This is a genomic window from Amycolatopsis panacis, assembly GCF_003600245.1.
Classification (GTDB): domain Bacteria; phylum Actinomycetota; class Actinomycetes; order Mycobacteriales; family Pseudonocardiaceae; genus Amycolatopsis; species Amycolatopsis sulphurea.
Genome location: NZ_QZFV01000063.1, coordinates 57,488 through 104,651, shown reverse-complemented (window position 1 = coordinate 104,651; position 47,164 = coordinate 57,488). Strand labels below are relative to the sequence as shown.

At 68.5% G+C, this 47,164-nt stretch carries 41 protein-coding genes and 3 pseudogenes (1 of these 44 only partly in view); 29 read left to right on the top strand and 15 right to left on the bottom strand.

Features of this window, described 5'->3' with window-relative positions:
• Window positions 1-168: 168 nt before the first annotated feature.
• Window positions 169-1,530 carry a DNA repair protein RadA gene (radA, locus tag D5S19_RS06500; RefSeq protein ID WP_120022401.1) on the bottom strand — a complete coding sequence of 454 codons (1,362 nt, stop codon included), beginning with the start codon at window positions 1,528-1,530 and terminating at the stop codon, window positions 169-171.
• A gap of 46 nt (window positions 1,531-1,576) precedes the next feature.
• Window positions 1,577-2,188, bottom strand: coding sequence for a copper chaperone PCu(A)C (locus D5S19_RS06495; protein ID WP_120022416.1), 612 nt, complete (start codon window positions 2,186-2,188; stop codon window positions 1,577-1,579).
• A gap of 284 nt (window positions 2,189-2,472) precedes the next feature.
• Here D5S19_RS06495 and D5S19_RS06490 point away from each other — a divergent pair, with 284 nt between their 5' ends.
• The 12 genes from D5S19_RS06490 to D5S19_RS31605 all read left to right on the top strand — a co-directional run bounded on the left by D5S19_RS06490 (window position 2,473) and on the right by D5S19_RS31605 (window position 14,876).
• Entirely contained in the window at window positions 2,473-2,964 is a 492-nt protein-coding gene (locus D5S19_RS06490; RefSeq protein ID WP_009084200.1) for a CarD family transcriptional regulator, read from the top strand.
• A 114-nt stretch (window positions 2,965-3,078) separates the two neighbouring features.
• Window positions 3,079-3,738 (top strand): IspD/TarI family cytidylyltransferase, encoded by a 660-nt coding sequence (locus D5S19_RS06485; RefSeq protein ID WP_325050227.1) that lies wholly within the window; start codon window positions 3,079-3,081, stop codon window positions 3,736-3,738.
• Between the two features lie 5 nt (window positions 3,739-3,743).
• Window positions 3,744-4,238, top strand: a complete 495-nt coding sequence (gene ispF, locus D5S19_RS06480; RefSeq protein ID WP_120022414.1) for a 2-C-methyl-D-erythritol 2,4-cyclodiphosphate synthase — start codon at window positions 3,744-3,746, stop codon at window positions 4,236-4,238.
• Between the two features lie 147 nt (window positions 4,239-4,385).
• Window positions 4,386-6,383, top strand: a complete 1,998-nt coding sequence (locus D5S19_RS06475; RefSeq protein WP_120022400.1) for a hypothetical protein — start codon at window positions 4,386-4,388, stop codon at window positions 6,381-6,383.
• Window positions 6,380-7,861: an ABC transporter substrate-binding protein gene (locus tag D5S19_RS06470; protein ID WP_120022399.1), complete on the top strand. Its 1,482-nt coding sequence runs from the start codon at window positions 6,380-6,382 to the stop codon at window positions 7,859-7,861. The genes D5S19_RS06475 and D5S19_RS06470 overlap by 4 nt, the downstream gene beginning before the upstream one ends.
• A gap of 27 nt (window positions 7,862-7,888) precedes the next feature.
• Window positions 7,889-8,284 (top strand): PPOX class F420-dependent oxidoreductase, encoded by a 396-nt coding sequence (locus D5S19_RS06465; RefSeq protein WP_120022398.1) that lies wholly within the window; start codon window positions 7,889-7,891, stop codon window positions 8,282-8,284.
• Between the two features lie 28 nt (window positions 8,285-8,312).
• Window positions 8,313-8,999 carry an HAD family hydrolase gene (locus D5S19_RS06460; RefSeq protein ID WP_120022397.1) on the top strand — a complete coding sequence of 229 codons (687 nt, stop codon included), beginning with the start codon at window positions 8,313-8,315 and terminating at the stop codon, window positions 8,997-8,999.
• A gap of 42 nt (window positions 9,000-9,041) precedes the next feature.
• Window positions 9,042-10,430: a cysteine--tRNA ligase gene (gene cysS, locus D5S19_RS06455; protein WP_120022396.1), complete on the top strand. Its 1,389-nt coding sequence runs from the start codon at window positions 9,042-9,044 to the stop codon at window positions 10,428-10,430.
• A gap of 31 nt (window positions 10,431-10,461) precedes the next feature.
• A complete protein-coding gene (gene rlmB, locus D5S19_RS06450) occupies window positions 10,462-11,418 on the top strand; it encodes a 23S rRNA (guanosine(2251)-2'-O)-methyltransferase RlmB (RefSeq protein WP_098512874.1) in 957 nt (318 codons plus the stop codon).
• Between the two features lie 156 nt (window positions 11,419-11,574).
• Window positions 11,575-13,008, top strand: a complete 1,434-nt coding sequence (locus tag D5S19_RS06445; RefSeq protein WP_120022395.1) for an MBOAT family O-acyltransferase — start codon at window positions 11,575-11,577, stop codon at window positions 13,006-13,008.
• A gap of 175 nt (window positions 13,009-13,183) precedes the next feature.
• Window positions 13,184-14,104 carry a hypothetical protein gene (locus D5S19_RS06440; protein WP_120022394.1) on the top strand — a complete coding sequence of 307 codons (921 nt, stop codon included), beginning with the start codon at window positions 13,184-13,186 and terminating at the stop codon, window positions 14,102-14,104.
• 82 nt (window positions 14,105-14,186) lie between these two features.
• A complete protein-coding gene (locus tag D5S19_RS31605; protein ID WP_147397348.1) occupies window positions 14,187-14,876 on the top strand; it encodes a hypothetical protein in 690 nt (229 codons plus the stop codon).
• 145 nt (window positions 14,877-15,021) lie between these two features.
• On the opposite strand, the gene D5S19_RS06430 is transcribed toward D5S19_RS31605, so the two are convergent.
• The gene (locus D5S19_RS06430; RefSeq protein ID WP_199730377.1) at window positions 15,022-16,440 is read right to left on the bottom strand and encodes a coiled-coil domain-containing protein; all 1,419 of its coding nucleotides are present in this window, start codon (window positions 16,438-16,440) and stop codon (window positions 15,022-15,024) included.
• A 329-nt stretch (window positions 16,441-16,769) separates the two neighbouring features.
• On the opposite strand from D5S19_RS06430, the gene D5S19_RS06425 reads away from it, so the two are divergent.
• Window positions 16,770-17,993 carry a DUF445 domain-containing protein gene (locus D5S19_RS06425; protein WP_120022392.1) on the top strand — a complete coding sequence of 408 codons (1,224 nt, stop codon included), beginning with the start codon at window positions 16,770-16,772 and terminating at the stop codon, window positions 17,991-17,993.
• A 50-nt stretch (window positions 17,994-18,043) separates the two neighbouring features.
• Window positions 18,044-19,363 carry an alginate O-acetyltransferase AlgX-related protein gene (locus D5S19_RS06420; protein ID WP_120022391.1) on the top strand — a complete coding sequence of 440 codons (1,320 nt, stop codon included), beginning with the start codon at window positions 18,044-18,046 and terminating at the stop codon, window positions 19,361-19,363.
• 10 nt (window positions 19,364-19,373) lie between these two features.
• Here D5S19_RS06420 and D5S19_RS06415 read toward each other — a convergent pair whose 3' ends face one another.
• From D5S19_RS06415 to D5S19_RS06405, 3 genes are read right to left on the bottom strand one after another with little or no spacing between them, the layout of a single operon-like run.
• Window positions 19,374-20,264, bottom strand: coding sequence for a metal ABC transporter permease (locus D5S19_RS06415; RefSeq protein ID WP_120022390.1), 891 nt, complete (start codon window positions 20,262-20,264; stop codon window positions 19,374-19,376).
• A gap of 3 nt (window positions 20,265-20,267) precedes the next feature.
• Complete coding sequence (locus D5S19_RS06410) at window positions 20,268-21,104, bottom strand: metal ABC transporter ATP-binding protein (protein ID WP_120022389.1); 837 nt, start codon at window positions 21,102-21,104, stop codon at window positions 20,268-20,270.
• Window positions 21,104-22,009, bottom strand: a complete 906-nt coding sequence (locus tag D5S19_RS06405; protein ID WP_120022388.1) for a metal ABC transporter solute-binding protein, Zn/Mn family — start codon at window positions 22,007-22,009, stop codon at window positions 21,104-21,106. The genes D5S19_RS06410 and D5S19_RS06405 overlap by 1 nt, the downstream gene beginning before the upstream one ends.
• 195 nt (window positions 22,010-22,204) lie before the next feature.
• Here D5S19_RS06405 and D5S19_RS06400 point away from each other — a divergent pair, with 195 nt between their 5' ends.
• The 4 genes from D5S19_RS06400 to D5S19_RS06385 all read left to right on the top strand — a co-directional run bounded on the left by D5S19_RS06400 (window position 22,205) and on the right by D5S19_RS06385 (window position 26,092).
• Window positions 22,205-23,305 carry a LacI family DNA-binding transcriptional regulator gene (locus D5S19_RS06400; RefSeq protein WP_120022413.1) on the top strand — a complete coding sequence of 367 codons (1,101 nt, stop codon included), beginning with the start codon at window positions 22,205-22,207 and terminating at the stop codon, window positions 23,303-23,305.
• A gap of 355 nt (window positions 23,306-23,660) precedes the next feature.
• Window positions 23,661-24,152, top strand: coding sequence for a beta-class carbonic anhydrase (locus D5S19_RS06395; protein ID WP_120022387.1), 492 nt, complete (start codon window positions 23,661-23,663; stop codon window positions 24,150-24,152).
• A gap of 23 nt (window positions 24,153-24,175) precedes the next feature.
• Window positions 24,176-25,051 carry an HhH-GPD family protein gene (locus D5S19_RS06390; RefSeq protein ID WP_120022386.1) on the top strand — a complete coding sequence of 292 codons (876 nt, stop codon included), beginning with the start codon at window positions 24,176-24,178 and terminating at the stop codon, window positions 25,049-25,051.
• Between the two features lie 87 nt (window positions 25,052-25,138).
• Window positions 25,139-26,092 carry a peptidoglycan recognition protein family protein gene (locus D5S19_RS06385; RefSeq protein WP_120022385.1) on the top strand — a complete coding sequence of 318 codons (954 nt, stop codon included), beginning with the start codon at window positions 25,139-25,141 and terminating at the stop codon, window positions 26,090-26,092.
• A gap of 4 nt (window positions 26,093-26,096) precedes the next feature.
• Here D5S19_RS06385 and D5S19_RS06380 read toward each other — a convergent pair whose 3' ends face one another.
• Window positions 26,097-26,849, bottom strand: a complete 753-nt coding sequence (locus D5S19_RS06380; protein ID WP_407641720.1) for an alpha/beta fold hydrolase — start codon at window positions 26,847-26,849, stop codon at window positions 26,097-26,099.
• Between the two features lie 58 nt (window positions 26,850-26,907).
• On the opposite strand from D5S19_RS06380, the gene D5S19_RS06375 reads away from it, so the two are divergent.
• The 3 genes from D5S19_RS06375 to D5S19_RS06365 are packed head-to-tail and all read left to right on the top strand — an operon-like array spanning window position 26,908 to window position 29,558.
• A complete protein-coding gene (locus D5S19_RS06375; protein ID WP_120022384.1) occupies window positions 26,908-28,320 on the top strand; it encodes a M1 family metallopeptidase in 1,413 nt (470 codons plus the stop codon).
• Between the two features lie 31 nt (window positions 28,321-28,351).
• Window positions 28,352-28,660, top strand: coding sequence for an antibiotic biosynthesis monooxygenase family protein (locus tag D5S19_RS06370; RefSeq protein ID WP_120022383.1), 309 nt, complete (start codon window positions 28,352-28,354; stop codon window positions 28,658-28,660).
• A complete protein-coding gene (locus D5S19_RS06365; protein WP_120022382.1) occupies window positions 28,653-29,558 on the top strand; it encodes an SIR2 family NAD-dependent protein deacylase in 906 nt (301 codons plus the stop codon). The genes D5S19_RS06370 and D5S19_RS06365 overlap by 8 nt, the downstream gene beginning before the upstream one ends.
• Before the next feature lie 4 nt (window positions 29,559-29,562).
• Here D5S19_RS06365 and D5S19_RS06360 read toward each other — a convergent pair whose 3' ends face one another.
• Window positions 29,563-30,513 (bottom strand): endonuclease/exonuclease/phosphatase family protein, encoded by a 951-nt coding sequence (locus D5S19_RS06360; protein WP_120022381.1) that lies wholly within the window; start codon window positions 30,511-30,513, stop codon window positions 29,563-29,565.
• 124 nt (window positions 30,514-30,637) lie between these two features.
• Here D5S19_RS06360 and D5S19_RS06355 point away from each other — a divergent pair.
• Window positions 30,638-31,608 (top strand): annotated as a pseudogene (locus D5S19_RS06355) (ATP-binding cassette domain-containing protein).
• Between the two features lie 102 nt (window positions 31,609-31,710).
• Here D5S19_RS06355 and D5S19_RS06350 read toward each other — a convergent pair.
• Window positions 31,711-33,258: pseudogene (locus tag D5S19_RS06350) on the bottom strand (BTAD domain-containing putative transcriptional regulator); the annotation flags it as partial.
• A gap of 142 nt (window positions 33,259-33,400) precedes the next feature.
• Here D5S19_RS06350 and D5S19_RS06345 point away from each other — a divergent pair.
• Both D5S19_RS06345 and pcp read left to right on the top strand, forming a co-directional pair.
• On the top strand, window positions 33,401-34,846 hold the full coding sequence (locus D5S19_RS06345; protein WP_120022380.1) for a M1 family metallopeptidase: 1,446 nt from the start codon (window positions 33,401-33,403) through the stop codon (window positions 34,844-34,846).
• Entirely contained in the window at window positions 34,843-35,451 is a 609-nt protein-coding gene (pcp, locus tag D5S19_RS06340) for a pyroglutamyl-peptidase I (protein ID WP_120022379.1), read from the top strand. Before D5S19_RS06345 ends, pcp begins: the two co-directional genes overlap by 4 nt.
• Window positions 35,452-35,461: 10 nt before the next feature.
• On the opposite strand, the gene D5S19_RS31600 is transcribed toward pcp, so the two are convergent.
• Both D5S19_RS31600 and D5S19_RS06335 read right to left on the bottom strand, forming a co-directional pair.
• On the bottom strand, window positions 35,462-35,848 hold the full coding sequence (locus D5S19_RS31600) for a hypothetical protein (protein WP_147397347.1): 387 nt from the start codon (window positions 35,846-35,848) through the stop codon (window positions 35,462-35,464).
• A 648-nt stretch (window positions 35,849-36,496) separates the two neighbouring features.
• Window positions 36,497-37,603: pseudogene (locus D5S19_RS06335) on the bottom strand (Hsp70 family protein); the annotation flags it as partial.
• Window positions 37,604-37,718: 115 nt separating this feature from the next.
• On the opposite strand from D5S19_RS06335, the gene D5S19_RS06330 reads away from it, so the two are divergent.
• The gene (locus tag D5S19_RS06330) at window positions 37,719-37,979 is read left to right on the top strand and encodes a hypothetical protein (RefSeq protein ID WP_120022378.1); all 261 of its coding nucleotides are present in this window, start codon (window positions 37,719-37,721) and stop codon (window positions 37,977-37,979) included.
• Window positions 37,976-38,524 (top strand): hypothetical protein, encoded by a 549-nt coding sequence (locus tag D5S19_RS06325; RefSeq protein WP_120022377.1) that lies wholly within the window; start codon window positions 37,976-37,978, stop codon window positions 38,522-38,524. Before D5S19_RS06330 ends, D5S19_RS06325 begins: the two co-directional genes overlap by 4 nt.
• On the opposite strand, the gene D5S19_RS06320 is transcribed toward D5S19_RS06325, so the two are convergent.
• Window positions 38,521-39,588: a BUD32 family EKC/KEOPS complex subunit gene (locus D5S19_RS06320; protein WP_120022376.1), complete on the bottom strand. Its 1,068-nt coding sequence runs from the start codon at window positions 39,586-39,588 to the stop codon at window positions 38,521-38,523. The genes D5S19_RS06325 and D5S19_RS06320 overlap by 4 nt on opposite strands.
• Window positions 39,589-40,010: 422 nt before the next feature.
• Entirely contained in the window at window positions 40,011-42,560 is a 2,550-nt protein-coding gene (locus D5S19_RS06315) for an ATP-dependent Clp protease ATP-binding subunit (RefSeq protein ID WP_120022375.1), read from the bottom strand.
• Window positions 42,561-42,929: 369 nt separating this feature from the next.
• Here D5S19_RS06315 and D5S19_RS06310 point away from each other — a divergent pair, with 369 nt between their 5' ends.
• Together D5S19_RS06310 and D5S19_RS06305 are read left to right on the top strand one after the other, a co-directional pair.
• Complete coding sequence (locus D5S19_RS06310; protein WP_233573747.1) at window positions 42,930-43,760, top strand: (2Fe-2S)-binding protein; 831 nt, start codon at window positions 42,930-42,932, stop codon at window positions 43,758-43,760.
• Between the two features lie 205 nt (window positions 43,761-43,965).
• Complete coding sequence (locus D5S19_RS06305) at window positions 43,966-44,379, top strand: helix-turn-helix domain-containing protein (RefSeq protein WP_199730375.1); 414 nt, start codon at window positions 43,966-43,968, stop codon at window positions 44,377-44,379.
• A gap of 207 nt (window positions 44,380-44,586) precedes the next feature.
• Here D5S19_RS06305 and D5S19_RS06300 read toward each other — a convergent pair whose 3' ends face one another.
• Window positions 44,587-44,940: a histone-like nucleoid-structuring protein Lsr2 gene (locus tag D5S19_RS06300; RefSeq protein WP_120022373.1), complete on the bottom strand. Its 354-nt coding sequence runs from the start codon at window positions 44,938-44,940 to the stop codon at window positions 44,587-44,589.
• Between the two features lie 152 nt (window positions 44,941-45,092).
• A complete protein-coding gene (lysS, locus tag D5S19_RS06295) occupies window positions 45,093-46,601 on the bottom strand; it encodes a lysine--tRNA ligase (protein WP_120022372.1) in 1,509 nt (502 codons plus the stop codon).
• 84 nt (window positions 46,602-46,685) lie between these two features.
• On the opposite strand from lysS, the gene D5S19_RS06290 reads away from it, so the two are divergent.
• Window positions 46,686-47,164, top strand: the 5' portion of a protein-coding gene (locus D5S19_RS06290) for a class I SAM-dependent methyltransferase (protein ID WP_199730374.1). It continues 286 nt past the right edge of the window; only the first 479 of its 765 coding nucleotides appear in the window; the start codon lies at window positions 46,686-46,688; its stop codon lies off the right edge, out of view.

Here is a 47,164-nt window from a genome sequence, read left to right as displayed (position 1 = left end):
GAGTCTGTGAAGGGTCCCTTCACAGACCCGAAACCGGTCCGGCGCACGCCACGAGGTGGTCGCACACACCTCCGCATCGCCCACTGCCGGGCCCCCGACCAACTTTGCCGACACCCTGGACGCTGAGGCTGTGAAGGTGGCCTTCACAGCCTTGGACCTGGCGCAGACCTACCTCGCGTGGTTGGCTGCGTTCAGTGCGCTCGCCACATCCGGGACCTCCAGTACCCGGATTCCGTCCGGGATCTTGCCCGAGTCCGGCGGGACCAGTGCGTGCGTGAAGCCGAGCCGGGCGGCCTCGGACAGCCGCCTGCCGACATTCGGAACCCGGCGGATCTCCCCCGCGAGGCCGACCTCACCGACGGCGACCAGCCGCGGCGACAGCGCCACCTCGTGCAGGGACGAGGTGAGAGCGAGGACCAGCGCCAGGTCGATGCCCGGCTCGGTGATCTTCATGCCGCCCACCGTCGCGACGTAGACGTCCTTGTCGCCGACCTTCATCCGGCCGCGCTTCTCCATCACCGCGAGCACCATCGCCACCCGCGCCGAATCGAGGCCGCTCACCGCGCGCCGGGGCTGGGGCATCCCGCTGCTCGACACCAGCGCCTGCACCTCGCCGAGCAACGGGCGTTTGCCCTCCACCGAGACTGTGACCGCGGTGCCGGGCACCGGTTCGGCGGTACGGCTGAGGAACAGCCCGGACGGATCGGGCACCCCGACGATGCCTTCCTCGGTCAGCTCGAAGCAGCCGATCTCGTCCGCCGCGCCGAACCGGTTCTTGATCCCGCGCACCATGCGCAGGGTGGAGTGTTTGTCCCCCTCGAACTGCAGGACCACGTCGACCAGGTGCTCCAGCACGCGCGGACCGGCCACCGACCCGTCCTTGGTGACGTGCCCCACCAGCACGACCGGCAGCCCGCGCTCCTTGGCCAGCGCGACCAGCCCCGCGGTGACCGCGCGGACCTGCGTCACCCCGCCAGGTGAGCCCTCCACCTGCGGCGACGCCATGGTCTGCACCGAATCGACGATCAGCACCCCCGGCTTGACCGCGTCCACGTGCCCGAGGATCGCGGACAGGTCGCTCTCCGCGGCGAGGAACATCTCCCCGTGCACATTGCCGGTGCGCTCGGCCCGCAGCCGGACCTGCCCGGCCGACTCCTCACCGGTGACGTACAGCGACCGCCCGGCGGTGACCGCCCACTGATAGGCCACTTCGAGCAGCAAAGTCGACTTGCCGACCCCGGGTTCCCCGGCGAGCAGCACCACCGCACCCGGTACCAGCCCGCCGCCGAGCACCCGGTCCAGTTCGGCCACGCCGGTGCACTTCGCCCGGGACGTCTCGATGTCGACTTCCGCGATCGGACGGGCGGGCGCACTGGGCGCACCGGCAGCGACCCGGGCGATCGCCGGCTTGGCCGCGCCACGTTCTTCAAGGGTTCCCCACGCCTGGCATTCCGGGCAGCGCCCGACCCACTTCGCCGTCTCGTACCCGCACTCCGCGCACCGGTGAACGGTGCTGGCCTTCTTCACCACCCCGCGAGGCTATCGGCGAGCACCGACAAAACCGCGCAGGCGCGAGTCAGGAACGCACGTGCGCCGGCGCGGCCACCGGCAGGTCGACCACGATCGGGCCGGCATTCTGGAAGGTAAAGGTGACCGGGATGGTCATTCCGGGCCACAGCGGCTGCTTGAGCCCCTGCAGCACCACCTTGGCGATGCCGGGCTTCGCTTCCGCGGCCGGGGACGAAGACGACGGCCGCGCCGGGTTGGACGACGGCGACGACGGAACGGCGGGGCCGGGCGTGTTCTGCTCATTGGTCGACTCCACCGCGTCCGGAGGCCCGATCACCAGCGAGTGCCCGGCGACGATCGCGGTGTCCCCGGTGACGGTCGCGGGCGAGGTGGTGCCCGCCGAGGTCACCGAGACCAGCTTGTCGTCACGCTGCCCCTGGTTGACGACGGTCAGCGTGAGCGGCGCGGCATCGCCTGCCGAGTAGCCGACGCCCGTCGCCTGGTACCGGACCGCGGCATTGCGCAGCACCAGCGTCTGCGCCTGCGCGTACGTGCCGTTGACCGCGGGCTGCTGCGTGTCGGTCTGGGTGATCTGGCCTGCCCCGCAACCGGCGAGCACGAGTGCGGCGCCGAGCGCCGACACGCCTGCGCCGAGCACGCGACGATTCTGCAGCCTCACGTCGGAGTCCTTCCATCTCACGGCACTCGTCCCGACGAAGACTAGCCGGGCGGCTTCCCGCGCGCGGAACCGAGGGGGTGCCCGGCGTCCCGCACACCGGGCGCAACCGTCCACAAAGGATTTGCGGGCGCCGATCACCGCCTCGTACCTCACCTGCATGAGCACGGGGCAAACGCGTTTGTCAAGCCCGACTCAGGCCGCTGACCTGCGGTGACGGCCCCGGCCGCTAGGTGGCCGCCGACGGACCGTGCTAGGATGGACTCAGCGAAAGGGGCAGAGGACACATGGTTTTCAAGGTCGGAGAGACCGTCGTCTACCCGCACCACGGTGCCGCACTCATCGAAGCCATTGAAACCCGGGTGATCAAGGGCGAGGAGAAGAAGTACCTCGTCCTCAAGGTCGCGCAGGGTGATCTCACGGTTCGCGTGCCCGCAGACAACGCCGAGATCGTCGGCGTGCGCGATGTCGTCGGGCAAGAAGGACTGGACAAGGTTTTCGACGTGCTTCGGGCACCGCACACCGAGGAGCCCACGAACTGGTCTCGTCGGTACAAGGCCAACCTGGAGAAACTCGCCTCCGGCGATGTGAACAAGGTGGCCGAAGTGGTGCGCGACCTCTGGCGGCGTGAGAAGGACCGCGGGCTCTCAGCCGGCGAGAAGCGGATGCTGGCGAAAGCGCGGCAGATTCTGGTCAGTGAGCTGGCGCTGGCGGAAGGCACCGACGAGGGCAAGGCGGAGACACTGCTCGACGAAGTTCTGGAAACCGCGACGGTCTGACCCCGGGCTCCACCGGTTCGCGGCGGGTATCCCGTCGGCGGCACGATCCACTGCGGCGTATTCCAGCGTGGTGTATTCCATGGTGGCAACCGGTTCCCCTACGATCGCGACTCGATGAAGAATCCACTGCGTTGCGTCGCGTTCGTGACTGTCGCACACCATCCGGCCGATCCCGAGTTCGCGCTCGCGACGGTACAGGGTGAAGCACTACTCGCGCACACCGTGCGGGAATTACTCGGCACACCCGAGATCGATCTGGTGGCCGTGGTCGTTCCCCCGCGGTGTGCGCAAGCTTTTTCCGCGGTACTACCGCATTCCAGCCGGTGCCGAATGGTCACCGCGATTTCTCTCCGGGACGCATTCGCGGAAATCGCACCGCTGCTTTCCCCGGATTGCGCCATACTGGTGCACGACGCGCTCCGCGCCTTCGCGCCACAGCGGACCTTCCGGCAGGTAGTGGCCGCCCTGCGGGAAGGCGCCGAACTGGTCGTCCCGGTGCTGCCGATGTCCGACACGGTGAAGACCACCGATCCGGACGGTGTCATCACCGCCACCGTCGACCGTACGGGCCTGCGGAGCGCGCAAACGCCGATCGGGTTCTCCCCCACCGCGTTCCGGTCCGCACTGGCCGGCGCGGCGAACCCCGGCGTCGCCGACACGGCGGGCGCGGCCACCGTCCCCGGCGATCCGGACGCGATGCGCGTCGCGAGCGCCTTCGAGCGCACACTGGCCGAGGCTCTGGTGGCCGGCGGCGATCGGGAGGACCCACTGTGAACGACCTGCGCGTAGGCAACGGAGTCGACGTCCACCCGATCGAACCCGGCCGTGAATGCTGGCTCGCCGGGCTGCACTGGCCGGGAGTGGACGGCTGTGCCGGGCATTCCGACGGCGACGTGGCCGCGCACGCGCTGTGCGACGCGCTGCTCTCCGCGGCGGGGCTCGGCGATCTCGGCGCGGTGTTCGGCACCGGAGACCCGCGGATGGACGGCGCGCACGGCACGGACATGCTGGCCGAGGTCCGCGCGTTGCTCGCGGCCGAAGGGTGGCAGGTGGCCAACGCGACCGTGCAGGTCATCGGCAACCGGCCGCGGATCGGGAAGCGCCGTGACGAGGCGCAGCAGGTGCTCGGCGAGGCCGTCGGCGGGCCGGTCAGCGTGGCGGGCACCACCACCGACGGGCTCGGCCTGACCGGCCGCGGCGAGGGTGTCGCGGCCGTGGCGACCGCGTTACTGATTCGCGACGGGCAATTCCGCCATCCGGCGGTTGCCGGCTGACACTCGCCACCCTTTTTTCGGGCACAGGCCAGGAGTTCTTGCAGAATTCCTCGTTTCATTCTGCATTGTGGCGCGCGCTTCTCTATAGTCATTTGGCGAGGTTTCGCGCGGCCGGATTCTGGGGCCGCACTGGGGCGAAGGGGGACGATGCCCACCGATGCGCATCGATTGTCCGGAGTACGGCCGATCACCGGCAGGCTGGCCGAGGAACTGCTGTCCCGTCCAGAGGGACGGAGCAGACCACTGCCGGTGGTCGTGGGGCTCGGCGTGCGCGGGTCGGGAAAGACCGCGCTGCTGGACGAGCTGAGCGAGCGCTGCGCGGATCTGCCGCACGCACTCGTCGATTTCGAACGCCGCGACTGGGAGCACATCCAGCCGCGGGAACTGCTCGGGCATCTCGCCTTCGAGCTCGGCAGGCACTGGCCGCAATTCGGCCGGATCGCCTTTCCCCGGCTCTGGCTGTGCATGCTGGTGCTCGGTTCCCCGGTGGAGGTGAGCGACCGGCGGACCGCGATGCGCAAGCTCAAGGAGCTGATCGCGCAGAACCAGCCGCTGGAACGCAACAAGGAGGCCATCGGGGACGTCGTCGACCTGGTCGGCGGGGTCACCTCGGGCAACCAGCTGCCCGGCTGGAAAGAGGCGACCGACCTGCTGTTGCGCGGGCTGAGCTGGTACGACCGGCGGCGGCTGGTCGGCAAGGTCAAGACGATGCCGACCGGGCCCGGCGATCAGCACGACTTCCTGCTCGGGATCGCCAAGCAGGCCCAGGGCGACGACGAGGACCGGGCCGCGGTCGACGCGATCATCTGTGACGCCTTCCTCGCCGACCTCCGCCGTGCCTACTCCGGGCTTTCCGGCACCCGGCGCACGATGAACTGCCTGATCCTGCTCGACAACGCGCACGCGCCGGGCGGCCGGGCCTTCCTGCGCGCGCTGATCGAGTCCCGCCGGCACTTCCCGGACGAGGCGGACCCGCTCGTGGTGGTCGCCACCAGCCGCACCTGGAATCCGGACTGGAACGAGAGCTGGTCGCTGGCCACCACGCACCACGGCGCCGATCTCGAACACCCGCGCAACCCGGAACACCGGACCGGCGACCTGATCTGGCCGCCGCCGCGGCGGCCCGCCGACGTGGAGGCCGACTGGGCCGCCGAACATCCGGAAAGCCGTTGGCGCCCTTGGTATCTGCTGGAGCTGGGCGCGCTCTCCGGCGCGGCCGTGGTCGACATCGCGGCCGAGCACGACGTGCACCCGACCTCCCGGCTGCCGAAGTTCCTGTCCCGCCTCACCGACGGACATCCCGGCGCAGTGCGGGAGATCCTGCCCGCGATCGCGGACCACTACCAGTCCGGCAGGCCGAACTCGCTGCGGAACACCTTGTACACCAAGGTGTTCGCCCCGGACGGCAGCGAGTCCACTTTGCTCGCCGAGATGTATGAGAACCTGCTGCAGGACTTCTCCACCGCCAGCCGCCAGGAACTGGTCACCGCGAGCGCCGCAGCCGAGGCGGAAATGCTGTTCCACAAGGAAATCCTCGATCTGCGCAATCCGATGGGCGAGGGCCCGCTGTTCAAGCAGCTGGCCGATCAGCTGTGGCTGCGGGTGGATCCGGACGACGACTCGCGGTACCGGCTGCATCCGTGGCTGCGCAGGCTGCTGCTGCGGAAGCTGGCCGCCCGCGCCGAGGACCACCCGCTGAGCTGGGACCGCGTGCACACCCGGTGCCGGGATTTCTACGACCGGACGGACCGGGTGGCCGACGCCCGCTACCACGATCTCGCGCTGGGCAACGTACCCGCGGTGATCACCCATCTCAGCGCGCGGCTCGGCACCCAGCCCGCCGAGTTCGACCTGTCCGCCGCGCAGTCCTGGCTGGACCAGCTGGACACCATCACCGCCGCGCCGAACCGGCTGGTGCAGGACGTGGACCCGTACGCGCAGGTCCAGCAGTACGTCGGCGAATGGCCGGAGGAGCAGGAGACCACGCTGGCCTGGCTGGTCGTTTCGCTGTGGCTCTCCCGCGATCCGCTCGGCGACCCGGGCGGCACGCTGAATTCCACCATCGAAAGCAGTTTCCACCACCTGGCGCAGGGCAGAGGGCGAGGATCGATGCTGTTGCACGAGCGGGCGGAGTACTACCGATGACCAGCGAACGGATCCGGCCGCCACGTCCGTCCTGGATCAAATGGCTGTGGGGCGGTGGCGTGATCGTGCTGCTCGCGGTGGTGCTGGTCGCGGTGTTCGTGGTCGTCCCGGCGATCAGCGACGCCAGCCACTCCTGCGGAGACGGCGTGCGCGAACGTGGCGACAACTCCGAGTGCACTGGAGTCACCGACGGTTCGTACGTGTTCGCCGACGACCTCGCAGACGTGGAGCAGCGCATCCATCAGGAGAACACCACCGTCACCGGGTCCGGCAAGCCGTACGTGAACATCGCGGTGCTCCTGCCGATGACGCTGGTCGAGCCGGACCAGGTGTCCCGCGAGTGGGTCCGGCATCAGCTCGAAGGCGCCTACCTCGCGCAACATCGGGCGAACACCACGGAGTCCTGGGGCGCCAAGGATCCGCAGATCCGGTTGCTGCTGGCCAATCCCGGCAGCCAGCTCAAGCAGTGGGAACCGGTGGTGGACGACCTGATCGGCCGGAGCGGGCCGGATCAGGTGATCGCGGTGACCGGGATCGGGCTGAGCCTGAGCACCTCCCAGCAGGCGGTACAGCGGCTCTCCGATCATCAGATCCCGGTGGTCGCCTCCCATCTGGCGGCCGAGGAGTTCTCCCGGATCCCCGGGTTCATGCGGGTGTCGCCGACCAGCTCCACCTACGGCACCGCGCTGGCCGCGTTCGTGAAGCCGGCCGCGCGCACCGCCACCCTGGTCCAGGACCAGAACCCCCGCGACCTGTACCCGAAGACGCTGGCCGGCGCGTTCACCGCGAAATTCGTGGACGGCACGCACCGGCTCGCCGGGCGGACGGAGTACTTCGACTCCAACCAGACCGGGGTGGAGAACACCTTCCTGCAGATGATGCCGAACATCTGCAGCGACCATCCGGACGTGCTCTACTTCGCCGGCCGCGAGCAGAACCTCACCTCGTTCATCGCCCAGCTGGCCCAGCGGCGCTGTCTCGACCAGCACCTGACCGTGCTCACCGGCGATCTGGCACAGACCGGTCCGCCCGGTCCGGACATGCGCCGTGGCCTGGAGGCGAACGTGACCGTGCTGGGGCCGGGCCTCGCGCACCCGCAAGCCTGGACCAGCCACCCGGAGCTGTTCAACAAGCCGTCGGTGGCCAGTTTCCGGGAGCCGCACTGCACGGACTGCTTCGAAGTGCTCTTCCCGCAGGAGCGGCTGGACGACGGCACCGCGATCCTCGCGCACGACGCGGTGGTGACCGTGGTCTGGGCGATCCGGGGCCTGCCGCAGATCAGCACCGGCACCGCGGTCACCTCGCAGGACGTCCTGCAGGCGAAGAACCGGCTGCACGACCAGCTCGCGGTACCCGGGGCGAGCGGGGCGATCTCGTTCGACGAGCAGGGCAATCCGGTGAACAAGGTGATCCCGATCCTGCGGGTGCGGGTCAACGCGACCCCGGAGTTCGCCGCGCTGTCGGACCCCTCCTCCTGACCCGGCGATCCGGCTAACCTCGGTGCCATGGCACTGATCTTCAACGACGCGACCAAGTCCCTGCTCGACGGCACCAACTTCCCGGTACTGGCCACCACCAACAAGGACGGCTCTCCGCAGACCAGCGTGGTGTGGGCCAGACGCGACGGGGACGCGGTCCTGTTCTCCACCACCAGGGGGCGCCTGAAGGAGCGCAACATCGCCCGTGACCCGCGGGTCTCGATCTCCGTGTTCGACTCCGCGGACCCGTACCAGTACGTGGAGATCCGCGGCCGCGCGGAGGTCACCGAGGCAGGCGGCCGCGAGCTGATCGACGAGCTGTCGCGCAAGTACCGGGGCAAGGACTTCGTGACCGAGGCGCCCGAGGTGGTCCGCGTGGTGGTGCGGGTGGTCCCGGAGAAGATCACCGGATACGCCTCCTGACGGGCGCCTTCCTGGTTAGGGTTGGGGCGTGGCCATCAACGCGGTGTTGTTCGACTTTTCCGGCACGCTCTTCCGTCTCGAGCAGGACGCCTCCTGGCTCGCCGACGTGCGTGGCGCCGATGGTGCGGTGCTCGATCTCGAGGCGCAGACCGAGCTGATGCGCCGGATGACCGCGCCGGTGGGCCAGGTGGTCGAGCTGGACGAGGAGCACCAGTACGCCTGGCACCACCGTGACCGCGACCCCGACCTGCACCGGAAGGTGTACCTGGAGGTGCTGCGCCGCTCCGGCGTGCCGCAGCGTAGTCAGGCCGAGGCGCTCTACCATCGGCTGATCACGCCGGGTGAGTGGACGCCCTACCCGGACACCGAGGCGGCGCTCAAGGCAGTGGCCGGCAGCGGGCGCAAGGTCGGCGTGCTGAGCAACATCGCGTTCGACATCCGGCCCGCGTTCACCCAGCGCGGGTGGGACGCGTACGTGTCCGATTTCACCCTGTCCTTCGAGGTCGGCGCGGTGAAACCGGAGCCGGAGATCTTCCGGGCCGCGGTCGAACGGCTCGGCGTCGCCGCCGCGGAGACACTGATGGTCGGCGACAGCGAGGAGGCCGACGGCGGCGCCCGCGCGCTCGGCTGCGAGTTCGCGCTCGTCGACCCGTGGCCCACCTCGGAGCGGCCGGACGCGCTGCTGGCAGCCTTACGGGCACACGGTCTGCTCTGACGTCCTGCGACGTCGCCCACACCGACCCCGTACTCTTTGTATGTGGCTCTGCACCTCTATGACACCGCGGCCCGTGCTCAGCGGGAGTTTTCTCCTGCCCACAGTGGAACGGCGTCCATCTACGTGTGTGGTGCCACGGTGCAAGGCGTCCCCCACATAGGGCACGTACGCGGCATGCTGAACTACGACGTGCTGCGCCGCTGGCTGCTCCACAGTGGACTGGACGTACTGCTGGTCCGCAACGTCACCGACATCGACGACAAGATCCTCGCCAAGGCCGCCGACGCGGGCCGTCCGTGGTGGGAGTGGGGTGCCACGCACGAGCGGGCGTTCGAGCAGGCGTACGCGGGCCTCGGCTGCCTGCCGCCGTCGGTAACCCCGCGTGCGACCGGGCACATGACCCAGATGGTTCAGCTGATGCAGCGGCTGATCGACAGCGGGCATGCCTACGCCGCAGACGGCGACGTCTACTTCTCCGTGAAGTCCTTCCCCGCGTACGGGCAGCTGTCCGGCCAGCAGCTCGACGAGGTGCAGCAGGGCGAGACGCCGACCCGGGGCAAGCGCGACTCGCGCGACTTCACGCTGTGGAAGAGCGCGAAGCCGGGCGAGCCGTCGTGGCCGACGCCGTGGGGTGACGGCAGGCCGGGCTGGCACCTGGAATGCTCGGCGATGGCGACGACCTATCTCGGCGCCGAGTTCGACATCCACGGCGGCGGCGTCGACCTGGTGTTCCCCCACCACGAGAACGAGCGCGCGCAGTCCAACGCGGCCGGCGACGGCTTCGCGCGGTACTGGCTGCACAACGCGTGGGTGACGATGTCCGGCGAGAAGATGTCGAAGTCGCTGGGCAACACCGTGTCGATTCCGGCGATGCTGGAGCGCTACCGGGCGCCGGAGCTGCGCTACTACCTTGTTCAGCCGCACTACCGGTCCACCGTCGAGTACTCCGACGGCGCGGTGGCCGAAGCGGCACAGGGTTACCGGCGGATCGAGGCGTTCCTGCGGCGCGCGGCCGCCGGGAGCGAGGTGCCGCTCGGCGCGGTGCCCTCGGAGTTCGCCGCCGCACTGGACGATGACCTGGCCACGCCCGCCGCGTTCGCCGTGGTGCACAACACCGTGCGAGACGGTAACGCCGCCTTCGACGGTGGCGACACCACGAAGGCGCTGGAGCTGGCGGGTGCGGTGCGCGGGATGACCGGCGTGCTCGGTCTCGACCCGCTGTCGGCCCGCTGGGCCGAGGGCGGCGGTTCCGACGCCCCGGTCCGCACCGCGCTGGGCCGGCTGGTGGAAGGCCTGCTGGCCGAGCGCCAGGAAGCCCGCGCGGCGAAGGACTTCGCCCGCGCGGACGCCGCCCGCGACCGCCTCACCGATGCGGGCGTCGCGGTCGAAGACACCCCGAACGGTCCGCAGTGGACGGTCAGGAACTCCTGACCTCCTTGCGGTGGCAGAGGATTGAGGACTGATGGCAGGCAACTCACAGCGCCGGGGTGCCGTTCGCAAGAGCGGCACGAAGAAGGGCGCCGTCGTCGGTTCCGGCGGGCAGCGGCGCAAGGCGCTCGAGGGCAAGGGCCCGACGCCGAAGGCCGAGGACCGGCCCGGCCACAAGGCCCACCGGGCGGCGAACGCGGCGCGGACGCGGGATCAGGCCCGGCAGAAGAAGGCCGACCGGCCGGAGCTGATCGCCGGCCGTAACCCGGTGGTCGAAGCGCTGCGTGCGGACGTGCCGGGTACCGCGCTGTACGTCGCGCTGAACATCGACATCGACGACCGCGTGAACGAGGCCGTGCGGCTCGCCGGGGACAAGGGCATCTCGATCCTGGAGATCCCCCGCGAAGAGCTGGACCGCAAGACGAACCGGGCCATGCACCAGGGCCTCGGCCTGCAGGTACCACCGTTCGAGTACGCGCATCCGGACGATCTGATGGAGACCGCGCGGGACTCCGGGAACACGCCGCTGTTCGTCGCCTTGGACGGGGTGACCGACCCGCGCAACCTGGGCGCGGTGATCCGCTCCGCCGCCGCCTTCGGCGCGCAGGGCGTGCTGCTGCCCGAACGCCGCAGCGCGGGGATGACCGCGGTGGCGTGGCGGACCAGCGCCGGTACCGCGGCGAAGCTGCCCATCGCGGTCGCGACGAACCTCACGCGCCAGCTGCGTGCGTGGGCGTCGGAGGGCTTGATGATCGTCGGCCTCGACGCAGACGGCACGGTGGACATCGACGGCCTCGATCTGGCTTCGGAGCCGCTGGTGATCGTGCTGGGCTCGGAGGGCCGCGGGCTGTCCCGGCTGGTCCGCGAGACCTGCGACGCGACCGTTTCGATCCCGATGGCCGCCGGTGTGGAGTCGCTGAACGCCTCCGTCGCCGCCGGCGTGCTGCTCGCCGAAGTGGCCCGCCGTCGTCGCGCGGCTGGGCGGGTTTGATCCTGCGCTGCTCGGTCCGGACGGGCCGAGCAGCGATGCGGTCTCGGCGGGGCCTGGTCACCCTCAGTGATTCGGAGTGTGATCCTTCGGGCATCGCCCCGCCGTGGCATCGACTCGGGCTAAGGTCTCCTCCGGAACCGAGGGGGTCCGTCACCGATGTCGTTCGTTTCGCCGCTGTTCCTGTGGTACTTCCTGCCCGCGGTACTGGTCGCGGTGCTGGTCTGCCCGCGCAGCTGGCGCAACGGCATCGTCGCGGTGGCGAGCCTGCTGTTCTACACGATCGGCGCCGGGCCGTACCTGTTCCTGCTGCTGCTCTGCATGACGGTGAACTTCTTCGCCGGGCCCGCGCTCGAACCCAGTCCGTGGGATCTGCGTGGCACCCGCCGCAAGCGGATCCTGATCGGCGTCATCACCCTCGACGTGCTGGTGCTCGTGATCTGGAAGTACGCCGGCTTCGCCACCCAGCAGATCGCGGCCGTCGCGCACTGGTTCGGCGGCGATGTCGGCGTGGCGAACATCGTGGTGCCGATCGGGATCTCGTTCTACACCTTCCACCACATTTCCTACGTAGTGGACATCTACCGCGGCGAACGGCGGGCGCTGCGCAACCCCGTGTCGTTCGCCGCCTACATCGCGATGTTCCCGCAGCTGGTGGCCGGCCCGATCGTGCGCTACCGGGAGATCGCCGACCAGCTGCCCCAGCACCGTTCCCACCGGCTCGACGACATCGCCGCCGGTTTCCCGCGATTCGCACTGGGACTGTGCAAGAAGGCGATCGTCGCCGACTCGCTCAGCCCGATGGTCGAGGCCTGCTTCGCCACCCCGTCCAGCCAGATGACGTTCGCGACCGCCTGGCTCGGCGCGATCGGGTACACCCTGCAGCTGTTCTTCGACTTCTCCGGCTACTCCGACATGGCGATCGGCCTAGGCCGCATGCTCGGCTTCCGGCTCCCGGAAAACTTCGCCCGCCCGTACTCGTCGGTGACCATCACCGAGTTCTGGCGCCGCTGGCACATGTCCCTGTCCCGCTGGTTCCGCGACTACGTCTACATCCCACTGGGCGGAAACCGCGCCGGCGCCGGCAAAACCTACCGAAACCTGTGCATCGTCTTCGTCCTGACCGGCTTCTGGCACGGCGCACAATGGACATTCCTGATCTGGGGCTGCTACCACGGCGCCCTCCTGGTACTCGAACGCCGCTTCAACGCCGGCGGCCCCCCAGCGAACCCGGCAGCCCGTATGGCCCGCCGCGCGGTCACCCTGATCCTCGTGGTGATCGGCTGGGTCTTCTTCCGCGCCACCGACCTGGGCCACGCTTTGGCCATGATCGGCCACATGCTGATCCCGGACTTCAACGGCCTCGGCGACGTCGTGGACAGTGCCCTGACGAACCAGCGCCTGGTCATCCTGCTCGCCGCACTCGCCGTGTTCGCCCTCCCCGCCAACCCGGTGACCGGCCCACTCCTCGAATCCTCCCGCAGCCGCGCGGCGACCGCGCTGCGCATCGGGGTGATGACGGCCGGGCTGGTCTATGCGGGGATTCTGGTGGCCACGGGGACGTTCAGCCCGTTCCTTTACTACCAGTTCTGAGTACATGCATATCGCGGATCGGCCCCCACCGCGACGTTCGCCAGCGCGGCCATGATCTCATAGAGTCCAGTTCGGCAGGCAGCCGACAACACGGAATCGCTGACGCGGCAACGCTTCGCCAGCAGGACGGTATTTGTCGAGTGGTGAGGATCTCTACTCCTGTGCGGTGTCGCGCATGACCGATGAGTATCAGGTTGTCGACGTGTCCAAGTGGCCGGTCGCGTCCATTGAACCTCGCGGTGACGAGCCGAAAACCTGGCTGGAGGAACCGGATTCACATCAGGAACCCCGCCGTTGGCTGTTCAAGCCCATCACCAGGCACGAGTGGGGCGATCAGGGCGAAGACTGGTCCGAGAAGATCTCCGCCGAAGTCGGGCGCCTCCTCGCCGTGCCCTGCGCTCGCGTCGAACTCGCCATGCACAAAGGCGAACGCGGCTTGATCTCCCTGGACCTTGCGCCAAGGCCGCTGCAGCTGTTCGCCGGAATGCTCCTTATGCCGGGCGTTGTACCGGGCTACCAAGTCGGAGCCGCCCGCGTTGACGGACGTCCCGGGCACAGCCTCTCGAACATTCGCCTGGCCCTCGCGGGATGCGCACCTCCGCCCGCGTCAGCCCTTCCTCCGACGTTCCACGCTTTCGACGTGTTCGTCGGATATCTGTTACTGGACGCACTCATCGCCAACCGCGACCGCCACGATGAGAACTGGGCTATCCTGCGACCGGCTGACCCGGTCCAACCCGACATGCTTTGCGGCGCCTACGACCACGCCAGCAGCCTGGGCTACAACCTCCGCGACGCAGACCGCGAGCAAAAGCTCCGCGGAGGCCGCGTCGTGCATTGGGTGAAACGCGGCACAGCGTGGCGGTTCGAGCACAGTACGCCACCTGGACCAGTCACGTTGGTTGCGCTCGCGGCCGAGGGGCTCAGGATGGCTGGTCCCGCCACCCGCGGCTACTGGATGGATCGCCTCCACAATGTTGACACCAACCTTCTAGTGAACGTCGTCTCGAGAATCCCTGGAATGTCGGACCCTGCGCGTACCTTTGCCATGGAGGTACTTCGGCTCAACCGGGAGAGGCTGCTCAATGAGTGTTGACTTCGTGTCGGCCGCTGACTCGCGGACGAGCACAACCCGAGACCCAGTCGTCCGCAGGATGGCGGTCGGTTGGCAGCATCCTGTGACCCGAGCCGTCGATGCCGTCGGGCTACTGGAGTTCGACGGCACCCGGCATCGATTTCGGTATCTCAGGCGCGCTTCACATGTCTCGGGCTTCCGGCCTTTCATCGGCTTCGCCCGGCTTGACAGTGTGTACGAGGCCGAGGCGCTGTTCCCACTGTTCGCACAGCGCGCCATGAGCCCGAGGCGACCTGACTACTCACAGTACCTACGTAGCCTTGATCTGGACGACACAGCGTCAACGTGGGAGCAGATCGCACGTACCGAGGGGCGGCTCGCCGGGGACACCATCCACCTGGTCCCCGAGCCATCCGTAGCTCCGGACGGCTCGACCACCGGCTGCTTCCTGGTCGCCGGCATACGCCATCGGATGCCTGATGAAGGCCGTCGAGACGCTGTCCTGGGCAGCCTGCAACCAGGTTCGAGACTCTTCCTCAGAGACGAGCCGGACAACCCGGTGAATCCACGCGCAATTTTGGTTCTCCAGCAGGACGAAATTGATCTCGGATGGGTTCCGAACATACTCGTCGAATATGTACACCAAGTCCGAAAATCGGGAGATTTCCGGATTCATGTTCGTCACATCAACGGTGCCGAAACACCCGTCCACATGCGACTGCTCGCAGAGTTGAGCGGAACAGCCGATCCCGGCTATCGGGCGTTTTCCGGCCCCGGCTGGGAGACTTACTGAGCAAGACGGGGCAGGAACCGCTCTTCAAAACCCGGTTCCACTCCGCAAGTTTCCATGTCCCCAGCAGATGAAATGACCGAAGACTGTCGAGACCTCCGCCACAGGCTTCTCGAAGGCATGAGCAACTTGGTCGAATTGAACGTTGCTAATCCGCGACAGTCTGAGGTGCCCCGTTCGGGATGGCGTTCCCCACCTCGCCCTCCAGCGGGGCGAGCAGGCGGAGGGCTTCCTGGAACGCATCGTTGGTGGCGGCGATGTGGTCGGCGACCTTGCTGCGCAGAGCCCGGACCTGAGCGTGGTTTTCCGTTGCTGCAGCCTGCTTCTGCAACGCGTCGGCGAGAGCGTTGTCCGCCTGGGATTTCTTGATGGCGATTTCTTCCGAGGCGCGGCGGTCGGCTTCGGCGCGGATGGCGGCGGCGTTGGCTTCGGCGGCGGCGGCGGTCTCAGCGCGTACGCGGGCGGCTTCCTCGTCGGCGTTCGCGCGGGCGAGTGCGGACGCTTCGTCGGCGGCGAAGCGAGCGTGTTCGGCTGCGGCATTGGCTTCCGTACGGGCTTCTTCCGCGGCTAAGTCCGCTTCGGCGCGGAGGCGGTACGCTGCCGCGTCTGCCTCGGCGCGGGCCTGGGCGGCTGCCTCGTCAGCTTGGGTACGGGCCGCGAAGGCGGCTTCGTCCGCTTCGGCGCGGGCACGGGTCGCGGCGGCGTCTGCCTCGGCGCGAGCTTTGTCGGCGGCTTGGGTGCGGGCCGTGATGTCCGCGTCTGCAGCCGCAGTGCGAGTGGCGATGTCCTCCTCGGCGGCGGCAGTCCGACTCGCAATTTCCGCATCGGCAGCCGCGGTACGGGTGGCGATGTCCTGATTCGCTGCCGCAATGCGGGATTCCAGGTCAGCCAGCCGGGCAGCGATGTTCTCGTCGGCTGCCGCGGTTCGACCCTCGATGTCCGCATTAGCCGCGGCGGTACGCGTCGCGATGTCCTCATCGGCAGCCGCGGTACGCGTGGCGATGTCCTGATTCGCTGCCGCAGTACGGGATTCCAGGTCGGCCAGACGAGCGGCGATGTCCTCTTCGGCGGCGGTCGTGCGGGCCTGCAGGTCCGCCTCGCGGGCGGAAAGGTCGGCCTTCGTCTCGGCGAGAAGGCGCTGCCGTTCGGATTCCGAGTCTTTGGCCGCTTTGTCCGAGGCGCGCTGGGTCTCGTGTGCGTAGCGGTCCGCTTCGGTGCGCGTTGATACCGCGTCGGCCTCGGCGGCGGCGCGCAGGTCGGCGATCTCCTCCTCGGCCAGCTGCATCATCAGGCGGACGCGTTCGGCCATCGCGCCGGCGCCCGCGGGGCTGGAGCTGACGCGGACCAGCGCCGATTTCGCCTCGGCCAGCTCGTGCTGCGCGGTGGTCAACGCCTTGGTCAGCTCGGCGACGGTGGCCATCGCCTCGTCGCGGTTGCGAGACGTCTGCTGCTGCTCACGGGTCAGTTCGATGATTCGCTCATCGACCTGCCGCTGGTTGTAGCCACGCATCGTGACGGCGAAGGAGGCGCTCTTCGCGGCGGGCTCGGACTTCTCGGGCGCGACCATCGGGACACCTTAATGACCTGGGCACCTTCTGCACGTACCGCCAAACGGCTGCATTACCAAACGCGAGACCCACCGTCACGCCCCGGCATCCCGATCAAGCAAGTCACCGCCGGGCAAGTCGGCAGGACCCGGCGGCCGCACGGCCGGGGAGGACGGCAGGCGCATCGTTCGGGTGACTCACTCGTGTGGGGTGCGCCTGGTCAGGGGAGCGCACCCGCCGCCGGGTGGCGGAGCGGAGATCATTGCGAGAGAGTTTCGCCGGCATCGAGCGAGCGCGACCGCTCCTGCGCAGGTGCGATACGGTTCCGCCGGAGCCGGAGGGAGGCCCGGTGGACGCGGTATTGGACGATCTCGCGCGGCACTGGCCGGTGTACGCCTCGATGCCGTTCGTGGCCGCGCTGATCGGTTACGTCACCAAGCGTGTGGCGATCGAGATGATGTTCCGGCCCCTCGAATTCGTCGGTCTCCGCCCGTTCTTCGGCTGGCAGGGCGTGGTGCCCAAGCACGGCGGCCGGATGGCGGCGATCGCCACGGATCTGCTCACCTCGAATCTGCTGGACATCAAAGAGGTCTTCGCCCGCGTCGATCCCGCGCTGGTCACCCGGGAGCTGGAACAGCCGCTGCTGCGCGTCGTGGACGGCATCGCCCGCGACGTGCTCCGGCAGCATCACCCGCGACTGTGGGAAATGCTGCCCGCACTCGCCCAGGAAATGCTGATCAAGCAGATCCAGGCGAGTACCCCGCAGCTGGTGCGGGAATTCCTCGACGAGATCCGCGATCGCCTCGACGAAGTGCTCGACGTCCGGCACATGACCGTCGAACGGCTCACCCGCGATCGGGCGCTGCTGGTCCGGCTGATCCGCGAAACCTCCCGGCCGGAGATGACGTTCATCGCGCGCGCGGGCATCTTCTTCGGCTTCGGGCTGGGGCTGGTGCAGGCGGTGGTGTGGGCGTTCACGCGCGAACCGCTGGTGCTGCCGATCTTCGGCGGCGCGATCGGACTGTTCACCGACTGGCTGGCGATCAAGATGATCTTCCTCCCGCGCGAGCCGGTGCGGGTGGGCCGGGTGATCCTGCAGGGCAAGTTCCAGCGCCGACGCGCGGAGGTCGCCCGCCAGTACGGCGAGATGATCGCCAACGAAGTGCTGACCGTGCCGAATCTGCTCGACGCACTGCTGCGCGGCCCCAAGTCGGACCGGCTGGTGAGCCTGGTCGAACGCGCTGTCGGGCACGCGGTGGACACACAGGTGAGCGTGGCCCGGCCGGTGGTCACTCTGGCTGTCGGCACACAGCGTCTGCAGGAGATGAAGCACGACGCCGCGCAGCGGGCGCTGGCCGAGCTGCCGCTGACCGTCCGGCACGCCGAGGGCTACCTGACCGAGGCCATGGACGTGGCGAAGCTGGTGGAACAGCGGATGCTCGCGCTCACCCCGCTGGAGTTCGAGGGACTGCTGCGCCCGGCGTTCCGGCAGGACGAGTGGAAGCTGATCGCGGTCGGCGGAGTGATCGGGTTCCTGGTCGGCGAGCTGCAGGTGCTGCTCATGCTTGGCTGAGTTTCGGTGTTCCCCGCACCGGGCGCATCCGACGTGGCTAACGTGAACCCGTGTCCGAACCACCCCAGCTGCCCGCCGTGCACGAGTCGTACCTGCCTCGCGAGCACGCGCTGCACCGTCCCCGGCACGGCAAGCGTCAGCTCGTCGCGCTGGTCAGCGCGTTGCTGTTCTTCACGACGCCGACCCTGCTGTGGGTGTTCGGGATGCGCCCCGGCGAGATCGAGAACCACAAGCTGGCCGGGTTCCCAAGCCTCGGCGCCGGCTTCGGGTTCTTCACCGACCTGCCGAAGTGGGCGACGGACCAGCTGTCCTTCCGGGCGGGCGCGATCGACGCCGCGGGTGCGGTCAGCCGGGGGGTGTTCGGCGAAGAGCCCCCGCTGGACCAGGGATCGGCGGCGAACTCCGGGCCGATCCCCGCGCCGCCGCTGCAGCAGCCCAGCGCACCGAAGTCCGGTCCGGCCGGTCCCACGCTGCCCACGACTACCCAGGCCGGGTTCCGCAATGTAGTGCAGGGGCTGGACGGCTGGCTCTACTACGGCTACGACGCCGAGTCCAAGTGCGCGCCGGCCCAGGACATCGACACGACCATGAAGCGGATCGAGCAACTGCGTCAGGCGGTGGAAGCCTCCGGCCGGAAGTTCGTGTTCGCGGTGACGCCCGACAAGTCGACGATGGTGCCCCAGTTCCTGCCCGACAGCTACCCGGGCAAGGACTGCTCGCAGGCCGCCGCGCCGAACGACTGGTACAAGATCATCACCGAAGGCCACTCGCTCGATCTGCGCCCGGCGCTGGCCGCCTCGGCCGCGCGGATCGGCAAGCCGATCTACGCGCCGAACGACACGCACTGGCGGGACGAGGGCGGGCTGGTCCTCGCCCGCGCACTGGCCGACCAGCTGCGGCCGGGCATCTCGAACAGCTGGCAGTCCGCCCCGTCCGGCCAGTACGACGCGGTCGCCGACCTGCCGCTGCTGCTCGGTAAATCCGGCCAGTTCAAGACGAACCAGATGTACACCCTGCGCCCGGACGGCGTGACGGATCGGGCGTCGGAGTTCCTCGCCAACATCGACACCCCGGTGCAGCGCACGGCCCCGCCACTGGCGGGCACCATCAACCAGCGCACGCTCATCTACGGGGACTCGTTCAGCCTGGCTTCCTCGCGCTACCTCGACGCGGCCTTCACGAACGTGACCTACCTGGCGTACTCGACGGACAAGACCACCCAGGCGCAGGCCGTGGACCAGTTCGTGAACTCCGAGGTGGTCGTGCTGCAAGCGGTGGAGCGCAACGTGTCCGGCGGGCTCGTGCCGTTCACCGACGAAGGGTTCATCCAGAGCGTGCAGACGGCGCTGGCCCAGCACCCGGTCCGCTGAGCGCGGCGGGTCAGCCGGCCGGGGCCGGAGCGGTCTCGACAGTGTCGCGCGGGCTGCGCACACCGCGGCTGCGGTCGCGCGCCCAGGCGATCACGCGGCAGACCAGGTAGATCAGGAACGAAATCGCCGTGACGAAGGCGCTCACGGGTTTGCCGGGGGCGAGCGACAGCACAATGCCGCCCAGCGCGGCGACTTCGGCGAAGACGACCGAGAGCACCGTCGCGCGCAAGGGGCTCGCCGTCACGCGCGCGGCCGCCGCGGCGGGCGTGACCATCAGCGCGACCACCAGCAGCGAGCCCACGATCTGCACGCTCAGCGCCGTCGAAACGCCCACCAGGAGCGCGAAAAGCACCGTCAGCAGGTTCACCGGCACGCCGCGTGCTTCGGCCACCGGGCGGTCCACACTCGCGAACAGCAGCGGCCGGTAGATGCAGGCGAGCACCGCGAGCACCGCCACCGCGGAGATCACCAGCGACGTCAGGTTGGTGTTGTCCACCGTGATGATCTGTCCGGTGAGGATGCCGAACTTGTTGCCCGACCGTCCTTTGTAGAACGACAGCAGCAGGACGCCCATGCCGAGCCCGAACGACAGGATCACGCCGATCACCGAATCGCGGTCGGCGTCGCGGGTGCCGAGGATGCCGAGCAGCAGCGCCGCGGCCACCGCTCCGGCCAGCGCGCCGTACTCCACGCCGACGCCGAGCAGCAGCGCGCCGGCCGCACCGGTGAACGCCAGCTCCGAGGTGCCGTGCACGGCGAAGGACATCCGGCGCATCACGATCAGCGGGCCGAGGATCCCGGCGACGAGCCCGAGGACCGCGGCGGCCACCAGCGCGGTCTGCACGCTGGGAAGCGCGGTGATCAGGTCCCAGGTCTTGGCGAAGTCGAACATGCCGTCCAAGGCTCAGCTCACTGCTTCCTGCTCGTGGTGGTGCGGTTCGTCCTCGCACAGCGCGCTTTGCGCCCCGGCGATGTGGATCTGGCCGCCGACGTACAGCACCTCGACGCGCGTGCCGTACAGCTGCGACAGCGTGTCCGAGGTCATCACCTCGTCCGGCTTGCCGATCCGGAACTGACCGTTGACCAGGTACAGCACCCGGTCGACGAACTGCAGGATCGGATTGATCTCGTGCGTCACGAAAAGCACGCCCGTCCCGGCTTCGCGGCGGCGCGCGTCGATCAGCTCGCTCACGGCGCGCTGATGCGCGATGTCCAGCGACAGCAACGGTTCGTCGCACAGCAGCACCGACGGGTCACCCACGAGCGCCTGCGCCACCCGCAGCCGCTGCTGCTCGCCACCGGACAACCGCCCGACAGGCTGCTTCGCGTACCGCGTACCGCCGACGGCTTCGATCGCTTCGGCGACACGGCGCTTCCGGGCGCGGATTCCGGCGAAGCCGATGCCCCAGCAGTGTCCGTCCAGCCCGAGGCCCACCAGGTCGGATCCGCGCAGCGTCAGCGAATCGTCGATCGCGCGCTGCTGCGGGATGTACCCGACCGCGCGGTTTGCGCCGCCCGGACGCCCGCCCGCGATCTCGACCGTGCCCTCGGACAGCCGCTGCACGCCGAGCAACGCCTTCAGCAGGCTGCTCTTCCCTGATCCGTTCGGCCCGAGCACGGCGAGGAACTCCCCAGGCTCGACGTCGAGATCCAGCCCGGACCAAAGGGTGCGCGTACCGAACGCCAGCCCGGCACCGCGGATGCGTACCGCGGGCCGGGCCTCGGGAAGCGACGCGGACATCAGCTGTTCAGCGCCGCGGACAGCGAGTCCACTTCCTTGGTCATCCAGTCAATGTAGCCCTTGACACCGGCGGGGAGCGTCTCGGCCACATCGACCACCGGCACGCCGGCGGCCTTCGCGTCGCCGACCACCTGCTTGGTCAGCGGGGTGGTCGTCTGCACGTTGTTCATCAGCGCCTTGACCTGCTTGGCCTTGATCAGCTGGGTGAACTGGGCGACCGCGTCCGCGGGCACGTCCGTCTCGTTCTCCACCGCGTCGGAGAACGCCTTCGGCGTGGCGTCCTCAAGCTTCGCGCTCCGCAGCAGGTAGTGCGCGACCGGCTCGGTGACCACGACCTTGCTGCCCGGATGCGCGGCGCCCACTCCGCCCGCCTTCTTGATCAGGCCTTCGAGCTGCCCCTTGAAGTTCTTGGCGTTGTCGTCGAAGGTCTGCTTCGCGCTCGGCGCGATCTCGCCGAGTGCGGCGGCGACCTGGTCGGCGACCTTCTCCACGCCCGGCAGGTCGTACCAGACGTGCTCGTTCTCGTCGCCGGTCGCGGCGATGTCGTAGGCGACCAGTTTCTTCGCGCTCGTCGCCTCGCCGGTGAGCTTGGTGAAGAACTCGTCGTAGCCGCCACCGTTGGCCAGCGTGAGCTTGGCGTCCTTGGCCGCGAGGGCGTCGTCGGCGGTGGACTCGTAGGAGTGCGGGTCGGCGGACGGGTCGTGAATGATCGAGGTGACCTTCACCTTGTCGCCACCGACCGCGGTGACCACGCTGCCCCACACGTCGGTGGCGGCGACCACCTTCACCTGCTCCCCCGCTTCGGCGGCGGAATCCTCGGACGAGGTGCCGGAGCACGCGCCCAGCGCGAGTACGGAAAGAGCAGCGGTCGCGGCGAGCGCCGTTCTGGTGCGGCGGGAAGTCATCGGGGCACTCCTGATCGCAGAAAAATGATCATGGGAATCGCTAATGGAAACCGTTGTCACATTCAGCTTACCCCATCCGAATGACCGCAGTCGCTCCACCAGGTGGCCGTACCTCCGGTGATCACCCAGCGGATCGAGACGCTCACCACAGGGGTGTTGCTTCAGGAAACCGATCTGAACCGTTACGGTTCGCGGATGGGCCGACCTATACGCACCCGGAGGCAGGCGACACTGGCGTCGCTGGCGGCGGAGCTCGGGGTGTCCAGGACCACGGTGTCCAACGCCTACAACCGCCCGGATCAGCTGTCTCCCGAGCTGCGCAGGCGCGTGCTCGAAACGGCCCGGCGGCTCGGTTATCCCGGCCCGGACCCGGTCGCCCGCTCGCTGCGCACCCGCAAGGCCGGCGCGGTCGGGCTGCTGCTGACCGAGAACCTGTCCTACGCCTTCCGCGACCCGGCCGCCGTCGGCGTGCTCGAAGGACTCGCGCTGGCCTGCGAAGACGCCGGCGTAGGGCTGCACCTGGTGCCCGCCAGCCCTGGCCGGGAGGATCTCGCCGCAGTGCACCGCGCCGGAGTGGACGGCTTCGTCGTCTACTCCGTGCCGGACGACGATCCGCATCTGGCCGCCGTGCTGGAACGGCCGGTGCCCACGGTGATCATCGACCAGCCGCGGATCGAGGGCATCGATCGGGTCGGCCCGGACGACGCCACCGCCGTCACCCAGCTGGCCGACCACCTGATCGCACTCGGTCACCGGCAGATCGGCGTGCTCTGCATGCGGCTGGCCCGCGAACGCAACGACGACTTCGTCAACGCGGAACGGCAGAGCAGCGCGCACTTCCACGTCCAGCGCACCCGGCTGGAGGCGCTGGCCGCCGCGTTCTCCGGCGCGGGCGTGGACTGGGCGAGCGTGCCGGTGGTCGAGCGCTTCGACCACACGGTGGACGATGGGGCGTCCGCGGCCCGCCAGCTGCTCGACGCGTATCCGCAGGTCACCGCCCTGGTCTGCACCTCGGACATCCTCGCGCTCGGCGCGCTGGCCGAGGCCGAACGCCGTGGCCTGCGCGTACCGCTAGACCTCACCGTCACCGGCTTCGACGGCATCTCCGAGGCCGAGCGGTCCGGCCTGACCACGGTGCACCAGCCGGTACTGGAGAAAGGCAAGGTAGCCGGCCGGCTCCTGCTCAGCTCCTCCGAGCGGGTCGGCCCGAAGGTGATCACGCTGCCCACCGAACTGCGCGTGGGCCGCACCTCCGCTCCGCCACGCACGATCGACGAACCCTGGTTCGGCGGCTGACCCCCGCGTCTGACGTCTGTGAAGGTGCCCTTCACGGACCCAAAGGCCAGGGTTCCGGCAAAGTCGGTGTAGAGGTCCGTGAAGGGACCCTTCACGGACTCTGGGTCTGTGAAGGTTCCCTTCACAGACCCGAAACCGGTCCGGCGCACGCTACGAGGTGGTCGCACACACCTCCGCATCGCCCACTGCCGGGTCCCCGACCAACTTTGCCGACACCCTGGACGCTGAGGCTGTGAAGGGTCCCTTCACAGCATCCCGTGATTTCCGGCCCACCGCATTGTGCCGAAGGGCCTGGGCGGGTTCCATGGGATGAACCGCCCGCGTAGCAGCGGGGAAGCGTGGCCGAAGGGTGACCATGACCTCCATCGACGTGCTGCTCAAGCGCAACCAGGAAATCGGCGACATCGTGCCCGGCGACCGGTCCTCGCCGCGGCCTTCCATGCACATCGCGATCCTGACCTGCATGGACGCCCGGATCCGGGTGTTCGAGATCTTCGGCCTGCTCCAAGGCGAGGCACATGTGCTGCGCAACGGCGGTGGCGTGGTCACCGACGACATGATCCGGTCGCTCACGCTCAGCCAGCGCAAGCTCGGCACCCGTGAGGTACTGATCGTGCAGCACACCGAGTGCGGGCTGTCGATGGTGACCGACGAGGAGTTCAAGGACGAACTGGAGACCGCCACCGGCCTGCGCCCGACCTGGGCGGTCGAGGCGTTCCGGAAGGTCGAGGACAGCGTGCGCACCTCGGTCGAACGGGTCCGGCGCAGCGCGTACCTCCCGCACACCGAGAACGTGCGCGGGTTCGTCTACGACGTCAAGGCGGGGAGCCTGACCGAAGTGGCCTGAGGCGGGTCGGCTTCAATGTCGGGGTGGCTGTGGACACCGACGTACTGATCGACTGGTTCTCCGAGGTCGGCCGCGACCTGCCGTGGCGCGAGCCGGAGTGTTCGGCGTGGGGCGTGCTGGTCAGCGAAATCATGCTGCAGCAGACGCCGGTCGCCCGCGTGCAGCCGATCTGGCTGGAATGGCTGGCGCGGTGGCCGGTGCCTTCGGCGCTCGCCGCGGAGACCACCGGCGAGGTGGTGCGCGCCTGGGGCAAGCTCGGCTACCCCCGGCGCGCGCTGCGGCTGCACGCGGCGGCCACCGTGATCGCAGCCGAGCACGGCGACGTCGTACCGTCCGATGTGGACACCCTGCTCACGTTGCCGGGTATCGGCGCGTACAGCGCGCGGGCCGTCGCCGCTTTCGCCTACGGCAAGCGGGCGCCGGTGGTGGACACGAACGTGCGGCGGGTCGTCGCGCGGGCCGTGCACGGTGCGGGCGACGCTGGTCCGGCGTCGAACACCCGCGACATGGCCGACGTCGACGCGTTGCTGCCGGCCGAGGACGCCCCAGCCGCGAAGCTGTCCGCGGCGTTGATGGAGCTGGGCGCGTTGGTCTGCACGGCGCGTTCGCCTCGGTGCGCGGACTGCCCGATCCACGCCGATTGCGCGTGGCAGCACAACGGCCGTCCCGAGTACAGCGGCCCGGCCAAGCCGGTGCAGAAGTTCGCCGGCACCGACCGTCAGGTCCGCGGACTGCTGCTGGATGTGTTGCGCGGCAGCGAAGGCCCGGTCGAGAAGGCGCGGCTGGATCTGGTGTGGCACGAGGCGGGCCAGCGCGATCGCTGTCTCGATTCGCTGCTGGTCGACGGTCTGCTGGAACAGACCGGCAACGGCCTGTTCGCCCTTCCCGGGGAACACTGACGAGTTACTCCTAAAGTCGGCAAAAAGTTGTCATGATCTTGCCGCGGGGTTAGCTTTCCTCCGTCGTATTCCGGTGAAGGAGTTCGCATGGGGGAGACAACGCGTCGGACCGCGCTGAAGAGCGGGTTCACGGTCACCGCGGCCGGAGCGCTCGGGCTCGCCACGGCGGGCCGGGCAGCCGCGGCCGCGGCTCCCGTCATCCACCCGACGAGCGAGTGGAAGGCCCGTGCCGCGACCGGCGCGATCGTGGTGGAGAACCACAAGCCGACCTACCTCGTCGTGCACCACACGGTCGATCCCGGCAACAACACCGACTACTCGCTCGCGCACGCGTTGCAGATCTCGCGTGACATCCAGAACCTCCACATGGACACCCGCGGCTGGATCGACACCGGGCAGCAGTTCACGAACAGCCGCGGCGGGTACGTGACCGAGGGCCGGCACCGCAGCCTGGAGGTCCTGCGCGGCGGCACCAAGCATGTGCAGGGCGCGAACGTGGCCAACCACAACAGTGCATGCCTCGGCGTCGAGAACGAAGGCATTTACAGCAAAGTCGACGTACCGGTGGCGCTCTGGAATTCGCTGGTCAAGCTGCTCGCCTACATCGCGAGCCAGTACCACATCACGCCCGACTTCATCAAAGGCCACCGCGACTTCAACTCCACCGAATGCTGCGGCCAAGTCCTCTACGACCGGCTGCCGGAGCTGCGCGAAGCCGTCGGACAGCAGCTCGGGATCGCCCCGAGCCGGGCCGACGTCCCGGAGTGGCCGCTGCTCAAGCCGGGCGACGCCGGCCCCAAGGTGGCCACCGCGCAGCGTTTCCTGCGCGCAGCCGGTTTCCCGGTACCGACCGACGGAGTATTCGGCACGGCGACCACGCAGGCGGTCGCGGCGCTAGCGGCCGAACACGGCCTGTCCCGTGACAGCTGCACGGCCGCACGGGCCGCCGATGAGTCCGGCTTCCTGGGCTCGGACGTCTGGCCGCTGATCGCGCCGACAGGCCGCTCGGCCGCGGCGTGGCGCAGGGAGCTGGCCCGCTGAGGCGTCACAGGCCGGACAGGAATGCTTCCACCGCACCACGGTAGGTCTCCGGCGCTTCAGCGTGCGGCAGATGCGCCGAACCGGGCACGACGAAGTGCTGCGCGTCGGGCACCCGGGCCGCGATCTCGGCCTGCTGCCCCGGCGGCATCGCGGTGTGCTCGCCCTCGATCACCAGCAGCGGACAGCGAATCCGGGACACCACGGGCCAATAGTCGCGACGGCCCCATTCCGCGGCGATCTCGTAAAGATCGGGCAAATCGGCGATCAGGTGATAGCCGTCTTCGCGCTCTTCCACACATTCGACGAAGTAATCGCCCGCCGCACCGAAGAACTCGCGGACGTGGGCGAGCGATTCAAACGGCACCGGCCAGCTCTCGAAATACCCGCGCCAGGTCTCCACCGTGCGACCGCGCTGATCCGGCGCGAAGTCCTCGCTGACCACCGCGCGCACCAGCTCCGGGTGCTCGGCCGCGGCCGACCAGGCGTGCAGCCCGCCCATCGAATGCCCGATCAGCACTGACGGCCCCAGCTCGGCCAGCACCTCGGCGATGTCCGCCGTGAACTGCTCGGTGGCCCACGGCCCGGTGCGCGGCGCCCGGCCGTGCCCACGCGCGTCGAGACCGTGCACGGTGCCGTACCGCTTGAGCCACTGCGCGACCGGCCACCAGGTGCGGGCGCGGCCCATCAGCCCGTGCAGCACCAGGATCGACACGCCGGTGCCGCGGTCGCCGCCGAAGTCGATCAGGCCTGGTCGCACTGGTCCTCCCGGGGTTGCTCAGGTTCACGCGTTCCCCGGAGACCCTAGGCTGAGTCTCATGCTCAGCCGCCGACCCGCTGTCCTCGTCCTCACCGGCGTGCTGGCACTGTCCGCGTGCAGTACGGACGACCCGCCGCCGCTGCACCCTGTTCCCGGGGCGAGCGGAGCGGGCGATCCGTACTACCCGGACGACGGCAACGGCGGCTACAACGCCCTCGACTACCACGTGGACGTCAGCTACGACCCGCCGAGCGGCCGGCTCGACGGGGACACCACCGTCACGTCGAAGGCCACTCAGGACCTCAGCAGCTACAACCTGGACCTGCGCGGACTCGACGTGGCGTCGGTCGAAGTGGAGGGGAAACCGGCGAAGTTCAGCCGGCAGAAAGAACACGAGCTGGTGATCACCCCAGCCGATCCGCTGCGCTCCGGCACGGAATTCCGCACGCGGGTGCGTTATTCCGGCATGCCGGAGAAAACCCCGCATTCCGGTGTCGGCGACAACGGGTGGAGCCGGTCCGCGGACGGCGGCGCCTATCAGGTGGGCGAGCCGCATTCCGCGTCGTTCTGGTATCCGGTCAACGAAACCCCGCGCGACAAGGCGACCTTCACGCTCACCGCGCACGTGCCTTCGGGCTGGACGGTGCTCTCGAACGGCCGTGAGCAGGGCAGCGGCACCAAGGACGGGAAGACCACCACGACCTGGCAAGAACCGAATCCGGTGGCCAGCTACCTGACCACGATCGCGATCGGCAAGTTCACGGTGGAACGGGCCACGCTGCCAAACGGCACGCCGGTGGTGTCCGGATACGCGCCCGGCGCGGAGTCCCGTGAAGCGACCGGTGCCCGGCTGCCGGAGATCCTTTCGTTCCTGGAAAGCAAATTCGGCCCATACCCGCAGAGCGCCGCAGGCGGCATCTACCTCGACGAGGACATCCACTTCTCGCTGGAGACGCAGACCCGCCCGACGTACGCGAAGTGGGCGGAAGTGCCCACAGTGGTGCATGAGAACGCACACCAGTGGTTCGGCGACTCGGTGACCCTCGACTCGTGGTCCGACATCTGCCTGAACGAGTGCTTCGCCTCCTACGCGCAATGGCTGTGGGCCGAACGCGAGGGCAACGACCTCGACCAGCAGTACCGCACGGCCGTGGAGATCACCAGGAACAGCGCGGATTTCTGGGCCCGCAAGCTGGTCGGCATGGGTGCCGGGCACGAGTTCGAGGCGGTGTACGACAAGGGCATCCTCGCCATGCACGCGCTGCGCCGGGAGCTGGGCGAAGCGGCCTTCTCGAAGCTGATGCACGAATGGCCCGCCGAGCACCGCACCGGCAACGCGACCTGGGCGGATTTCGAGCAGCTCGTGGCCCGGCTGGCCGGCCACGACATGCGCGGCTTCCTCACCGACTGGTTCCACGGCACGAAACTGCCCACCGACGCCGACCTCTACCCGGGCGCGCTGCGCCACTGACCCGGGCGCCCGGCGTCAGTAGGCTGGGGGCATGGCAGTGGTGAAGATCAACGCAATCGAGGTTCCCGAAGGCGCCGGCCCCGAGCTGGAGAAGCGGTTCGCCGCCCGGCTGCACGCGGTGGACCAGCAGGCCGGGTTCCTGGGCTTCGAGCTGCTCCGGCCGGTGTCCGGCGACCAGCGCTACTTCGTCTACACGAAGTGGGAGTCCGAGGAGCACTACCAGGCCTGGGCCAAGGGGCCGTCGCGCGAGGCACACGCGGGCGAGCGTAAGAACCCGGTCGCCAGCGGGGCGAGCCTGCTGGAGTTCGAGGTCGTGCAAGAGTCCAAGCCGGGTGAGTGACGAACTCGCCCGCGCGGCCGAGCTGATCCACGGGGCCGGCGCACTGCTCGTGTGCGCCGGCCCCGGGATGGGCGTGGACTCCGGACTGCCCGATTTCCGCGGCGACGAGGGGTTCTGGCGGGCCTATCCGTCCTACGCGGGGCTCGGCCTGCGGTTCGAGGAGCTGGCCGACCCCCGGCATTTCGCCGAGGATCCCGAGCTGGCCTGGGGTTTCTACGGGCATCGGTTGGCGCTCTACCAGGCCACCGTGCCGCATGCCGGATTCGGCCTGCTGCTCGAATGGGGACGTGCGAAACCCGGCGGCGTGCGCGTGTTCACGTCCAATGTGGACGGACAGTTCCAGGCGGCCGGATTTCCGTTCGTGGCGGAGGCGCATGGCTCGATCCACCACCTGCAGTGCCTGGCGGGCTGCACCCGGGAGATCTGGCCCGCCGACGAGGTCGTGGTGGATCTGGACGAGCCGACCATGCGGGCGCGCCCGCCGCTGCCTGCGTGTCCCCGCTGCGGGGACCTGGCCCGGCCGAACATTCTGATGTTCGGCGACTACGACTGGGTCCGGGACCGCAGCCAGGCGCAGCTGGACGAGCTGACCGCCTGGCGGCGCGAGCACCGTGACCTGGTGGTGGTCGAGCTGGGCGCCGGACAGGCAGTGCCGACCGTCCGCCGTTACGCCGAGCTGGCCAGCGCGGCGAACGGCGCGCTGATCCGGATTGCTAATCCGACCAAAAGTAGGCCGACCCCCACCCGGCACGTAACCGTTGCTACGAAGCCATCAGGCCGTGACTGTGGTCGGATTAGCAATGATCGGCACAGTAACCCGCGCGAACCGCAGGTCCGCCACGGCCGCGGTGTCTCCATCCCGGCGGGTGCGCTGGAGACCTTGTCGCGGCTGGCCTGAGCCGTCACGGCAGCTGAACCTCGGCGTACACCGCACGATGGTCGGTGCCCACAACGTCGAGCGCTCGGTAGTCGCGCACGGCGACGCGGCGATCGACCAGCACGTGGTCGAGTGTCGCGAACGGGATCGCGGTGTTCGGCCAGGTCGGATCGAGGCCATCGCCGACGCTCGCCGCCGCGTCCACGTACCCGCGCGAGAGCACGGTGCCCAACGCGGCGTGATCGAGGGTCGCGTTGAAGTCGCCGGCCAGCACGCGTAGCCCGTGCTCCCCGATTGCCCGGGACAGGTCCCGCAACTCCTGCTCCCAGCCGTCGAACCCGACGTCCGGCGAACGCGGATGCACCGCGATGACCTCCAGCTTGGCGCCGCCGAGGTCGGCCTCCGCGCCGGGCTGCTTGGCCGAGGAATCCCCGGCGTAGTTCTGCTCGGTGAGCGGGAACCGCGAAACGATGCCGGAGCCGTTCGCGCCGTTCGCCGGGTGCAGCACGCGGTAGGGCAGGTCCTTGAAAAGCCCGGCCTTCTCCAGCCCGGACACCGCGGCCGGGGTCAGCTCCAGCAGGTTCAGCACGTCCACCCGGTTGTCCCGGACCAGCTGCAGCACCGTCGCGGGGTCCACTCGACCGAGGTAGAGGTTCGCGGCGAGCACCCGCACCGTGCGGCCGTGAGCGTTCGGCTGATCGTCGGACAGCACCCTCGGCACCACGAACGCCACGAGCAGCACCGCCAGCGCCAGCGCCACCCCGCCGATCCACCAGCGACGCAGCAGCAGCGCAAGCGCGCCCAGTATCGCTCCGTAGACCACCAGGTACGGCGTGAGCGAGAGCAGTGCGGTCAGGTACCAGCCACCGCCGTCGTAGCCGACCGTGCGCAGCATTGCGACCGTCAGCAGGGGCAGCCCTGCGAGCAGCAGCAGAGCTGTGACCACCCGGTTGCGCGGCTTGGCCTCCATCACCATGTGCCTGAGTATGCCGTCCCGATCAGTACCGCTGCCGGGGCCTGACAGGCGCTGTCAGCAAGCTGTGCGTGGCCTGCCAGGTCAGGAGGGCAAGGTCGCTGGTGCCGTCCCGAAGGAGAAACGAATGTCACACGCGATCCGGGCCGAGGGCCTAAGCGGTTCGGGGAGACGAAAGCGCTGGACGGGGTGGACCTGGAGGTACCGTTCGGCCACGTGGTGGGGATGCTCGGGCCGAACGGCGCGGGCAAGACGACCGCGGTCCACATCCTGGCCACCCTGCTGAAACCGGATGCCGGGCACGCCACGGTCGGCGGATACGACGTGGTGCGCGACCCGGTTCGGGTCCGCAGCCAGATCGGGCTCACCGGCCAGTACGCCTCGGTCGACGAGGACCTCAACGGCACCGAGAACCTGGTGCTGCTCGGCAGGCTGCTGGGACTCACCCGGCCGGACGCGGGCCCGTGCGAAGGAGCTGCTGGCACGGTTCAAGCTGACGGACGCGGCCAAACGGCCCATCCGCACCTATTCCGGGGGCATGCGCCGCCAGCTTTACCTGGCCGCGAGCCTAGTCGGTCGTCCCGCGGTGCTCTACCTGGACGAGCCGACCACCGGGCTGGATCCGCACGCCCGCAACGAGGTGTGGGCCGTGGTGCGCGGGCTGGTCGCGGACGGCGCGACCGTGCTGCTGACCACTCAGTACCTCGAAGAGGCCGATCAGCTGGCCGACCGGATCACCGTGTTCGACCACGGGCCGTAGTCGCCGACGGCCGGGCCGACGAGCTGAAGCGGCTCGTCGGCGGCCAGACCGTACAAGTGCGCCCGACGCGTGCGGACGATCTCGACACCGTCGCCCGCATCCTTGGGGAACTCACCGGCGTCACGCCCGCCCACTACAGCGGCAGCGGACTGCTCACCGCACCAGTGCCGGATCCGGTCCTGCTGTCCACTTTGGTCCGGAAACTGGACGAGGCGGGCATCACTTCCGACGAGCTGGCCCTGCGCCTGCCCAGCCTCGACGAGGTTTTCCTGGCACTGACCGGGCATACCGTCAAGGAGTCCACTTCGGACCGAGCGCTCGAAGGGAGCCTCCGATGACCGCACCCATACTCGACCCACCCCACCGAATCCACTTCGGACATGCGGCGCAACACTCTTTTTCCTTGCTTGGCGGAGAATACTGAAGATCCGCAAGAACCCGAGCAGATCCCAGCTCCACTCGACCACCGCCCGCAGGGTGCGCTGACGCGGCAGGGCGGTGCGGCTGCCCGAGGTCAGCAGACGGAACCGATCGTCGAGAGCGATCTGTCCGGCGGTCATCGAGCGCAACCGGGCCGCGGCCAGTTCCAAGGCGAGCGGCATTCCGTCCAGCCGACGGCAGATCTGCGTGACAGCCTCCACTGTGGACTCGTCGAGGTGGAAGCCCGGACGTACCGCGACCGCACGATCCAGGAAGAGCCGCGCGGAATAACCGACCTCGCTCGGGAGGGAGGTGTCGGCGGGCACCGGCAGTGGGCCGAGCGGGCACAACGCCTCACCGGTGATCGCGAGCGGCTCGCGGCTGGTCGCGAGCACCCGTAACCCGGGCACCCGGCGCAGCAGGTCGTCGGCCAGCCGGGCCGCGGTGTCGATCACGTGCTCGCAATTGTCCAGAACCAGCAGCGATTCCCCACTGGAAAGCACCTCCGCCGCGTGCTCCACCGACCCCAGCGGCCGACGCCGCACCTCGGTCTCGCCCACTCGCGTCTCCCGCACCTCAAGCGCGGCGAGCAGCGAACCGAGCACGTCCGCGGCATCGCGCACGCCGGCGAGCGGCACGAACCACACCCGGCTCCGCGCCTGCGCGGGGTGTCTCGACGCCGCTTCGGTCGCGAGCCGCATCTTCCCGGCTCCGCCCGGACCGACGAGTGTCACCAGCCGGGCGTCCGCGAGCAGTTTCAGCTCATCCGTCCGGCCGATGAAGCTGGTCAGCCGTTGGGGCAACCGGTCGGCCACGGCAGGCTCCGACGCGAACTCGCCACGCAAGGCTCGCAAGTGGACGTCCTGTAGCTCCGCGGACGGATCCACGCCAAGTTCTTCGGCCAGGACGGCACGCATCGCCTCGTACGCGCGCAACGCATCGGCTTGCCGCCGTGCGGCGCACAACGCCTGAATTCGTAGCCCGACCAGTCGCTCTCGCAACGGTTGCTGCTGCACGGCGGCAGCCAGGTCGGACAGCACCTCGGCGTGCCGACCGAGCCGCAGCTCGGCTTCGAACCGGTCCTCCGTGACCTCCGCACGCATTTCGTCCAGCCGACCGGCGAACTCGGCGGCGAACGGCGCGTCGAGCACATCGGCCAGCGCCGCACCCCGCCACAGCTCCAGCGCTTCACGCAGTATCTCGGCAGCACGGGGGTCACGTCCGGCGGCAAGCTCGTTCCGGCCCTCCGTGGCCAGCTGCTCGAGCCGGTGCACGTCCACCGCTTCGGCGGAGATCACGAGCCGGTACCCGCCTGGGCCGGACTCCAGCTGTACGCCGGGCTGCCGCAGCACCCGGCGCAGCCGCGAGACCAGGGATTGCAGCGCGTTGGCGGCGTCGGCAGGCGGCTCGTCGCCCCACAGCCCGTCGATCAGCGTGTCGGCCGGTACCGCGCGACCTGCCTCCAGCGCGAGCCTGGCCAGGAGCATGCGGAGGCGTGCGCCGCCGATGTCGATCGGCGTGCCGTCGTCCTCCGCCGCCCGCAACGGCCCCAGCAACGCCGCGTACACGACTCCAGCCTTCCTGACTGCGGCGGCGAACGGGCCGCACCCGACGGAAGTGGGGATTTTCCGGACATATCACTTTCGGCCGATCCCCGTGACCGGCCGTGCCCGATACGTTGCCCTGATCCGCCGATCAGACAGGAGCCTCATGACTGCATCGAACCGCCGGCGCCGCCCGACGGTGACGGCCGCCGCCACGCTCGCCGCGTTGAGCCTGGTCACCGGGGTCGCGTCGGCCGGACAAGACGGCTGGGGACGACCGGCGCCCGGCTCGGACGGCGGCGGCGACAGCTACTACCCGCAGGACGGCAACGGCGGTTACGACGTGGCCGACTACAACTTGAAGGTCTCTTACGCACCGGACAGCCACCAGCTGACCGGGCTGCAGACGATCACCGCGCGGGCGACCCAGTCGCTCAGCTCGTTCAACCTCGACCTCAAGGGCCTCACCGTCGACACGGTGAAGGTGAACGGGCAGTCCGCGAAGTTCACCCGAAGCGGCGACCACGAGCTCGTCATCACGCCCCGGGTGCCGTTGTTCAAGGGGCTGCCGTTCTGGGCGGAGATCGCCTACCACGGCGTGCCCACGCCGATCAAGGACCCGGTGCTCGGCAACAACGGCTGGCAGTTCTCGGAATCCGGCGGCGCGTTCGTGGCCGGTGAGCCGAAGTCGGCCACCACCTGGTACCCGGCGAACGACACTCCGCGGGACAAGGCGACGTTCCATCTCGCCATCACGGTTCCGGACGAGTGGGGAGTGATCTCCAACGGCCGCGAAGGCCGTTCGTTCGCCGCGCCCGGCGGCACCACGCACGTCTGGGCGGAGAACACGCCGGCCGCGCCGTACATGACCACGGTCGCCATCGACAAGTGGACCTTCGATCGCCAGCAGCGCAAGGACGGCACCCCGATCGTCAGCGCATTCGCACCCGGCACGCCCGACACGACCAAGGAGGCCGAAGCGAAGCTGCCGGAGATCCTCGACTTCCTGGAGTCGAAGTTCGGCAAGTACCCGGTCGACGCCGCAGGCGGCATTTTCCTCGCCGAGCCGATCGGATTCTCGCTGGAGACTCTGAGCCGGCCGATCTACTCGGGCCGGGCAGGCGACGAGAGCACGATCGTGCACGAGAACGCCCACCAGTGGTACGGCGACACGGTGGCGGTGGACCACTGGAAAGACGTCTGCCTCAACGAGTGCTTCGCCTCATACGCGACTTGGCTCTGGGACCAGGCCAAGCACAGCGTGAACCTGGACGACCGGTACCGGACCAAGGTCGGCGCGGTCACCCAGGGTTTCTGGAGCGGCAAGCTCTACGACATGGGCCCCGGCAAGGAGTTCACTGCGGTGTACTCCAAGGGCCCGATGATGCTGCACGCGCTGAGCAAGTACATCGGACAGGCCGCTTTCGACCGCGTACTCAAGACCTGGCCCGCGCTGCACCGTGACGGAAACGCGAACATGCAGGAATTCCAGCACTACGCTGAAGCGGTGGCGCACAAGGATCTGCAAGGCTTTTTCGATGCCTGGATCTACGGCACCGGAAAGCCCGCGGATCAGTACCTCTACCCGGGCGATCTGAAACCGGCAGCGTGACAGCGGTGCTGCTGACGGGGTTCGCGCCGTTCGACGGAGCGGCCGCGAACCCCTCCTGGCAGGCCGCTTCGCTGGCGGCGTCGCGCCGGAACGACACAGTGGCAGTCGAACTGCCCTGCGAGTTCGGCGCGGCGCTGCCCGCGCTGCGCGCCGCGATCGAGGAGCACCGGCCTTCGCTGGTCGTGTGCACCGGCCTGGCGAGCGGCCGCCACGCGGTCACGCCGGAGCGGGTGGCGATCAACCTCGTCGACGCCCGGATCCCGGACAACGCCGGGGCACAGCCGATCGACGTACCGGTGGTCGAGAACGGCCCGGCAGCGTACTTCACGAAATTGCCCGTCAAAGCCGCAGTAGCCGCGATCGAAGCAGCCGGGTTGCCCGCCGCGGTCTCATTCACCGCCGGTACGTACGTGTGCAATCAGGTCTTCTACGGCCTCCTCCACCTGCTCGCCACCGAACTGCCGGACCTCCGCGGCGGATTCGTACACGTCCCCGCCGAGGCGGATCTCTCCGTCGCGAATTCGGCCGCTGCGCTCGGCCTCGTGATCGACACCGCGCAGACGGTCGCCACGGACATGCCGGTACCGTCCGGCACCCTGCATTGAGTCTCTCGATTCACTGTCCTGGCAACACTTCCTCGTCGAAACTGCCCTCCTCGTAGGACCCGACAAGGTCTTCCGGCCGTTGGGCTGGGTACTCCGCGCCGTTGTTCATCAGCATCCCGGTCACCCCAGCCCATCGGACTGGAAGAACAGAAGACCGGCCTTCCTCCCGATGCCGGCCGCACAACTCACCCCCTTGCCATCGGTGATCAAGGATCCGGCCACTCATCTGCTTGCGCACACCTTGCTCTATCTTGCCCAGCTCGATGCCCTCGCAAAAGGTGACGCCGTAACTTCCCTGCGGAAACCGGCAAAGCGCCACCCGCCCGACCCGCGGTCCCGTCCGTGATCGCGGGCTCGTCCGACCATAACTCGCGACGGCGCCGGCCAGCTTGAGCATGCAGGGAGTCAGCCCGTCCAGCCCCGAGACTCCCGGCCGATGTTGATACGGCCCCAAGCCTGGGATCGAGACCGCCGGCGAACCGGAGGACTGTGGCAGGACCAATGCCGTGCCCGATGACGCCGACGAAGAACCCTTCGCCGTTCCTTCCGGTCCCGCCGAAGGCAACAACCCTTGATACGCGGCCGAACCTTGCCCGTCGCCGGTTCCGCCGCCATACCGCGCTGCGACTCCGAGGCGCCCTGCCAGGCCATGCCTTACTGCAGCTCTGAAATGCCCGGGACGGCCATGCCTCCTGCAGCCCTGAAGTACTCGACACAACCACACCTCGCCACAACCCCGAAGCACTCGGCGCAGCATGCTTCGCTGCAACCTCGAACTGCCCGGCACAGCTATGCCTCGCCGCAACCCCGGAGTACCCGACACAACCACGCCTCACCACAACCCCGAAGCGCCCGGCAATGTCACGTCCTGCCTCGGCCTCGAACCGCCCGGTACCCCGGCAGCCCCGACAGCCCCCGGCGGAGAAGCTCGCACCCCATCCGGCGACTTCCCTTCGTCCGGCGGCGCACCCGAAACGTCCGCCGAAGCCGGTGATTCCCCTTGTTGTCCAGTCCAACCTGGTCCTAGGCCCGAAACCGGGATCCACGGCAACCCCGGCGCCACGATTGGTGCTACAGCAAGACTTCCCGAATCGATCTCGTCGAGTGGCACGTGGTGGAGCCCGAAAGCGACCGCCGTTTCCGGCTGGTCCTGGGTGGTCGGTGCCACGCCGACGATCTTGCCGACCAGCTCGGCCAGCAGCGGCATCCGGCTCGGACCGCCGACCAGGTAGACCCCGCCGAGCTGTGCCGCGCTCAGCCCGCCTCGCCGGATCGTCGCGGCGAGCAGCTCGGCGCTGCGCAACAGGCTCGGCCGCACCAAGGCTTCCAGCTCCGCCCGGGTGACCAGCACGTCGCCGAACGGATCGGGCATCGGCACCTCGGTCCGCGCGTGCCGGGACAAGCTCTCCTTCGCGTCACGCACGACCTGCAGCAACGCGCGCCGCTGCCGGCGATCAGCGGTCGACTGTGGCCGCAACAACCGCTGCCACTGCGCTGGATCGGCATGCGAAACCGACCGTCCGATATGGACGATCAGCGCCTGGTCGATGTCCAGGCCGCCCAGATCCGCCAGCCCGTCCCCGGCAAGCACGGAGAGTCCATCGGCGCCGAAGCCCACTACCGCACAATCGAAGGAGCCCGCCCCGAGGTCGTAGACCGCGAGCGGTCCGGGACCCCGTGCACCGCGCGACGCATAGTGCGCAGCTGCGGCGACCGGCTCCGGCACCAACCGGATCCCGCGGAACCCGGCCTTCTCCGCCGCGGCCCGCAGAGTTTCTTGCCAGGCCACACCCCAGCCCACCGGATGCGAGAGCCGCACCTCGTCCGGGAGCCCCGAAAACTGTCGCACGGCCTCCTCGCCCATCCGCCGGAGCACCGCGGCGAACACGTCGACAATGGACACTGCACGCTCGCCTAGCACCAGCTCCCCATCCCCGATCCGCCGCTTCGGGCTCGGCTCGAAGCGGCTCGGATCGAGCCGAGCCCGCCGCTGCGCATCCTGTCCGACCACGAGCAGGCCGCCTTCGGCGGCGTAGACCGCGGACGACATGGTGACCGACCCGTCGACCTCAAGAGCCCGAGATTCCCTCCCGAACGCGGAAAGCACTCCGACCGTGCTCGCAGTGCCGAAATCGATCGACAAGACGTCCACATTCTCCCCCTCCACAATCCCCGGCACGTGATCCCGCGAACCAGGCGAGCCGGCGCCAATGACAACAAGCCTATCAGACTAGACACTTGCGCGTCTAGAGGGCTAGACTTAGCATGTGGTCATCAAGAGGATGAAAGCCGCAGCGGTGCTACAGCTGGCCAGGGCGGCGGCAAGGCACAAGGGCTACACAATCGAGGAGCGAAGGGGAAGAGGCAAGGGCTCGCACATGATGTATGTGGTGGTCGGCAAGGGTAGCGGCGCAGTTGCGCGCTTCGCGTTGACCGGCCATTCGCGCGACGTCTCGATCGGAGTACTGCGCGCGGTGGAAAGCGGACTGTCCCACCTGTTCGGCGAAAAGTGGATGGAGAAACGATGAGTTGCCCGACCTATCCGGTCACCGTCACGCGCGAGGACAACCTGTGGGTGTCGGTCGTGACCGACGGCCTGGCCGAAGGCACCGTGGGAGCAGCGGACTTCGAGCACTTCGCCGAGGTCGATCCGGGCATGCGCGAGGTCATCGCCGATCTGACCAGCACCGAGCCGGACCACTTCGACATCAGCTGGCGCTACGAGTTCTCCGAAAAGGACCACACTGCCCTCATCCGTGAGTATCAGGCAGCCGAACGGGTCGCGGCCGCGCTGGCCCACTGGCGCGACCGAGCCCGCCGCCGGCTCGTCGGCGAACTGAACGGGCAGCTTTCCCAGCGCGCACTGGCCGATCTGATCGGACTGTCCCACCAGCGGATCCACCAGATCAGCCACGAACCCGAATTCGGCGAAATCGACCTGATCCGTCCCGCACCGGCGCTGGTCGATGCATTGGTGGACATCGCGCACCACAGCCCGCTGGCGCCGACCGGAGCCGACGCGGACTCGCTCCGCGCCAAACTGCACGAGGTTTTGGAGGTGGTCGATGGCTAATCGCGCAGGCGACTGAACTCTTCCGCCGGAAACGGGGTGGCCCGGCTCTCCTCGGCCAAGCGCCGGTAGAAGTCGTTCATACGCACGGCCGTGCCGACATGCCGGGACACGATCGACGCAGCCGGTTCCGGCAACTCGATCGAGTTCCGAGGATGGTGGACGCTCCGCGTGTCGTACGGGCTCTCGCTACTCCGTACACCCTGAACGGGCTGGGCAATGCACTGAAGGTAGGCAGTGCGTTCGGCACGGTCGGTGGTACCGGCAAGTTCGGTCACCAGCCAGTTGACCAGGTGGGTGCGCAGATAGGCGCGGTCGTGCCCGATGTTGCGGGCAGCGAACTCCTGTTCTTGCTGGCTGAGGTCGAACCGAGTGGACAAGGCGAGCCCGAAATCCGTGAGGTAGATGCGGTCGCGGTCGGCGAGGATGTTGCCGAAGTGCGCGTCGAAATGCAGAAGACCTTGCCGCTCAAGGAAATCTGCCATGGCGAGCAGTTGCTCCTCGATCCGCTCCGCGTCACTCAGGTGGTCACGCAGCCAGTGGTGCACCGTGGTCGGCAGGTATTCGGAGCACAACACGAGGCTGGTGGTCGCGCCGTCCAGCTCCTGGAGCCTGCGGCGGACCGCAGCTGAACCATGCCAGAAGGCCACGGACTTCTCGCGTTCGCCAGGGTCGCTCACCCGGCGAGCCATCGGAAGCTCGCGCCAGTGGTGCAGCAAGGGGAAGTGTGCGCATTCCCCGGACAACACCCAGCCCGTGGTCATCACGTGCACCGCCAACTCCCGCCAGACACCACCACCGGCCGAACCGAGACCGTAATGACAATAAGGAGGCAGCTCGAACACATTGGCCGTAGAACGGAAGTGCTCACCCCGGCGCTCCAGCTCGGTGAGTGGCACCCGCTTGGCGAACACCGGCGCCCCCGCCACCTCAAGCCGCACGGCGGTGCCCCCGATTCCCTCGGCCACCGCCGGTGCGCGATCGAGCATCCGGGTGAGCTGATGGTTGCTCAGCAAGGAAAGCGCGGTAGCCACCGCGGTGTGCCGTGCGATCCGGGAGTCCGCCATACCACCCGAGCATAGAGAAGGCAGCCTTCCCTCCGCAGCAGCGACGAAGGTACCCGGGCACGGCAACCTGCTTTCCACCGAAACGATCGGGCGGCCACAGATGGCTGAGAACTTTGCAGGAGTAGGCGAGAGGAGTCAGAAGACGCTCTGTTCGCTGCACCCTGTTGGCGCAAAGGAGGAGTCGCAGACACACGAACAACGGCGCCGCGATCGTTACGACCAAATGGAAGCATCGAAAGGGTAGTCAGCCACGGGGTATAGAGCGAGGGCCAGCAGCAGCCGACCACAGCGCAGCAAGCAGCCACAGTGCAGCAAGAGCCACAGCGCAGCAGGCAGCCGGGCGGGGCAGCCCCAGACTCGCAGAAGGCCGGACACGCGAAAGGGCGGCACCCGCCCTGGGTGCCGCCCTTTCGCGGTTCAGGTCAGTCGTTCTCGGATTCGCTGTTCTCGGCGGCTCCGATGCTGACCGGCGGGGCGTCCGGGACCGAGGAGGGGCGCTTTTCACCACGGAAGGTGAAGGTGGCCTCGTCGTCGCGGTCTTCGGGGTTGCCGGTCCAGCCTTCGACGTCGACCAGGATGATCTGGCCTGCTTCGACCTCGCCGAAGAGGATCTTCTCCGACAGCTGGTCTTCGATCTCGCGCTGGATGGTGCGGCGCAGCGGGCGGGCGCCGAGGACCGGGTCGAAGCCGCGCTTGGCCAGCAGTGCCTTGGCCTTCTCGGTCAGCTCGATTTCCATGTCCTTGGCCTTGAGCTGCGTCTCCACCCGGCCGATCATCAGGTCGACCATCTCGATGATCTGTTCCTGGGTGAGCTGGTGGAAGACGATGATGTCGTCGATCCGGTTCAGGAACTCCGGCCGGAAATGCTTCTTCATCTCCTCGTTGACCTTCTGCTTCATCTTCTCGTAGCGGTTGGTCGAATCCGCTCCGGAGGAGAAGCCGAGGCTCACGGACTTGGAGATGTCCGAGGTGCCCAGGTTCGAGGTGAAGATCAGCACCGTGTTCTTGAAGTCGACCGTGCGACCCTGGCCGTCGGTGAGGCGGCCGTCTTCCAGCACCTGCAGGAGGGTGTTGTAGATCTCCTGGTGCGCCTTCTCGATCTCATCGAACAGCACCACCGAGAACGGCTTGCGCCGCACCTTCTCGGTCAGCTGCCCGCCCTCTTCGTAGCCGACGTAGCCCGGAGGGGCACCGAACAGCCGCGACGCGGTGTACCGATCGTGGAACTCACCCATGTCGATCTGGATGAGCGCATCGTCCTCGCCGAACAGGAAGCTCGCCAGCGCCTTGGACAGCTCGGTCTTACCGACCCCGGACGGGCCGGCGAAGATGAACGAGCCGGACGGGCGCTTCGGGTCCTTCAGACCGGCGCGGGTACGGCGGATCGCCTGGGAAACCGCCTTGACCGCGTCCTCCTGGCCGATGATGCGCTTGTGGAGTTCGTCCTCCATGCGCAGCAGCCGGGTGGTCTCCTCCTCGGTGAGCTTGAACACCGGGATGCCGGTCCAGTTGGCCAGCACCTCCGCGATCTGCTCGTCGTCCACCTCGGCGACGACGTCGAGGTCGCCGTCCTTCCACTGCTTCTCCCGCTCGCCCTTCTGGCCGAGGAGCGTCTTCTCCTCGTCCCGCAGGCGGGCGGCCCGCTCGAAGTCCTGCGCGTCGATCGCGGACTCCTTGTCCCGGCGCACGTCGGCGATCTTCTCGTCGAACTCGCGCAGGTCCGGCGGGGCGGTCATGCGGCGGATGCGCATCCGGGCGCCGGCCTCGTCGATCAGGTCGATCGCCTTGTCCGGCAGGAACCGGTCGTTGATGTAGCGGTCGGCCAGCGTCGCGGCCGCGACCAGCGCGGAGTCGGTGATCGAGACGCGGTGGTGCGCCTCGTACCGGTCGCGCAGGCCCTTCAGGATCTCGATGGTGTGCTCGAGCGAGGGCTCGCCGACCTGGATCGGCTGGAAGCGGCGCTCCAGCGCGGCGTCCTTCTCGATGTACTTGCGGTACTCCTCGAGCGTGGTCGCACCGATCGTCTGCAGCTCACCGCGGGCCAGCATCGGCTTCAGGATCGACGCCGCGTCGATCGCGCCCTCGGCGGCACCCGCGCCGACGAGCGTGTGCAGCTCGTCGATGAACAGGATGATGTCGCCGCGGGTCTTGATCTCCTTGAGCACCTTCTTCAAGCGCTCTTCGAAGTCACCGCGGTAACGCGAGCCGGCCACCAGGGAGCCCAGGTCCAGCGTGTAGAGCTGCTTGTCCTTGAGCGTCTCGGGCACCTCGCCCTTGACGATGCTCTGTGCGAGGCCCTCGACGACTGCGGTCTTGCCGACGCCTGGCTCGCCGATGAGCACCGGGTTGTTCTTGGTCCGGCGGGACAGCACCTGCATGACCCGCTCGATCTCCTTGCCGCGCCCGATGACCGGGTCGAGCTTGCCCTCGCGGGCGAGCACGGTCATGTTGCGGCCGAACTGGTCGAGCACCAGCGAGGAGGACGGGGTGCCCTCACCGCGGCCGGAGCCGCTCTCGGTGGATTTCTCGCCGGTCTGGTAGCCGGACAGCAGCTGCAGGACCTGCTGGCGGACCCGGTTGAGGTCGGCGCCCAGCTTCACGAGCACCTGGGCGGCCACGCCCTCGCCCTCGCGGATCAGGCCGAGCAGGATGTGCTCCGTGCCGATGTAGTTGTGGCCGAGCTGCAGCGCCTCGCGCAGCGACAGCTCCAGCACCTTCTTCGCCCGCGGCGTGAACGGGATGTGCCCGCTCGGTGCCTGCTGGCCCTGGCCGATGATCTCTTCGACCTGCTGGCGCACGCCCTCGAGGGCGATGCCCAGCGACTCCAGCGCCTTGGCGGCGACACCCTCACCCTCGTGGATCAGACCCAGGAGGATGTGCTCGGTGCCGATGTAGTTGTGGTTGAGCATCCTGGCTTCTTCCTGGGCCAGGACGACCACCCGCCTCGCGCGGTCGGTGAACCTCTCAAACATGCGCACTCCCTCGACTGCTGCGTCGGCGGCCCGTAACCCCCGTGGATCACCCACGGAGAGACAGCACCGTGAGACCACTCTAGTGGCCATGTGGTCGCGGATGCGTACCACTACGGCTCCCGGTGGCCCGCTCGCTCCCGGCCGGCGCCCCGTGCGGGCATCTCTGGTCAGCCGGTTGCGCTGCACCTTTACGCCAGTTCGAACGTACGGGACCGCGCCGGGATTCCGATCGGGTACCCCTGTCCGCTCAGCGCGAACACGGCGGCGACCACCCGGTCGTCCGGCAATGGGCACCCGATTGGCGCAATTTTGCCCAGTCGTTTAGGTTAGGCAGGCCTAATCACGATGCCGAGAGGACGGGTGGATCGGGTGAACCCCCAGCGGTCCCGCACCGGCGGCGACGTCCGCGATGTCGGCGACGACCTCGCGTCCTCGCTGTTGCGCGCAGGCCGCCGCCAGGAGCGTGGTGAGCTGCGTACCGACGTCCCATCCGGCTGGCTTCGTTGCGGAGACTTGCTGGAGCAGCCAACGCTCTTCGCCGACTGGCGAGCACGGCTGGCCGCCTGGCTCGCCGAAGCGCACGATGCCGCACCCGAGCGGACAGCAGCCAGCTACGTGATGTCGTGGTACCTCCACGTCCCCGCCTACGTCGGCGCTCTCCTGCTTCATCACGAGCGGCGCGTGCCCTCGCTCAAGCCGGAGCGGCTGGCGTTCAGCCTTGGCGAAGACCGTCCGCACCCGGTAGGTATCGCAGTGCTCGGCAAAGCCTTCTACTGCCTGCCGACCGACCCCGGTTCCGCCCGGCCGGAAGCCACCGTTGTTCGGGACGAGCGTGCGTTGGCCGCAATGCTGCGCGCGCAGTTCACAACGCATGCATCGCGCTTCGTTCGCGCGTACGCACCGAGTACGCGGCTTGGACGGCGGATGATGTGGGCTGCGGCCACTGACGCGCTCGACAACTCCCTGTGGTGGGCCGGCCGACAAGGTGGCACGCCGGAAGCCGAAGGCGCCGGAGTCGCCGACGCGGCGTTGGTGCTTGACGCGCGCTACCGGCCGTTTACGTCAGCGTCCAAGCTACGGGCCACAGTCGACGACGAAGGCCATCGCATTTGGCGACGGCAGCGGGAGAGCTGCTGCTTCTCCTACCTCCTCCCCGGTGAGGCGGAATGCGAAGAGTGCCCGCGCATCTGTCAGCGCTGAACCGCATCGGATGACGGGTCGCGCCCGGAAGCCCCCAGTGCACGGTCCAACAGCGACGCAGTCTCGGGTACCTGGACCACTTCGCCGTGAACGCCCATCGAGCGCTCAGCCGCACCAAGTTCACGCTCCTCCGGCATCCGCCCGCGGAGGAACTGCGCGAATTGGTCGAGTACCGGGCTGCTGCGCTGGGATCTGGCCGAACCGCATGAACAACAGGTGCTGCCCAGCTCGTCCGGGCTTCCCCGGCGCGACAGCGGCGTCCGGCCTCGGCACCCGGGCGGCCACGACTGCCACCGGAGTGCAGAATGCGAGCGCCGACGAAGAAAAGATCACTGCACTCGACAAGTTGCTGATTGCAGGCGAACGAACGTTTCCGCTCGCCGTCCGGGCCGCGGCGGAAGCAGCGGAAACAATCTCGGCCGACCCGGAAATCACCCGGGTGGCGCACCTCGCGGCGGCCACCGGAGGGTCCGTGCGAGCGTTGCGGAGGCTGTTCGCCGAACATGTCGGCAGCACACCGAAGTGGACCATCCGGATTTACCGGCTGCACGAAGCGGCCCGAGGGCCGGCCGCCGAGCGGACGCCGGATTACGCCGGACTGGCCGCCCGGCCGGGTTAGAGCGATCAACCGCACTTCACCCGTGATTTTCACGCCGCGACCGGATGCTCGCCGACCGCGTTCACCCGATCCGCGCACCGGCCGCTGCCGGCAAGTGAAACGACCACCGGGAATTCTCCCGATGGCCGCCACTGTCCTGCCGGTTCTCCCGAGGCGAATCCGCGGACGCCCGCCAAGACGGGCGGCGCACCGGTTTCGCCGGAGCACTCAGTTCTTCTTGTGGTAAGCCTCCACGACCTCGGACGGGATGCGCCCGCGGTCGGAAACCTGGAAACCGTTCTTGCGGGCCCAGGCGCGAATGGCCTGGTTCTGCTCGCGGTCCACCGCGGCCGGGCGAGCGGCGACCTTGCCACCGGTCACCGGGCGCAGCGGCGCGCGCTTGCGGCCACCCGCACGGCGCGCGTGTTCCACATACTGAGCGAGGGCGTCGCGCAACTCCTCGGCGTTTTCCGAGGAGAGATCGATCTGGTAGCTCACACCGTCCAAACCGAACTCGACGGTCTCTTCGGCCTCACTCCCGTCGAGGTCGTCGACCAGGGAGACCAGCACCTTCTGTGCCATCTGTTTCCTCCTGCGGGCTTACGCGAATGATCTGGGGTACGGGGCAAGCCCCGGGGACAGAAGTCTTTGTCTCCTGTATTAATACCCGCTCGGTCCCGCAAGTGCAAATCCGCAATGCGGATAATCTCCGTCACGTCGCGGCCGGGGACCGGTTATTCCGGCCGGACGAGCGGGAAGAGGATCGTCTCCCGGATACCGAGCCCGGTCAGCGCCATGAGCAGCCGGTCGATCCCCATTCCGACTCCGCCGCTCGGCGGCATTCCGTACTCCAGCGCCCGCAAGAAATCCTCGTCCAGCCGCATGGCCTCACTATCCCCCGAGGCGGCGAGCCGGGCTTGTTCGGTGAGCCGCTGCCGTTCCACCACCGGATCCACCAGTTCGGAGTATCCGGTGGCGAGTTCGAAACCGCGCACGTAGAGGTCCCACTTCTCGGCCACCCCCGCCCGGCTGCGGTGCTGCCGGGTGAGCGGAGAGGTCTCCAGCGGAAAATCACGGACAAATGTCGGAGTCCGAAGATCATCCCCGACGAGGTGTTCCCAGAGTTCTTCGACCAGTTTGCCGTGGCCGAGTGCCGGGTCCACCTCGATCTGCCGGGCGGCGGCGGTCTTGTGCAGTTGTGCGGCCGACGTCTCCGGGGTGACTTCCTCGCCCAGTGCCGCGGACAACGACTCGTACATACCCAGTGTCGTCCATTCGCCGGAAAGGTCGTACTCCGTTCCGTCCGCGAGTGTGACCACCTGCGCACCGAGCACGTTCTCCGCGGCCTCCTGGATGAGTTCACGGGTCATCACGGCATTCGTGTCATAAGTGGCGTACGCCTCGTAGTACTCGAGCATCGCGAACTCCGGCGAGTGCGAGGAGTCGCTGCCCTCGTTGCGGAAGTTGCGGTTGATCTCGAAGACCTTCTCGATCCCGCCGACCACGCAGCGCTTGAGATAGAGCTCCGGCGCGATACGCAGGTAGAGTTCGAGGTCGAAGGCATTCGACCGGGTCACGAACGGCCGGGCCGAGGCGCCGCCGTGCAGCGTTTGCAGCATCGGCGTCTCCACCTCGGTGAAGCCGCGCCGGTGGAACGACTCACGCAGGGAACGCACGACTCCGGCACGAGTACGCACCACGTCGCGAGCCCGCGGGCGCATGATCAAATCGACATAACGCTGGCGAATCCGGGTCTCTTCGGCCAGCTCCTTGAAAGCCACCGGCAGCGGTCGCAGTGACTTCGAGGTGAGCTGCCACTTCTCGGCCATCACCGAAAGCTCACCGCGCTTGGAGGTGATCACCTCGCCTTGCACGAATACGTGGTCGCCGAGATCGACATCGGACTTCCACGCGGCGAGTGCCTCCGCCCCGACCTTGGCGAGACTGAGCATAGCCTGCAGTTCGGTACCGTCACCCTCACGAAGAGTGGCGAAACAGAGTTTGCCCGTATTGCGGAGAAACATCACTCGCCCGGTGACCCCGGCCGTCACGCCGGTCGCGGTGTCCGGGGCCAGTCCGGAATGCGCGGCCCGGATCTCGGCGAGGCTGTGCGTCCGGGGAACCTCGACCGGGTAAGGATCGGCACCCGCCGCGATGATCCGGTCGCGCTTGTCCCGGCGCACCCGCAGCTGTTCGGGCAGGTCGTCATCGGGCAGCGCGTCGGACGCGGGGAATTCGGTCATGGCCCACAGGGTACGAACTCGCTGGTGAACCGGTTCCACCGGATTCCCCTTATCGGGGCACCGGCGGTATTAGAGTCGGACTACGTGACCGATCCCACTGCCGATGCGGAACTGCACGCCCGCCGCGCCTCGTCGTTCGGGGGCCAGGCCGCGGCATACGCCGAACACCGCCCCGATTACCCGCGCACCGCCCTCGAATGGGGGATGGCGGGCGCCGGCCACCAGGTACGCGACGTGCTCGATCTCGCCGCGGGTACCGGAAAGCTCACCGCCGGGCTGGTCGCGACCGGCCGCACGGTGACGGCGGTCGAACCCGATGCGGAAATGCTCGCCGAGCTGACGCGGCTGTTGCCGGACGTACCGGCACGGCTCGGCCGGGCCGAGGACATCCCGCTGCCGGACGGCTCGGTGGACGCGGTGTTCGTCGGGCAGGCCCTGCACTGGTTCGACTTGCCCGCCGCGTTCGCCGAAATACACCGCGTGCTGCGCCCCGGCGGCGTGCTGGCGGCGCTCTGGAACCACCAGGACGAATCGGTGGCCTGGGCGAACGAGTTCTCCCGGCT

Bases quoted from the DNA above. Each gene is read 5' to 3' on its own strand.
- D5S19_RS06490 (WP_009084200.1), top strand. From the start codon at position 2,473: ATGGTTTTCAAGGTCGGAGAGACCGTCGTCTACCCGCACCACGGTGCC.
- D5S19_RS06485 (WP_325050227.1), top strand. From the start codon at position 3,079: ATGAAGAATCCACTGCGTTGCGTCGCGTTCGTGACTGTCGCACACCAT.
- D5S19_RS06475 (WP_120022400.1), top strand. From the start codon at position 4,386: ATGCCCACCGATGCGCATCGATTGTCCGGAGTACGGCCGATCACCGGC.
- D5S19_RS06470 (WP_120022399.1), top strand. From the start codon at position 6,380: ATGACCAGCGAACGGATCCGGCCGCCACGTCCGTCCTGGATCAAATGG.
- D5S19_RS06465 (WP_120022398.1), top strand. From the start codon at position 7,889: ATGGCACTGATCTTCAACGACGCGACCAAGTCCCTGCTCGACGGCACC.
- rlmB (WP_098512874.1), top strand. From the start codon at position 10,462: ATGGCAGGCAACTCACAGCGCCGGGGTGCCGTTCGCAAGAGCGGCACG.
- D5S19_RS06445 (WP_120022395.1), top strand. From the start codon at position 11,575: ATGTCGTTCGTTTCGCCGCTGTTCCTGTGGTACTTCCTGCCCGCGGTA.
- D5S19_RS06440 (WP_120022394.1), top strand. From the start codon at position 13,184: ATGACCGATGAGTATCAGGTTGTCGACGTGTCCAAGTGGCCGGTCGCG.
- D5S19_RS06430 (WP_199730377.1), bottom strand. From the start codon at position 16,440: ATGGTCGCGCCCGAGAAGTCCGAGCCCGCCGCGAAGAGCGCCTCCTTC.
- D5S19_RS06410 (WP_120022389.1), bottom strand. From the start codon at position 21,104: ATGTCCGCGTCGCTTCCCGAGGCCCGGCCCGCGGTACGCATCCGCGGT.
- D5S19_RS06405 (WP_120022388.1), bottom strand. From the start codon at position 22,009: ATGACTTCCCGCCGCACCAGAACGGCGCTCGCCGCGACCGCTGCTCTT.
- D5S19_RS06400 (WP_120022413.1), top strand. From the start codon at position 22,205: ATGGGCCGACCTATACGCACCCGGAGGCAGGCGACACTGGCGTCGCTG.
- D5S19_RS06395 (WP_120022387.1), top strand. From the start codon at position 23,661: ATGACCTCCATCGACGTGCTGCTCAAGCGCAACCAGGAAATCGGCGAC.
- D5S19_RS06385 (WP_120022385.1), top strand. From the start codon at position 25,139: ATGGGGGAGACAACGCGTCGGACCGCGCTGAAGAGCGGGTTCACGGTC.
- D5S19_RS06375 (WP_120022384.1), top strand. From the start codon at position 26,908: ATGCTCAGCCGCCGACCCGCTGTCCTCGTCCTCACCGGCGTGCTGGCA.
- D5S19_RS06370 (WP_120022383.1), top strand. From the start codon at position 28,352: ATGGCAGTGGTGAAGATCAACGCAATCGAGGTTCCCGAAGGCGCCGGC.
- D5S19_RS06360 (WP_120022381.1), bottom strand. From the start codon at position 30,513: ATGGTGATGGAGGCCAAGCCGCGCAACCGGGTGGTCACAGCTCTGCTG.
- D5S19_RS06345 (WP_120022380.1), top strand. From the start codon at position 33,401: ATGACTGCATCGAACCGCCGGCGCCGCCCGACGGTGACGGCCGCCGCC.
- D5S19_RS31600 (WP_147397347.1), bottom strand. From the start codon at position 35,848: ATGCTCAAGCTGGCCGGCGCCGTCGCGAGTTATGGTCGGACGAGCCCG.
- D5S19_RS06325 (WP_120022377.1), top strand. From the start codon at position 37,976: ATGAGTTGCCCGACCTATCCGGTCACCGTCACGCGCGAGGACAACCTG.
- D5S19_RS06320 (WP_120022376.1), bottom strand. From the start codon at position 39,588: ATGGCGGACTCCCGGATCGCACGGCACACCGCGGTGGCTACCGCGCTT.
- D5S19_RS06315 (WP_120022375.1), bottom strand. From the start codon at position 42,560: ATGTTTGAGAGGTTCACCGACCGCGCGAGGCGGGTGGTCGTCCTGGCC.
- D5S19_RS06305 (WP_199730375.1), top strand. From the start codon at position 43,966: ATGAACAACAGGTGCTGCCCAGCTCGTCCGGGCTTCCCCGGCGCGACA.
- D5S19_RS06300 (WP_120022373.1), bottom strand. From the start codon at position 44,940: ATGGCACAGAAGGTGCTGGTCTCCCTGGTCGACGACCTCGACGGGAGT.
- lysS (WP_120022372.1), bottom strand. From the start codon at position 46,601: ATGACCGAATTCCCCGCGTCCGACGCGCTGCCCGATGACGACCTGCCC.